Origin of the sequence: Achromobacter sp. DH1f (assembly GCF_000633435.1) — a bacterium.
Lineage (GTDB): Bacteria > Pseudomonadota > Gammaproteobacteria > Burkholderiales > Burkholderiaceae_B > Achromobacter > Achromobacter deleyi.
The window spans coordinates 283437-339699 of the sequence record NZ_AYMF01000010.1 but is presented as its reverse complement, the minus strand read 5'-3'; the positions used below and the strand labels follow the sequence as shown (position 1 = coordinate 339699).

The following is a 56263-nucleotide window of genomic DNA, read 5'->3' as shown; positions in this document are numbered from 1 at the left end:
ATGATGGACCAGCACGCCTTCATGCAGATCGGCGAGGCCGACGACATCCAGGTCGGCGACATGATCGCCTTCGACATTTCCCATCCCTGCCTGACGTTCGACAAGTGGCGCCAGGTGCTGCTGGTGGACGAGCAGTACCGCGTCACCGACGTGGCCGAGACCTTCTTCTGAACGCCCCCAGCCTGACGCCTTAGCGCCAGGCCCCGAGGGGGCACGAGAAGACTTGGGGAACCCGGCGCCTTTTCCGAATTACGCGACAACCTGTTTTTGACCCTCTGGAGAGAGAATCATGAACTTCCGTACCTCCCGGCGAGGCGGTGGGCTGAAGAGCCTGCTCGCGGCCGGCGCAATTGGCTTGACCGCATTGTCGACCCCCGCCCTCTGTGCCACGCCGGTCAAGGGAGGCACGATTTCGGTGGCCACCATCGGTGAGCCGCCGACGCTGGACCCGATGAGCAGCACCGCCGACCTGGTGGGCATCCTGACCCAGCATTTCTTCGAAACGCTGTACACCTTCGACGCCAAGTGGAACCTGACCCCGCTGCTGGCCGACAAGATGCCCGACGTGACGCCGGACGGCCTGGTCTACACGATTGCCCTGCGCCAGGGCATCACGTTCCATGACGGTTCCAAGATGGATTCGTCCGACGTGCTGGCCTCGCTCAAGCGCTGGACCGAGACCGCCACGCGCGGCAAGATGGCCGCCAAGGTCATCGCCAACATCGAAGCGCCCGACGCCAACACGATCCGCATCACGCTCAAGCAGCCCTATGCGCCGCTGACCGCGCTGCTGGCCATGAACAACGCTGCCGCCGTGATCATGCCCAAGGGCAAGATCGCCCCGGTGCTGACCGAGATCGTCGGCACCGGCCCCTACCAGCTCAAGGCGCGCGTGCCGGACCAGTACATCCAGCTGACGCGCTTCGAAGGCTACAAGCAGCGCGAAGGCGAGCCCGACGGCTACGGCGGCGCCCGCAAGCAATACCTCGACGAAATCCGCTTCGTGCCGGTGGGCAACGCCAACACGCGTTCCGAAGCCGCCGCCGCGGGCCAGTTCGACTATGTCGACTCGCTGCCGGTCGAAGCGCTGGACAAGCTCAAGGGCGGCCGTTCCGACCCGGTGATGCTCAAACCGTTCGGCTGGCCCCGCCTGGTGCTCAACACCAAGCAAGGCATCATGTCCAACCTGGCGGTGCGCCAGGCCGTGCAGCTGGCGCTGAACGAAGAAGACATGCTGTACGCCGCCTTCGGCAACAAAGAGTTCTACAAGCTCAACGGCGACCTGTATCCGGAAGGCTACCCCTGGGCCACGTCGCTGGGCGGCAAGGTCTACAACAAGGCCGACACCGCTGCCGCCAAGAAGCTGCTGGACGGCGCCAACCTGCAAGACAAGAAGATCCGCATCCTGACCAGCCAGCAGTACGAGTTCCACTACAAGATGGCGCTGGTGGCCGCGGAATACCTGAAGGCCGCCGGCTTCACGGTGGACATGCAGGTAGTGGACTGGGCCACGCTGACCCAGCGCCGCCAGGACCCCGCCGTGTGGGACATCTTCATTACCCATAGCGTGTTCCTGCCCGAACCGGCGTTGATCGACTTCCCGTCCAAGGACGCGCCGGGCTGGTGGGACACGCCGCGCCGCGCGCAGGTGATGGACGCCTTCAACCAGGCCCGCACCCAGGAAGAACGCGTCAAGCGCTGGGCCGACGTGCAGCAGGCCGTGTACGACGAAATCCCCTTCGTGAAGGTGGGTGATTTCAACGCCCAGGCCGCCCGCTCGCCGTCTCTGCAAGGCGTCAAGCCCGCGCCGTGGCCGTACTTCTGGAACGCCTGGAAGTCGGCGAAGTAACCGCCGCCCCCGCAAGCCAGGCCCCGGGATGGGCCGACACCGGCCCATCCCGCCCGGCGCCTGCCGTCCGCGCACTGATCTTTAGGATTCCACTGTGTTGCGTTATCTCTTGAACCGGCTGATCGGGCTGGTGGCCGTGATGTTCATCGTCGCGACCATCGTGTTCGTGATCATCCGCGTCACGCCCGGCAACCCCGCGGCCGTGATGCTCGGGCCCCAGGCCAGCCAGGCGGACATCGCCGCGCTGGAACATCAACTGGGGCTGGACCGCCCCCTGCCCGTGCAGTACGTCTCGTGGCTGGGCAAGCTGGTGCAGGGCGACCTGGGCCAGTCCATCTTCATGAACAAGCCGGTGCTGTCGGCGCTGGCCGATCGCGCAGAACCGACGCTGCTGCTGACGCTGATGTCGCTGCTGATCGCCACCGCGATCGCATTGCCGGTGGGCATCCTGTCGGCGGTCAAGCGCGGCACCACGCTGGACCAGTCGGTGCTGTCGTTCTCGATGTTCACGTCCAGCGTGCCCAGTTTCTGGCTGGGCCTGCTGCTGATGCAGCTGTTCTCGGTGAAGCTGGGCTGGCTGCCGGTGTCCGGCTATGGCGGCCCCGATGCTTCGCTGGCAACCCGCGTGTCGCACCTGATCCTGCCCGCCGTGGTGCTGGGCCTGGTCAATTCCGCGCTGATCACCCGCTTCATCCGCGCCAGCATGTTGGACGTGCTGCGTGACGACTACGTGCGCACCGCCCGGGCCAAGGGCCTGCCGGAAAGCAAGGTCATCCTGAAGCACGCCGTGCGCAACGCGCTGATCCCGATCCTGACGGTGCTGGGCTTGACGACTGCCCTGCTGATCAGCGGCGCCGTGGTGACCGAAACCGTGTTCGGCCTGCCTGGCGTAGGCAGCCTGGTGGTGTCGGCCGTGCTGCGCCGCGACTACCCCGTCATCCAGGGCGCGCTACTGATCATTGCCGCGATCTACGTCCTGATCAATCTGTTCATCGACCTGCTCTACCTGCTGGTCGACCCCCGGGTGCGTTACTAATATGGCCATCGCAACTTCCCCCACTTCCGGCGTCGACCGCTGGCAGGTCCTGCGCCTGCTGGTGGCGCGCAAGACGGTGCTGATCAGCCTGATCGTCATCGTCGTGCTGGTGGCCGCCGCGCTGCTGGCCCCCTGGGTCAGTCCGTTCGATCCCTACAAACTGTCGATCATGAACCGGCTCAAGGCGCCCAGCGCCACCCACTGGTTCGGCACCGACGACTTCGGTCGCGACGTGTTCAGCCGCGTCATCCACGGCGGCCGGCTGTCGCTGATGGTGGGCTTCTCGGTGGTGATCCTGTCCAGCGTGCTGGGCATTGCCCTGGGCCTGATCGCGGGCTTTTTCCGGTCGGCCGACAAGTTCGTGTCGCGCCTGATCGACGCCATGATGGCCTTCCCGGACATCCTGCTGGCCATCTCGCTGGTGGCCGCGCTGGGGCCGTCGCTGGTGAACGTGGTGATCGCGCTGGGCATCGTCTACACGCCGCGCCTGGCCCGCATCGTGCGCGCCTCGACGCTGGTGATCCGCGAACTGCCGTTCGTGGAAGCCGCCCGCGCGCTGGGCGTCAGCACCTGGCGCATCGTCACCGTGCACGTGCTGCGCAACCTGCTGTCGCCCATTCTGGTGCAGGGCACCTTCATCTTCGCCTACGCGATCCTGGCCGAAGCCGGCCTGTCGTTCCTGGGCGTGGGCGTCTCACCCGACATTCCCACCTGGGGCACCATGATCAACGCCGGCCAGCAGTACATGGGTTCGGCCGACTGGATCATGATCTTCCCCGGCATCGCCATTGTCCTGTCCGTGCTGTCGCTGCAACTGGTTGGCGACGGATTGCGCGACGTCCTCGACCCGCGCCTGCGCAAGGAGCTGTAATCATGACCGCAAGCACCCGAGACGTCGTGCTGTCGGTGGAAGGCCTGAAAACCTGGTTCCACAGCCGCGACGGCATCGCCAAATCGGTGGACGGCGTCACCTTCGACCTGGCCCGCGGCGAAACGCTGGCCATCGTCGGCGAATCCGGTTCCGGCAAGTCCGTGACCAGCCTGTCGATCATGGGCCTGTTGCCCAAGCCGGCCGGCCGCATCGAGGCAGGCAAGATCCGCTTTCGCGACCGCCGTGGCCAGGAACATGACCTGGCCCACGCGTCGGCCTCGACCTTGCGCCGCATCCGCGGCGCCGAGATCGCGATGATCTTCCAGGAACCCATGACCAGCCTGAATCCGCTGTACACGGTGGGCGACCAGATCGCCGAGGCCGTGCTGCAGCACGAAGGCGGTTCGCACGCGGCGGCCATGAAGCGCGCCCGCGAGATGCTGGACCGCGTCGAGATTCCGGCGGCCGACCGGCGCGTGAACGAGTATCCGCACCAGATGTCGGGCGGCATGCGCCAACGCGTCATGATCGCGCTGGCGCTGGCCTGCAACCCGGCCGTGCTGATCGCCGACGAGCCCACCACCGCGCTGGACGTGACGGTGCAGGCGCAGATCCTGGACCTGCTGCGCCGCCTGCAGGCCGAGATGAACATGAGCATCCTGTTCATCACGCACAACCTGGGCGTGGTGGCCGAGATCGCGCATCGCGTGGCCGTGATGTACGCCGGCCGCGTAGTCGAGGACGCCGGGGTCTACGACCTGTTCGAAAAGCCTACCCACCCCTATACCCGCGGCCTCTTGTCCTGCCTGCCGACCGCGGCGCTGCTGGCCTCCGGCGAGCGCCTGCGCGCCATTCCGGGCAACGTGCCCAGCGTGCTGTCGCTGCCAGCCGGCTGTACGTTCGCGCCGCGCTGCGAGCTGGCTGACGACAATTGCCTGCGCGCCGTGCCCGACCTGGTGACGGTGCAAGACCAGCACCGCGCCCGCTGCATCAAGGTGACCCCGCTATGACCGTAAGCCCCCAGCCCATTCGCGCTGCCGATCCGCTGGTGCGCATCGAGGACCTGAAGGTCCATTTCCCCACGTCGCAGGCCCGCAACGCCCCGGTGGTACGGGCCGTGGACGGCGTCAGCTTCGACGTGCCGCGCAACACCATCGTCGGCCTGGTGGGAGAATCCGGCTCCGGCAAGACCACCACCGGCCGCGCCCTGCTGCGCCTGTTCGCGCCCACCGCCGGCCGCCTGCTGTTCGATGGCCAGGACATCACGCACCTGTCCGAAAAGCAGATGCTGCCCTGGCGCCGCCGCATGCAGATCGTGTTCCAGGACCCCTACGCCAGCCTGAACCCGCGCATGACGGTCGCCGAGATTCTGGGCGAAGCGCTGGACACGCACCGCCTGGCCCAGACCCGCCGCGACGCACGCATCGGCGAATTGCTCGAACGCGTCGGCCTGAACGCCGACCACAGCCGCCGCTATCCGCACGAGTTCTCGGGCGGCCAGCGCCAGCGCATCGGCATTGCCCGTGCGCTGGCGGTGGAACCGGACTTCATCGTGGCCGACGAGCCCGTATCGGCCCTGGACGTGTCGGTGCAGGCGCAGGTGCTGAACCTGCTGCAGGACCTGCAGCGCGACCTGGGCCTGACCATGCTGTTCGTGGCGCACGACCTGGCCGTGGTCGACTACCTGTGCGACGAAGTGGTGGTGATGTACCTGGGCCGCGTGATGGAACGCGGCCCGACCAGCGAGGTCTATGCCCGGCCGCGCCATCCCTACACCCGCGCGCTGCTGTCGGCCGCGCCGGTGCCGGATCCGCGTGCACCGCGTTCGCGTATTCTGCTCAAGGGCGACATCCCCAGCCCGGTCAACCCGCCTTCCGGATGCGTATTCCGCACCCGCTGCCCGCACGCCATCGAGGCCTGCGCCACGATCGAGGCACGCGACGTCAGCGTCGGCCCGGGCCATTTCGTGGCCTGCTCGCGCATCGGCGACCCCGAGCTGGCCGCGTAAGGGCGCGAGCCCCCGACTTGATCCAGGAACACCACATGAACATCATCCGCGACATCGTCTTCCAGATCCGCAGCCGCCGGGACGACCTGAGCGTGACCGAACGCAAGGTGGCCGACGCCATCCTGGACAACATCATCTGGAGCGCCAGCGCCACCGTCGACCAGCTTGCGGCCAAGGCCGGCGTCAGCATCGCCACGATCTCGCGTTTTGCCCGCACCGTCGGCTGCGACGACACCCGCGACCTGAAGATGAAGCTGGCCCAGGCCAGCACCGTGGGCAGCCGCTTCCTGGACCAGAACGCCCCGGCCGAGGAAAGCACGTTCTACGCACGCATCTACGCCGACATCGAAAGCACGCTACGCGCGCACCTGCCGACCTTCACCGAGCCGCTGTTCGAAGCCGCCGCATCGATCGTCGACGGCGCCCGCATGATCTATGTATTCGGCATGGGCGGCGCGTCCGCCGTACTGGCGCAGGAAGTGCAGTCGCGCCTGGTGCGCCTGGGCTATCCCATTGCCGTCTACAGCGACGCCGTGCTGCTGCGCATGGTCGCCGCCACGCTGGACGAGCGCGACGCCGTGCTGGTCCTGTCGGCCTCGGGTCTGACCCCGGAAATCGTCGGCGCCGCCCGCATCGTCAAGCAATACCGCGCGCGCCTGGTCGCCATCACCGACGCGACCTCCGAGCTGGCCAAGCTTGCCGACGTGGTGCTGCCGATCCGCACGGACGAAACCGACTTCATCTACAAACCCTCGGCGTCGCGCTACGCGATGATGCTGGCCATCGACCTGTTGTCCACCGAACTGGCCATGCTGAACCAAGAAGAGAACCGCGAACGCCTGCGCCGCATCAAGCTGGCGCTGGACGAGCACCGCGGCGGCCCCAACCGGCTGCCGCTGGGCGATTGAACCTGGAAACCATGATGTACGACACCCTCATAGGCAACGTCCGCGTCCTCGACGGCTCGGGCGGCGCCGACTACGTCGCCAGCGTCGCGCTGGCCGACGGCCGTATCGCCGCCATCGGCGAGCTGCCCGGCGCCACGGCGCGCCAGGTCATCGACGGCAGCGGCCTGGCGCTGGCCCCCGGCTTCATCGACGTCCACACCCACGACGACACCAACGTCATCCGCACCCCGGGCATGCTGCCCAAGCTGTCGCAAGGCGTGACCACGGTGGTGGTGGGCAACTGCGGCATCAGCGCCTCGCCCGTCTCGCTGCGCGGCGACCCGCCCGATCCGATGAACCTGCTGGGGCAGCGCGACGACTTTGCCTATCCCACCTTTGCCGCCTACACCCGCGCCATCGAAGCCGCACAACCGGCGGTGAACGTCGCCGCGCTGGTGGGCCACACCGCCCTGCGCAACAACCACATGGACCGCCTGGACCGCGCCGCCACCCGCGACGAAGTCCTGGCCATGCGCGAACAGTTGCGCGACGCCCTGGCACACGGCGCCATCGGCCTGAGCACCGGCCTGGCCTATGGCTCGGCCATCGAAGCCGACACCGCCGAGGTCAAGCTGCTGGCCGAAGCCCTGGACGAATTCGGCGCGCTCTACACCACCCACCTGCGCTCGGAATTCGCCGCCATCCTGGAAGCCATGCAAGAGGCCTTCGACATCGCCCTGCACGCCCGCGTGCCGGTGGTGGTGTCGCACCTGAAATGCGCCGGCGCCGGCAACTGGGGCCGCACCAAGGAAGTGCTGTTCAAGCTGGAAAACGCCGGCCGCCTGCAACACGTCGGCTGCGACTGCTACCCCTATTCCGCCAGCTCGTCCACGCTGGACCTCAAGCAGGTCACCGACGAATTCGACATCGACATCACCTGGTCCGTGCCGCACCCCGAACAGGCCCGCCGCAAACTCGCCGCCGTCGCCGCCGACTGGGGCGTCAGCCTGCTCGAAGCCGCCCAGCGCCTGCAACCGGCCGGCGCGGTCTATCACAACATGCACGAAGACGACGTGCGCCGCGTACTGTCGCACCGCCTGACCATGGTCGGCTCAGACGGCCTGCCCAACGACCCCATGCCGCACCCACGCCTGTGGGGCGCCTTTCCCCGCGTGCTCGGCCACTACAGCCGCGACGTCGGCCTGTTCCCCCTGGCCGAAGCCGTGCACAAGATGACCGGCCTGTCCGCCGCCCGCTTCGGCCTGGCCGAACGCGGCCTGATCCGCCAAGGCTTTCACGCCGACCTCGTGCTCTTCAACCCCGACACCGTCATCGACCGCGCCACCTTCGCCGCCCCCGTCCAGACCGCCGCCGGCATCGAGGCCGTCTGGGTCAACGGCGCCCTGTCCTATCACCAGGGCCAGCCCACCGGCGACCGCGCCGGCCGCTGGCTGCCTCGCAACGGCGACCTGCGCGCCAGCTTCGCCGCGTCCACCCCTTCTTCCACCCAGGAGCCCACATGAGCAACGCCCCCACCCCCGACAACAACGGCATCACCCGCTACGGCGTCGCCGGCGGCACCGGCCAAGGCGGCTCCCACATGCCCTTCGCCCGCGCCGTCGCCGCCGACGGCTGGCTCTACGTCTCGGGCCAGGTCCCCATGGAAAACGGCGAAGTCATCGAAGGCGGCACCGTCGCCCAATGCCACAAAGCCATCCAGCAAGTCCTGGCCATCCTGAAAGAAGCCGGCTACGGCCCCGAACACGTCATCCGCTGCGGCGTCTGGCTGGACGACGCCCGCGACTTCCCGTCGTTCAACAAGGTGTTCAAGGAATACTTCGGCAACAACCCGCCCGCACGCGCCTGCGTGCAGTCCCCCCTGATGGTGGACGCCAAGGTAGAAATTGATTGTGTAGCGTACAAACGCCCCCACGCCGCGCTCACTGCGTGAGCTTGCTGCCCCCCAAGGGGGCTGCGCGGCCGGGCGACTATCCTAGCGTGGCACCTCGGAAAGACACTGCGCAAGCGCGCAGCGCCAACGCCACGACGCAGCACACTGCCGAAGCCCCAAAAGGCCGCCCGCGCGGCCGGCCTGGGGCAAGCGACGCAAACCCCTCCCCATCCCCCGGCCTGACAACGCCCCAATTCTCCGAAGACGTAGCCCGTCACGGGTTGGGCGCAGGGGTGCGCGCCGTTAGATGCGCCCGAGGGAATTCGAAGGGAGCCGCAGGCGGACGAGAATGACGAAGGGGAAGTCCGGAGCGAAGGCTCCGGACCGCAATCGTAGGCGCGCACCCCTGCGCCCAACCCGTGACGGGCGGCCTACAAAGAAGCCCCGTCACCGACAATCAATCAGGCCGCGCCCAGTCGCGCGCAGCGACAAACCAGATCACATCTTGACGACATCAACGCCCTTAGGCGCCACAAACTGGAACTCTTTATCCGCCAGCTTAGGATTAGGCACAATCCCGGAAAGATCCACCCGCGTCGTCTGCCCAAAAGAATCCAGCAATTCGACTCGAACCGGCAGATTGTCCTTCATCCCGATATCCACCCGCGAAAACCCCGCATCCGCGGTCCGCGGCTTGGCCCGCAGCCAATCGACGCCATCCTTGGAAGGCAACGCAGACACATCGAACGACTGCTCCAGCGACCCCGACCCGAACAGGATCGCGGCCGGCGACGTGCCGATCGCCGCATCCACCTTGCGCTCGGTCACCTGCGCCAGATCCGGATCGAACTGGAACACCTGACGGCCGTCCGAAATCACCAGCTGTTCATACGGCTTTTGCACCGCCCACTTGAACTTCCCCGGCCGCTGGAACGAGAACACCCCCGTCTGCGCCGGCTGCGTACGCCCTTGCGTATTCACCGTGTACTGCGAAAAAGACCCCGTTGCCGCCGTCACCGTGCTGACGAACGAGCGCAACTGCTCTTGCGCGCTGGCCGCCACGGCCGAAACCGGAACCAGCGCGGGAGCCACGCAAAAAGCCAGGGCGGCGGCCAGGCCGCGAAACGTCTTCATCATGCTTCCTCTCGAGCGGCGGCGGCAGGAACCAGGATTTCCCGGTTGCCATTGGACTGCATCGCCGACACCATACCCGATTGTTCCATCTGCTCGAGTAACCGCGCCGCACGGTTGTAACCAATGCGCAAATGGCGCTGCACCAGCGAGATCGAGGCGCGGCGGTGCTTGAGCACCACCTCGCAGGCTTGGTCGTACATCGGGTCGGACTCGGCGTCGCCGCCGATGCCCGTGACGCTGCTGGCGCCTTCGCCGCCGTCGCCATCCAGCCCGCCTTCCAGCAGACCTTCGATGTAGTTCGGTTCGCCCTGCGCCTTCAGGCTTTCGACCACCCGGTGCACTTCATCGTCGCTGACGAAAGCGCCGTGCACACGTACCGGCAGCCCCGTGCCCGGCGGCATGTACAGCATGTCACCCTGGCCCAGCAGCGTTTCAGCGCCCATCTGGTCAAGAATGGTGCGCGAATCGATCTTGGACGACACCTGGAACGCAATGCGGGTCGGGATGTTGGCCTTGATCAGGCCGGTGATCACGTCCACGCTCGGGCGCTGCGTCGCCAGGATCAAATGGATGCCGGCCGCGCGCGCCTTCTGGGCCAGGCGGGCGATCAGTTCTTCGATCTTCTTGCCCACCACCATCATCAGGTCGGCCAGCTCGTCGATGACCACCACGATGGTGGGCAGCGGCGCCAGCGGCTCGGGCTGGTCGGGCGTCAGCGAAAACGGATTGGGAATCGGCTCTTCGCGCTTGATCGCGTCGCGGATCTTGGTGTTGTAGCCGGCCAGGTTGCGCACGCCCATCTTGCTCATCAGGCGGTAGCGTTTTTCCATTTCGCCCACGCACCAGTTCAGCGCGTTGGCGGCCTGGCGCATGTCGGTGACCACCGGGGCCAACAGGTGCGGAATGCCTTCGTAGACGCTCATTTCGAGCATCTTCGGGTCGATCAGGATCACGCGCGTGTGGGAGGCGTCGGCCTTGTAGAGCAGCGACAGGATCATGGCGTTGATCCCGACGGACTTGCCCGAGCCGGTCGTGCCCGCCACCAGCAGGTGGGGCATCTTGGCCAGGTCGGCCACCACCGGGTTGCCGGCAATGTCCTTGCCCAGCGCCATGGTCACGACCGAATGGCTGGCGTGATAGGTCTGCGACCCCAGGATCTCGGACAGCCGGACCATCTGGCGGCGCGGATTGGGCAGTTCCAGGCCCATCAGGTTCTTGCCCGGAATGGTTTCCACCACCCGGATGCTGACCAGGCTGAGCGCCCGGGCCAGGTCCTTGGCCAGGTTGACGATCTGGCTGCCCTTCACGCCGGTGGCCGGTTCGATTTCGTAGCGCGTGATCACCGGGCCGGCCTGCGCCGCCACCACGGTGACGGACACGCCGAAGTCGGCCAGCTTCTTTTCGATCAGGCGCGAGGTGAATTCGATGGTCTCGGCCGACACGGTTTCCTGGTTGGCCAGCGGGGGGTCCAGCAGGCTGATCGCCGGCAGGTCGCCTTCGCCGCCCGAGGGCGCGAAGAACAGCGATTGCTGCTTTTCCTTTTCGACGCGCTCGGACTTGGGCACCACGGTGATAGCCGGTTCGATCCGCACCGGCTGCTCGTGGACCAGCTTTTCCTGCTTGGCCACGACCTGCTCGGTACGCACGGCCTTGGCCACTTCACCGACCTTGCGGTCTTCGCGGGCGGCGTAGGAATTGCGCACGCGGCGCACCATGCCTTCCATCCAGGAGCCCACGCGCTCGGCCACGGTCAGCCACGAGAACGAGAAGAACAGGCTCAGGCCGATCGCCAGCATGACCAGGAAGGCCAGGGTGCTGCCGGTAAAGCCGATGCTGCGGCTGGTCAGTTCGGCCAGGGTATGGCCGATGACGCCGCCAGCGCCGCTGGCGTTTTCCGAGGCGCCCGGCAGGTGGGTACCGCGACTGGCCAGACGCAGGGCTTCCATGCCCAGCGAACCGAACAACAGCAGAAAAAAGCCGATGCCCTCTTCCCAGTGGACGCGCGGCAACACTTCCGGTTGTTTACTATTGGTAACACGAAGATGGCTGGCCAGGCGGCGGTAGCCCGCCCGCACCCGGTGCAGCAGCAGGATGACCCACCACCAGGCGGAAAAACCGAAAAGATAGAGCAGGATGTCCGCCAGGTAGGCACCCAGCGTTCCACCCTTGTTGTGAATGGCGCCGGCGGGGACGGAATGCGACCAGCCAGGATCGGCGGCGCTCCAGGTGGCCAGCACCAGCGTGAGCCAGGCCGCCAGGGCGGCGAAGAGAATCCAGCGGGCCTCGCGCAGCAGCGCGGAGATACGCGTCTGCAGGGGCGATGGCCCGTTACGGGTGTTGCGCGAAGCGCGCGGAGAAGCAGTCGAGATACGCGGCATGCGGCTCATTATAATTGGGCGTTAACCTAAAGATACCCGCCCATGTCCACGCCTACGCACGCTAAAGTTTTGATACTCGGTTCCGGCCCTGCCGGTTACACGGCGGCCGTCTATGCGGCACGCGCCAACCTGAGCCCTGTTCTTGTTACAGGTCTGGCCCAAGGCGGCCAGCTCATGACCACCACGGACGTCGACAACTGGCCGGCCGACGCCGATGGCGTGCAGGGCCCGGACCTGATGCAGCGCTTCCAGAAGCACGCCGAACGCTTCAACACCGAAATGCTGTTCGACCACATCGCCAAGGTCGATCTGTCCAAGCGCCCGTTCACCCTCACGGGCGACACCGGCAAGATCTACACCTGCGACGCCCTCATCATCGCCACCGGCGCCTCGGCCAAGTACCTGGGCCTGCCCTCGGAAGAGGCCTTCATGGGCCGCGGCGTGTCCGGCTGCGCCACCTGCGACGGCTTCTTCTACCGCAACCAGGACGTGGTCGTGGTCGGCGGCGGCAATACCGCCGTCGAAGAAGCCCTGTACCTGTCCAACATCTGCCGCAAGGTCACCCTGATCCACCGCCGCGACAAGTTCCGTGCCGAGCCGATCCTGGTCGACAAGCTGATGAGCAAGGTCGAAAACGGCAACATGGAACTGAAAGTGTTCCACACGCTGGAAGAAGTGCTGGGCGACGACAGCGGCGTGACCGGCGTGCGAGTGCGACACGTCGATACCGGCGCCACCGAAGACCTGAAGGTCACCGGCGCGTTCATCGCCATCGGCCACCAGCCGAACACCGAGATCTTCCAGGGCCAGCTGGAAATGAAAGACGGCTACATCGTCACCAAGAGCGGCCTGTCCGGCATGGCCACCATGACCTCCGTTCCGGGCGTGTTTGCTGCCGGCGACGTGCAGGACCACGTCTACCGCCAGGCCATCACCAGCGCCGGCACGGGCTGCATGGCCGCCCTGGACGCACAACGGTGGTTGGAGAATGCGGGGCAGTAAGGTCGGCCAGGCCGACCTGAAACGCCTGAAGAAAGATCTTCAGGCCGAGCAAGAGCGCACCGCCCTCGCCCAGCGGGTGGCGGCGCTGAAAAAGCCCGCGGCTGCCGCGTCGCCGGATGCCGATCCGGCCGACGGCCTGGCCGCGTTTCGCCGCACCATGCAGTCGGTCAAGCCGATCAAGCATGCGCCTCGCGTCGAGCACAAGCCCGCGCCTGAACCCGCCCCGGCCCTGCGCCGCGCCAACGCCCTGGGCGAGACACCGCACCGCGCGGATGCCGGTGTTTCCGACGGCGGCGAGATCACGCATCTGCTGTCGGAAGGCGGCACGGCATTCGTGCGCAGCGACGCCGCCCCCGACACCGCACGCAACCTGCGCCGCGGCCAGTGGCGTGCCGGCGCCGAACTCGATCTGCATGGCCTGCGGGTCGAACAGGCGCGCCATGCCCTGCTGTCCTTCCTGGACGAATGCCAGGAACACGGCATCCGCTGCGTGCGCGTCGTGCATGGCAAGGGCTATGGCTCGGAAGGGCTGGAACCCGTGCTGAAAGACAAGGCGCGTACCTGGCTGGTGCAAAAGAACGAGGTGCTGGCGTTTTCCGAAGCCCCCGAACGCGAAGGCGGCGCCGGCGCCCTGCTGGTGCTGCTGCGCCAATCCGAAGGACCGCGCAAATGAAGTGGCTCTATCTGGGCATCGCCATCATCGCCGAGATCTTCGCCACCAGCGCGCTGAAAAGCTCCGACGGCTTTTCGCGCCTGGCCCCGTCGATCATCACGGTGTTCGGCTACATGATCTCGTTCTATTTCCTGTCGCTGACGCTGCGCGAAGTGCCCGTGGGCATCGCCTACGCCATCTGGTCGGGCGTGGGCATCGTGCTGATCTCCATCGTCGGCGCGGTGTTCTTCAAGCAGCACCTGGACACCCCCGCGCTGATCGGCATCGGCCTGATCATCGCCGGCGTGGTGGTCATGAACGTCTTTTCCAAATCCGTCTCCCATTGACCGCCGGCGCCTACCGGCAAGCCTGGCGCGGCTGGCTGGCCGCGTGGACCTGGCTGTGCCTGGGTTTGCTGCTGGCGGGCAATGCGCAGGCACAGGGTTTTGACCGCGCCGCCGAATTGCAGCGCTACCGCGCCTGGATGCAGCACTTCACCCAGGATCTGGACACGCTGGCCGCCGCACGCGCCGCACTGACCGAACCCCAGCTCGACGCGCTGTTCGCCCGCAGCGTGGTACCGGGATCGCGCGCCTCCGCCTTCATCCGCCAGGCCTTCACCCGCCCGGCGGGGGATCACGCCTACGTGCCCGTCCACGGCGCACAAAACGTCGTAGTGGCCGTCTTGAACAGCGCGATCCCTGCCGGCGAAGGCGGCCTCTACCCGGAAACAGAACCTGACCTGCAGGGCCAGGACCTGACCGTCTGGTATCTGCACGTGGATGTGGGCGACATGACCAACACCTATCTGGAATCGCCCGGGAACTTCACGCCGTACCGCCTGCCACCCGCCGGCAAGCTCGAGCGCAACGCCTTTCCTTTCGTGCTGATGGACACCCGCGGCGACACCTTGCGCCTGGGCGGCGTCAGCCGCGAACTGGCGGGCCTGATCGCCTATCTGCAACATGCCGCCGCGTACTGAGTCCTGGCCGCTGGCGCTGGCCGCGCTCTTGCTGCTGCCTGCGCTGATTGCCGTGCAAGCTGCCCCCCTGTGCCGCCCATTGGCGCAGGCAGACCGCGAGACCGTCGTCGCCGATATCGCGCTGGACGACACCCATACGCTGCTGGGCCTGGACGGTTCGCGCATCAAGACCTGGCGGCCGATGGTGGAAGTGGCCACGGGCCTGCGCGCCACGGCGTTCCCCTGGGCCGAACGCGTCGATTGGTCCGTCTACCGCGCGCCGGCCGGCGCGCGCATCGGCCGGACCGTGCTGCGCGTTGAGCGCGGCGCCGACGGCGCCCGGCACCTGTGCAGCATCGCCACCTATTCGGCCAATGCCGTCGCGCAAGCACTGGCCGCACCAGACGCCGCATTGCCCGCGCCCGACACCGAAACCCGGTTCCGCTACGACGGCGCGGGCCGGCTGAGCGGCTACGACGTACTGGCACGCCCCTGGAATGGCGCGAAGGTCCCGCCGGCGCGCCATTGCCTGCGCTACGATCCGCAAGGCTGGCTGGCCGAAACCGCCACCGGCGCGTGCGACGACCAGCCGCGGCCGCAAGCCCGTTACGTACATGACGCGGCCGGACGCTTGCTGCGCGTCATTTTCTATCTTGAAAGCAACGCCGCCGGCCAGGACCAGGCCCGCGAAGTCGTGGCCTACGATCAGCAAGGCCAACCCGCGCAGCGTTATCGCCGCCAAGCAATCCCTCTGGCCGACGAATCCACCGTGCTGGGGCCGCCGCATCGCGCCCTCGCCACGTCCAACGCCATCCTGGTGCTGGACGGGCCGGCATGGCGCTCTCCTGCCCTGGAGTCGTATCACTACGACTGGGCGATCGTGCAGTCGCAAGACGGCGAAGACGGCGCGCTGTATCAAGCCAAACGGAATCCGGCCGCCGTGCTGGCCAGCGGCAATAGCGGCGATGGCGGCGTTTTCAATATGACCGCCGCCCAGCGCCAGCGCATCTGGCAGGCCGCACGCCAGCAGCCCGGCAGCGTCCACTGGCTATGGGCGCCCGGCCAGATATCCACGTTGATCACTGCAATGCCCGCGCAAGCGTGGGCCGCCTGCGCCGATCCTTCGGACCGCCGCGCCGACGCCTGCGCGCCCCGCTAGCTGTTTTCGATCTGCGGCTTGGGCGCGCCCGGATTGCGCAGATAGTCCACCAGCGCCAGGGTGGCGCGGTCCGGCGGCGGGGTCAGCAGCGACACCACGATGATGGTCAGGAACGCCACCGGCGCGCCGAACACGCCCGCCGCGATCGGCTGGATGCCCCACCACAGATCCACCGGCTGCGTACGCGAAATGCCCAGCACCCATTCGCGCAGCCACGGGTGGGTGTGCGTCATGTAGGCGAAGGTCACCGCCAGCCCGGCCGCCATGCCCAGCGTGGCGCCCCATTTGTTGGCGCGGCGCCAGAACACGCCCATCACCAGCGCCGGAAAGAACGACGAGGCGGCGAACGAGAACGCCGCCGACACCATGAACAGGATGTCGGCCGGCTTGCGCGCCGCCACCCAGGCGGCGCCAAAGGCCACCACCAGCAAGAGGATCTTGGACACCATCACCCGACGCGCGGCCGACATGCGCGGGGACACCATCCGGTACCACATGTCGTGCGACAGGGAATTGGACAGCGTCAGCAACAGGCCATCGGCGGTGGACAATGCCGCGGCCAGCCCGCCTGCCGCCACCAGCGCGGAAATCACATAGGGCAGACCGCCGATTTCGGGCATGGCCAGCACCACCACGTCGGCGCCGATGCTGATTTCACTCAGTTGCACCACGCCGTCGCGGTTGATGTCGGTCACGTCCAGCAGATTGCTGTCGACCGCGCTCCAGGCATGCACCCAGTTGGGCAGGCTGAGGAAATTGGACCCCACCACCTGGGTATAGACCTCGTACTTGACCAGCAGCGCCAGGGCCGGCGCCATGAAGTACAGCAGCAGGATGAACAGCAGCGACCAGCACACCGACTTGCGCGCCTCGATCACCGAGGACGTGGTGTATGAGCGCATCAGGATGTGCGGCATGCCCGCCGTGCCCAGCATCAGGCACAGCACCAGCGCCAGGAAGTTGATGCGCATGTTGCGCCGCTCTTCTGGGTCCTTGGACGGAAATGGCTCGGCGTGCGGCGTCAACGGCGCGGCGCGCGCCTCGAAGGTCGCCTTGGCCTGGGACCAGGCAATCCGCGCTTCGTCGACATTGGGCGGAAACGCGGCCAGTTCCCGTTCGACCGAGCGGATCTCGACCATGGGCGCATCGCCCGCGTTCAGTTGCGCCAGGCGGCTGCGCAGCTTGTCTTTTTCCAGCGTCCAGGACTCGGGCAGGTCGCGCACCCGCTGCGCCATCTCGTCGGCACGTTCCTGCCACAGCCGGCGCACGTCGATCTCGGCCGGGTCGTTCTGCAGGTAGACCTCTTTTTCCGTCACCTGCTGCAGCACCACGCCGGCCGACAGCTGGGGAATGGGCATGTCGGTGTGCTTGATGGACAGCCACACCACCGGCACCAGGTACGCAATGACCAGGATGATGTACTGCCCCACCTGCGTCCACGTGACGGCGCGCATGCCGCCCAGGAACGAACAGACCAGCATGCCGCCCAGCGCCACGAAGATGCCCAGTTCGAACGAAATGCCCGTCATGCGGGTGGTGATGATGCCCACCCCGTAGATCTGCGCGACCAGGTAGGTGAACGAACAGAGAATGGCGCAGGCCACGCCCGCCAGCCGCGGCAGGTTGCCGCCATAGCGCGCGCCCATGAAATCGGGAATGGTGTATTGGCCGAAGCGCCGCAGGTAAGGCGCCAGCAGCATCGCCACCAGCACATAGCCGCCGGTCCAGCCCATGATGTAGGCAAGGCCGCCGTAGCCTGTCAGGTAGAGCGTACCCGCCACGCCGATGAACGAGGCCACCGACATCCAGTCGGCCGCGGTCGCCATGCCGTTGTAGATGGCCGGCACCCGCCGCCCCGCCACGTAGTATTCAACCTGGTCCGACGTGCGGCAGACGATGCCGATGCCCGCGTACAGGCTGACCGTGACCAAGAGGAACACATAGCCGATCCAGTTGCGCGGCAGGCCCAGGATCTCGGCCAGCGCCATCAGCAGGATCATCAGCGCAAAGCCCGCCGTGTACAGCACATAGATGCGGCGCAGCCGGATATTGAGTTCCTGTGGGGTGTCTCCGCCGAAAGGCATCAGCGGTTCCCCTTGGCCTCTTCGGCGCGGCGATCTTCGCGGTTCATGATCCGCGCGTACACCGCAATGATGACCAGGTAAGCCAGCGGCGCCCCATAGGCCGCCATCCAGAACGAGAACGGCCAGCCGATGAAGTCGAACGACAGGCTACGAGCGAAATAAGACGGAATGAAGGTCAGCGCGGCCCAGACGACCAGCAACAGCACGATCAGCCAGACGTTGCGGCGCCAATAGCGGGAGGGGACGGGCGTAGGGGAGGAAACGCGGGATTCGGGCATAGCTCTAGCGTAAGCAAGACCTGGCGAATATCGCGAAACGCGGCGCTAGAAAAACCCTGGGCGGATGAAATGCGGGATTTTTATGCGACAACGGCCGGCACTGCCTGGTGCCAGCCGTTGTGCGTTTTGCTTTTTTTGAGTACTGCTACTTTTTTATGTACCGGTGCCGCCGGTAATTGCCCATGCAGGGCTTTGTCTCCTCACCTGCATGGGAAGAGATTCTGCACCAGATGCGGGAATGCCACACTAGGGGAATGCCCTAATTCGGCGCATTCATTTACATATTACTTGCACCATATCAGTGCATTTTTGGCGTCACGTTCCAAATGTTGGGATTTTTTGGCCGAAAACTCGGGTTTTCCGATCCCTGGGCGCCTCCCGGAAACGCCCGATCTTGAGCATGCCTCAAAAAAGAGGCTGCCCCGTGCCCACATCCGGGCCTCCCGCGGGGCGTCGTGGCCGTGTTTCCACCCTGCCATTGTGACGCGCCGTCTTTACGTTCCGTTTACACCCCCCCGCCAAAGCTATACCCCGTTTTTACCCCCTGCTCCGTAACCTGCCGGTGTCCTGATTGGTCACACCGGCCGCGCGGTCCGCATCCCCTATGCCGCGCAGGTTCGTCGTTCGAAGGGAGCCTGGCTCCCGGGAGGAAAAACGTGGATGCCATCTATATCGCCGTCTTCGCCGTCATGGCCGGGCTGACCTACGCCCTGGTCGCGTTCTGCGACGTCTTGTCTTCGGGAGAGCAACCATGACCTGGCTCTATTGGCTGAGCGGCGTCACGGCCGCGCTGCTGTTCGTGTACCTGCTGGTTGCCCTGTTCAAACCGGAGAAGTTCTGATGACTGCCGAATTCGTCGGACTGCTGGTCGTGTACCTGGTAGTCCTGCTCGCGATCTCGCCCTTTCTGGGGCGCTATATCCGCATCGCCATGGAAAACGGGCAATCCCGGCTGACCGCCTGGGGGCGCCCGCTGGAACGCGGTATCTACCGGCTCGCGGGCATCGACCCGCAGGCCGAAATGGGCTGGAAGCGCTATGCGCTGGCGGTGCTGGCCTTCAACGTGCTGGGTGTGGTGGTCGTGTATGCCCTGCAACGCGTCCAGGGCATGCTGCCGCTGAATCCGGCCGGCCTGGGCGCCGTGTCGCCCGATTCCTCGCTGAACACCGCCATCAGCTTCGTGGCCAACACCAACTGGCAAGGCTACGGCGGCGAATCGACGATGAGCTACCTGACGCAGATGCTGGCGCTGACGGTGCAGAACTTCGTCTCGGCCGCCACCGGCATCGCCGTGCTGTTCGCGCTGATCCGCGGACTGGCGCGCCACTGCTCGGCCACGCTGGGCAACTTCTGGGCCGATATGGTCCGCTGCACGCTGTATGTGCTGCTGCCTTTGTCGCTGGTGCTGGCGCTGGCGCTGGTCAGCCAGGGCGTGATCCAGAACTTCAGCCCCTACCAGGACGTGCAGACGGTGGAAGCCCTGCATTATGACCAGCCGCGCGTGGACGCCCAGGGCCAACCGGTGCTGGACGCCAAGGGCCAGCCCGTCACCGACCCGGCCGTCACTCAGACGCAGACCCTGGCCATGGGCCCCGTGGCCTCGCAGGAAGCCATCAAGCTGCTGGGTACCAACGGCGGCGGCTTCTTCAACGCCAACTCGGCCCATCCGTTCGAAAACTCGACGGCGCTGTCGAATTTCCTGGAAATGCTGGCGATCCTGGCGATACCCGCGGCCCTGTGCTTCACCTTCGGTGAAATGGTCGGCAACCGGCGCCAGGGCATCGCCATCCTGGCGGCGATGACCGTGCTGTTCGTCGTGTTCGCGCTGACCACGGCCTATTTCGAGCAGCAGGCCAATCCCATGGCCGCGCAGGCCGGGGCCGACAGCGCCATGACCGCGTTTTCGCCCGGCGGCAACATGGAAGGCAAGGAAACCCGCTTCGGCATCGCCGCCACGTCGTTGTTCGCCACCATCACCACGGAGGCCTCCTGCGGCGCGGTCAACGGCATGCATGACTCGTTGACCGCCATGGGCGGCCTGTCGCCGATGCTGCTGATGCAGTTGGGCGAAGTGGTCTTCGGCGGAGTCGGCTCGGGGCTGTATGGCATGTTGGCCTTCGCCATCCTGGGCGTCTTCATCGCCGGGCTGATGATCGGCCGCACGCCGGAATACCTGGGCAAGAAGATCGAGGCCTACGACATGAAGATGGTGTCGATCGTGATCCTGGCCACGCCGCTGCTGGTGCTGGGCGGCACGGCGCTGGCGGTCTCGGTGACCGCAGGCCAGGCAGGGGTGCTCAACCCGGGCATCCACGGCTTCTCGGAAATCCTCTACGCCCTGTCGTCGGCCGCCAACAACAACGGCAGCGCCTTCGCCGGCCTGTCTGCCAACACCCCCTTCTACAACGTGCTGCTCGGCATCGCGATGTGGTTCGGCCGCTTCGCCATCATCGTCGCCATCCTGGCGATTGCCGGCTCGCTGGGGGCCAAGCGCCGCCTGCCCGCCGGACCCGGCAGCATGCCCACCACCGGCCCGCTCTTCGTGGTGCTGCTGATCGGCGCGGTGCTGCTGGTGGGCGCCCTGACATATGTGCCCGCGCTGGCCCTGGGCCCGGTCGCGGAACACCTGCAACCCTGAATGCAACAGGCTAGGAAAGAAAATGGCCAAGATTGAAATGCCAACCCAAGGCGCCGGCGGCGGCGCCGCCCGCGCGCCGTCGGCCGCTGTGCAAGAACGCAAGTTCGGCATGTGGTCGGGCGCGCTGGTCGGCCCCGCCCTGCTGGACAGCCTGCGCAAGCTCTCGCCGGCTGCGCAATTGAAGAACCCCGTCATGTTCGTGGTGTACGTGGGCAGCATCCTGACCACGATCCTGTGGGTCATGGCGCTGCGCGGCCAGGCCGAGGCCCCCGCGGGGTTCATCCTCGCGATCTCGGTGTGGCTGTGGTTCACGGTCCTGTTCGCCAACTTCGCCGAAGCGCTGGCCGAAGGCCGCGGCAAGCAGCAGGCCGCCACGCTGCGCGGCCTGCGCACCACCATCAACGCACGGCTGCTCAAGGGCTTTCGTGACGAAGACGCCAGCCGCGCCCTGCCGGACCTGTGGCGCAACCAGGCGGTCAGCCAGCCATCGGGCCTGCTGCGTCGCAATGACGTGGTGCTGGTCGAGGCCGGCGAAACCATCCCTGGCGACGGCCAGGTGATTGCGGGCGTGGCCTCCGTGGACGAAAGCGCCATCACCGGCGAATCAGCCCCGGTCATCCGCGAATCGGGTGGCGACTTCTCGTCGGTCACGGGTGGCACCCGCGTGCTGTCCGACTGGATCTTCGTGCGCATCGCTGCCGATCCGGGTGAAAGCTTCCTGGACCGCATGATCGCCATGGTCGAAGGCGCCAAGCGCCAGAAGACGCCCAACGAGCTGGCCCTGACCATCCTGCTGGTCGGCTTGACGGTGGTGTTCCTGTTGGTCGTCGCGACCTTGATGCCGTTCTCGATCTACTCGGTATCGGCTGCGGGCGGCGGCAGCGCCGTCACGGTGACGGTGCTGGTGGCCCTGCTCGTGTGCCTGATCCCGACCACCATCGGCGGCCTGCTGTCGGCCATCGGCGTGGCGGGCATGAGCCGCATGATGGGCGCCAACGTCATCGCCACCTCGGGCCGCGCGGTGGAAGCCGCGGGCGACGTCGACGTGCTGCTGCTGGACAAGACCGGCACCATCACCTTCGGCAACCGCCAGGCGTCCACCTTCCTGCCCGCGCCCGGCGTCTCGCCGCGTGAGCTGGCCGACGCCGCCCGACTGGCCTCGCTGGCCGACGAAACGCCCGAAGGCCGCAGCATCGTGTCGTTGGCGGACAAGTCCATCCACGCCCCCGCCACCCGTGCGGCGGACGCCGAGTACGTGCCCTTCACCGCGCAATCGCGCATGAGCGGCGTGAACCTGAAGGACCGCATGATCCGCAAGGGCGCCGTCGACGCCGTGCAGGCCTGGCTGGCCGCGCAGGACGCCGTGGTGCCCGAACAGGTGCTGCGCCTGGCCGAAGACGTGGCGCGCCGCGGCAGCACGCCGCTGATGGTCAGCGACGGCAACCGCGCGCTGGGCGTGGTCGAGCTCAAGGACATCGTCAAGCCGGACATCCAGTCGCGCTTCGCCGAACTGCGCCGCATGGGCATCAAGACCGTGATGATCACCGGCGACAACAAGCTCACCGCCGCGTCCATCGCGGCCGAAGCGGGCGTCGACGACTTCCTGGCCGAAGCCACGCCGGAAGCCAAGCTCAAGCTGATTCGCGCCTACCAGAGCGAAGGCCGCCTGGTGGCGATGACCGGCGACGGCACCAACGACGCGCCGGCGCTGGCCCAGGCCGACGTGGCGGTGGCGATGAACTCTGGCACGCAGGCCGCCAAAGAGGCCGGCAATATGGTGGACCTGGATTCCAATCCCACCAAGCTGATCGAGATCGTTGAAATCGGCAAGCAGATGCTGATGACGCGCGGCGCACTGACCACCTTCAGCGTCGCCAACGACGTGGCGAAGTACTTCGCCATCATTCCGGCCGCCTTCGCCACCGTGTATCCGCAACTGAACGTGCTGAACATCATGGGCCTGTCCACGCCGGCCTCGGCCATCCTGTCGGCCGTGATCTTCAACGCGCTCATCATCATCGTGCTGATCCCGCTGGCGCTGAAAGGCGTGCGCTATCGGCCGCTGGGCGCATCCATCCTGTTGCGCCGCAACCTGCTGATCTACGGGCTGGGCGGTCTGCTGGTGCCCTTTGTCGGCATCAAGCTGGTCGACATGGTGCTGGCCGCCCTGGGCTGGGTCTGACCCCCGCCCGTCACTGGAAAGGAAATCATCATGAAACAAGCACTCTCCCTGCCGCGCCAAGGCGGCATCCTGCGCCCCGCGCTGGTCGTCTTCGCCGCCCTGTCCCTGGTGACGGGCCTGGCCTACCCCTTCCTCACCACCGGCATCGCCGCCGCCGTGTTCCCGCACGAAGCGTCCGGCTCGCTGATCCGCCAGGGCGACAAGGTGGTCGGGTCGGAATGGATCGGCCAGTCGTTCAGCGCGCCCCAGTACTTCTGGGGCCGGCCGTCGGCCACCTCGCCCATGCCGTACAACGGCGCCAATTCGGGCGGCTCGAACCTGGGCCCGCGCAACCCCGCGCTGGCCGAGGCCATCCAGGCCCGCATTGCAGCGCTGAAGGCCGCCGATCCCGACAATCCCACGCCGGTGCCGGTGGACCTGATCACGGCTTCCGGCAGCGGCCTGGACCCGCACATCAGCCCGGCAGCCGCGGCCTATCAGGCCGCCCGCGTGGCCCGCGCCCGCACCCTGCCGCGCGACCAGGTCGATGCCCTGATCCAGGCCAACACCACCAAGCCCTGGCTGGGCGTGCTGGGCGACCCCGTGGTCAACGTGCTCATGCTGAACCTGGCGCTGGACAAGCTGGCGCCGGTCAAATGAAGCGCGGGCGTATAGTATTGCCAGCCGTTCCCACCCTTCACTTGCGCGTCCATGGCTGACAATGCTGGCGAGCGTCCCGATCCGGACGCGCTCCTGAAAACCCTAGACGACGCCGCGCGCCAGGCGGTGCGCGGCAAGTTGCGAGTCTACTTCGGGTCCTCGGCCGGCGTGGGCAAGACCTACGCCATGCTGGTCGCGGCCCGCGCCCACGCCGCGCAAGGCGCCCGGGTGCTGGCCGGCATCGTCGAAACGCACGGCCGGCGCGAAACCGCCGCCCTGCTCGACGGCCTGGCGGTCCTGCCCCTCAAAGACGTTTCATACCGCGGCCACTCGCTCAAGGAATTCGACCTGGACGGTGCGCTGGACGCCCACTCTGACCTGGTGCTGGTCGACGAACTGGCGCACTCGAATGCGCCCGGCTCGCGCCACGCCAAGCGCTGGCAGGACATCCAGGAACTGCTGGCCGCCGGCATCGACGTCTGGACCACGCTGAACGTACAGCACCTGGACAGCCTGAACGAGGCCGTCGGCAGCATCACCGGCGTGCGGGTCTGGGAAACCGTGCCCGACGAAGTCTTCGACGCGGCCGACGAAGTCATCCTGGTGGACCTGTCGGCCGACGAACTGCTGCGCCGCCTGAAAGAAGGCAAGGTCTACCTGCCCGAACAGGCGCGTCACGCCACCCGCAATTTCTTCCGCAAGGGCAACCTGATCGCGCTGCGCGAACTGGCGCTGCGCCGCACCGCCGACCACGTCGACGACGACGTCCAGGCCTACCGCCGCGACCGCGCCATCGAGCCAGTCTGGCGCACGCGCGAAGCCGTGGTTGCCTGCATCGGTGCGGACGGCGATGCCGAATACGTCATCCGCAGCGCCCATCGCCTGAGCCAGCAGCTGGAATGCGACCTGCATGTCGTCACCATCGACGTGCCGCGCGCGGCCCCGCCACCGCAGGCAGAACAAGAGCGGCTGCAACGCAGCCTGGCGCTGGCCGATTCGCTGGGCGCACGTAGCGAAACCCTGGCCGGCGGGGACATGGTCGATGCCGTGGTGCGCTACGTGCGTCGCCACAACATCACCAAGGCCATCGTCGGGCGCACCCGCGCCAGCGGGCTGCAGCGTTTGAAGCTGTCGCTGTCGGCGCTGCTGAACGCGGCCCTCAGCCCCGGTTGGCTCTGGCGCCGCCACAGTTTTGCCGACATGCTGGCCGCCGGTTGCCCCGAAATCGACATCATCCGGCTCGGCGCACCGCCCCTGCCGGCCACCAGCGCGCCCGGACGCGATCCCTTGACGCTTGGCCGCCGCCAACGCCAGGCGGCGGACGAGCGTGGCTCCCAAGCCCTGGCCGGCTATGCCTGGGCACTGTGCTATTGCGCCGCCGCCACCGCGCTGTCGACACTGGCGTTTCCGGCGCTGCACCAGACCAATATCGTGATGCTGTTCCTGCTGGCCGTGGTGGCCGTCGCGCTGCGCCACGGCCGCGGCCCGGCAGCGCTGGCATCCGTCGTCAGCGTGGGCCTGTTCGACTTCTTCTTCGTCCAGCCCCTGGCCTCCTTCGCCGTATCGGACGTGCAGTACCTGCTGACCTTCGGCGTGCTACTGGCCGTGGGCCTCTTGATCGGCCAGCTCACGGCAGGCCTGCGCTTGCAGGCGCAGGCCTCGGTCAAGCGCGAAGCCGACGCCCGCAGCCTGTATGAATTTGCCCGCGAGCTGTCGTCCGCACTGCTGCCCGAGCAGATCGTCGCGTCCGCGGGTGCCTTCGTCCACGCCACCTTCGGCTCGCGCTGCGCGCTGTACATCCTGGGCCTGGACGACCGCCTCAAACTGGCCTCGCCCGCGGCCGACGACATGCCGCCGCTGGAATCGGCACTGGCGCAATGGGTCTACGACCACGGCCAGCCCGCCGGCGCCGGTACGGCCACCCTGTCCAACAGCGACCTGCTCTACCTGCCCCTGAAGGCGCCGATGCGCACGCGCGGCGTGCTGGCCCTGGCTGCGCCGCGTCGCAGCCTGTTCTCGCATCCGGATTCGCGCCGCCAGATCGAGGCCTACACCACCCTGATCGCCATCGCGCTGGAACGCCTGCACTACGTCGAAGTGGCGCAACAGGCCCTGGTCAGCATGGAATCCGAAAAGCTGCGCAACTCGCTGTTGGCCGCGGTGTCGCACGATCTGCGCACGCCCCTGACCAGCCTGGTCGGCATGACCGACACGCTGATGCGCCGCCAGGCCGCGCTGCCCGACGACATCCAGGACACCGTCCGCGCCATGCGCGACCAGGCCCAGCGCATGCATGCCCTGGTGGCCAATCTGCTCGACATGGCCCGCCTGCAAAGCCGCGATACGCCGCTGCGGCCGGAATGGCAGTCGATCGAAGAACTGGTCGGCGCGTCACTGGCGGCCATGCGCGAAGCGCTGGCCGCGCACCGCGTCTCGGTCGACAGCCTGTCCGGCCTGCCGCTCGTCGAATGCGACGGCGTGCTGATCGAGCGAGTGCTGTGCAACCTGCTGGAAAACGCCGCCAAGTACACCCCGGCCGGCAGCACCATCCGCCTGCACGCCACGGCGCAGGACGGCGAGCTGCGCGTCGCCGTCTGCGACAACGGCCCCGGCGTTGCGCCCGGCGCCGAACGCCGCATCTTCGAAAAATTCACTCGCGGCGAACGCGAATCGGCCACCCCAGGCGTCGGCCTGGGCCTGGCCGTGTGCGAAGCCATCGTCACCGCCCACCACGGCCGCATCTGGGTCGAGCACGCCCCCGGCCAGCCGTCCGGCGCGCAGTTCGTCTTTACGCTCCCCTTGGGCACCCCGCCCCCGATCCAACCCGAAATCGCCTGAGCCCGCCGCATGTTCGACTTTCAGCCTACCGTCCTCATCATCGAAGACGATGCCAATATCCGCCGCTTCGTGCGCCAGGCCCTGGAAAGCGAGGGCTGCGCCGTGTATGAGGCCGACACGGTCAAGCGCGGCCTGATCGAGGCCGGCACGCGCCAACCCGACGCCGTGGTGCTGGACCTGGGCCTGCCGGACGAAGACGGCATGACGCTGATCCGTGAGCTGCGCGGCTGGACCGAAGTGCCCGTCCTGGTCCTGTCCGCCCGCACCGCCGAGGCCGACAAGGTTGCGGCGCTGGACGCAGGCGCCGACGACTACCTGACCAAGCCGTTCGGCGTCAGTGAACTGCTGGCGCGGCTGCGCGTGCTGCTGCGGCGCCATGCCCGCGGCGGGGCCGGCAGCGCCGCCGAGATCAGCTTCGGCGACGTACGCGTCGATTTCGCCAAGCGCGTGGTCGAACGCGGCGGCCAACATGTGCACCTGACGGCCATGGAATACCGCCTGCTTGCCGCCCTGCTGGCGCACCGCGGCAAGGTCATGACGCACCGCGAACTGCTGCGCGAGGTCTGGGGCCCGTCGCACGTGGAAAGCAATCACTATCTACGCATCTACATGGGGCACCTGCGCCAGAAGCTGGAAGCTGACCCCGCGCAACCGGTCTACCTGCTGACCGAGATCGGCGTGGGGTATCGCTTCGCGGGTTGAACCCCGCATTGACGCGCCTTTTACGCGGGGCCCATCAGTCTTGTCTCGCCGTTTATGCCGCTTCTCCTATTGTGGCGATCCCGTCCAACAGAGGAGAAGTCCATGTCCCGCAACACCCTGGCCGCGCTCGCGCTGCTGGCCCTTACGGCCCCCGCCTACGCTGCCGATGCTCCCGCCGCCGGCGAGCCCGCTCCGGAATATTCGCTGACCGCCAACGTCACGCTGGCCAGCCAATACCGCTACCGCGGCCTGATGCAGACCAACAACAAGCCCGCCATCCAGGGCGGCTTCGATTTCACCCACGCCAGCGGCCTGTACCTGGGCAACTGGAACTCCAGCATCAGCTGGCTGGGCGACAGCAACCATGACGTGTCCGCCCCCGTGGAAATGGATTTCTACGGCGGCTACAAGGGCAACCTGGCGCAAGACGTCCCGTTCGACCTGGGCGTGCTGCAGTACTACTACCCCGGCGACTACCCATCGGGCTTCACCAGCCCCGACACCACCGAACTCTACGCCGGCCTAGGCTATGGCCCGGTCATGTTCAAGTATTCCGTCGCCGTGACCAACCTGTTCGGGTTTGCGGACAGCAAGTACAGCCAGTACTTCGACCTGACGGGCAACTTCGACACCGGCGTGTGGGGCCTGACCGTCAACGCCCACGTTGGCCGCCAGACGGTGCGCAACGTCAACGACGGCTCGTACACCGACTGGAAGCTGGGTCTGACCAAGGACTTCGGCCAGGGTCTGGCGGTCTCCGTCGCCTATCTGGACACCAATGCCGACCGCGCCGTCTACACCAACAGCCACGGCCGCTACATGGGCCGCGCCACCGGCCTGCTGTCGCTGACCAAGACCTTCTGAACCCGCCCGGGCGTTGACGCGCTTTTTACGCGCCGCGCCCGTATTTATCGGCAGCTTTTATGGCCCGCTTTCTATAGTGGAATCGTCATCAACCAACCGGATACGCGGCACGCCGCCCCAGCGGCCCCGCCCCGCAATGCCATGATCCCCCGACAAGAACGCAGCAGGTCCGCTTCCTTTGACCGTCCGGCCCCGTCCCAGGCGCCGCACGCCCCCGAGATGGTCTCGCTGACCGTCAGGATCGACACGCTGGACGCCTTGAAGGTGCGGCTGGCCCTGCACCGCGAACTGGGCGAACGCATCGGCGTCTATGTGCTGTCGGTGGACCATGCGCATGGCCAGAGCGTGCTGCAGCTGCACTGCGCGCAGGACCAGGTCGACGCGCTGATGCACGCCGTGATGTGCGGCCTGCCCCAGGCGGAGTTCGGCCCGTTGCGCCGCGCCGCTGCCGTCACGGTGCAATAAGCCATGGATACGCCCATGCAAACCGCCTCTTTCGAAGGTCTCTGGCTGCCGATGATCACGCCCATGCGCGGCGGCTACGTGGATTGCGAGGCCGCCCAGGCGCTGGCGCGCTACTACCGCAACGCCGGCGTCGCGGGCCTGGTGCTGTTCGGCTCGACGGGCGAAGGCAATCTGTTGGCCATTCCTGAAAAGATCGACATGATCGAGGCCATCCGCCAGGATCCGCACGCCCTGCCGCTAGTGTTCGGCGCCGGCGGCGTCGACACGCGCGGGGTGGCCGCCGCCATCCGCCGCCTGGACAAATACGCCCCCGCCGGCTACCTGGTACCGCCGCCGTATTATCTCGGCCCCTCGCAGCAAGGCATCCTGTGGCACTACCGGCAGATCGCCTGGGCCACCGAGCGCCCCATCATCCTGTACAACATTCCCAAGCGCGCGGGCGTCACCATGACGGTCGAAACCATGGAAGCGCTGGCCCTGCTGCCCAATTTCAGCGCCGTCAAGGAATGCAACCCGCCAGTGCTGATGGCGCTGAATGCGCGCGGCCACCTCAATGCCCTGTGCGGCGAAGACCAGGCCCTGCTGGATCATTTCCTGGTGGGCGGGCGCGGCGCGATTCCCGCGGCGGCGCACCTGTTCCCCGAGCGCTTCGTCGAAGTCATGCAACTGGCCCGCGACGGCCACGCCGAAGCCGCGCGTGAACTGTTCGAGCCTTTGCGCGGCCTGATCCGACTGCTGTTCGCCGAACCCAATCCGGCACCCATCAAGCGCGCGCTGGCCTTGCAAGGGCTTATTGCCGACGAGCTGCGCCTGCCCATGACCAGCGCCAGCCGCGAACTCACGCCCCGCCTGCAACGCGCCATGAGCGTGGTGCAGGGCTCGCCTAGTAGGCTGCAGACAGCTTGAACACCGCCACCGCACGCGCCAGGTCATCGGCCTGATCGTGCAAGGTGGCGGCCGATGCCGCGAACTCCTCGACCAGGGCCGCGTTCTGCTGCGTCACGCTGTCCAGGTGCGTCACCGCCTGGTTGATCTGCTCGATGCCCACGCTCTGCTCGGCCGACGCGGTGGCGATCTCGCCCATCAGCGGCGCGCTGGTGGCCGCCGATTCCAGCACGCTGCTCATCGTGGCGCTGGCCTGCTCGACCCGCAGGCTGCCACGCGACACCGAGTTGGACGAGGCCTCGATCAGCGTCTTGATTTCCTTGGCCGCGGTCGCCGAACGCTGCGCCAGTGCCCGCACCTCACCCGCCACCACGGCAAAGCCGCGGCCTTGCTCGCCGGCCCGGGCCGCTTCCACGGCCGCGTTCAGCGCCAGGATGTTGGTCTGGAACGCAATCTCGTCGATCAGGCGGATGATTTCGTCGATACGCTGCGAACTCTGCGAAATCTCGCGCATGGCGTCGATGGCGTGCTGGGTTTCTTCGCTGCCCTGGCGCGCCAATTGCGCCGATTCTCCCGCCAATGCGCTGACTTCGCGCACGTGGTCGGCGCTTTGCTTGGAGGTTGCCGTGATCTGCTCGACGCTGGCCGCGGTCTGTTCCAGCGCGGCGGCTTGCTTCTCGGTGCGGTCGTGCAGGTCCATGCTGCCCGCCGCGATCTGCCGCGAGGCGGCCGCGATCGAGCCGGTCGAATGGACGATACTGCGCACGGCCACGTCCAGGCGCTCCTGCATCAGCGCCATGGCGTCGAACAGCCGACCTATTTCGCCACGATGGTGCCGTGAAATGATGCTGGACAGATCGCCGTGCGCCACCCGTTCACAGACCGCCACGGCATCGTCCAGCGGACGAATGATGTGCGACCGGAAGAACCGCAGGGCCGCCGCCAGCAGCAACGCCAGCAGCACCAGCGTCACCGCCCCCTGGCGCCACAAGGTCTTGAAGAAAGCGGCGTCGACGTCATCCACGTACAGGCCGGTGAATATCAGCCAGCCCCATTCCTTGTCATAGGCCGCGTAGCTGACCTTGGGCAGCGCCTCGTCGGCGCCCGGCCGGGGAAAACGGTATTCCACGTAGCCGCCGCCGTCCTTGCCCTGGGCGTAGAGATTTTCGAATATCGGGGCGCCGTCACTGTCCTTGACCGCGCGCACGTTGGTGCCCGTGAGTTTCGCGTCGGGGTGCACCAGAAGCGTATAGCCATCGTCGAACACGCCGACATACCCATCCGCGCCATAACGCAACTGGGCCAGCCGCTGCGCGACGTTGCGCTTGGCCTGCGCTGCGGACAAGCCCTCGTCGACCGCGCGCTGCTTGCCGTTCTGCACGATGCTCGTGGCCAGGTCCAGTACGTGCCGCAGCTCCGTCTTGCGTTCGGCCAGCATTTCGGCGCGCCGCTCCCAGGCGTCCCAGGCGCCCAACGCCAGCACGGCGGCGCCGATGGCAAACACGAACCACAGCAGCTCACGACGCAAGCTTGAATTATTCATAGCCCCTCTTCTCCATGCCCCAACGCGCCTCATAACCAAAGGCAGCGAAATGTGACGGTTTATATGTTGCGTACCGTCAGAATACGAGGGCGCGGCAGGGTTTTCACCTACCGCAGGGGGGCTGCTTGATCTACATCAAGCAAGGCTGGTATTTGGAGACGTTCAGGATTTTGCCGCCGCCAGGCGCTGTTGCGCCAAGCCGGTGCGCGCCGAGGTCAATGCGTACAGCACCACTACGATCAATGCGTAAATCGGCACGCTGCGCATGTTACGGAACATCATCTCCGACAAGCTGAACGTGAAATAGCCCAGGCAGAACAACATGCCGATCTGCGAGCCGATATGAACCGCGGGATCATTGCTGCGCGAACGCCGCCAGAACACAGCAGCCGGAATCAGATACAGCGCCAATATGCTCAGCAACCCCAGGGCACCGTAACCTGCCAACGCCCCAAGCATATCGTTGTGAGGCTCGCCGAAGTCCGTCGAGACCAGCTTGGTGACCACGCCTTGCTCCTCCAGCTTGGCCAACTCAGCACGGAAGCTTGATCCACCAACGCCGACGATCGGGCTTTCCTTGAACATCAACCAGGATGCCTTCCAAAGCTGGATACGAATACCCACCGACGTATCCCGCTCATCCTGCGCATAATTATTGACGTCGGTAACGACCACGCGCCAACGGCTCTCTGTCGAATACCAGGAAACCAAGGCGACGGCGGCAAGGACCGCGATCATCGCCCCGACAAAAATCAGTTTGATGCGCATCGTCCACTGGCGTTTGGTTGCAAGGCAGACAAAGCCCAGCACCACGAGCAGCGCCCAACTGCTTCTCGTTTGTGATGCCCAGACGGCATAGATCGTCAGCGGCACGACAAGCATCTTCAGCCCAGCCTCCACCCTGGGCCAGGGCGAGAGTTTCCAGGGCAACGTCAGACAGGATGCCAATCCAAAGAACATGGTCAGGTCGGCAAAGGCCACTGCGTTGTACAGGCCGCCGAATTCAGAAACCGCAGTGCGACCCAGGCCCGGCGTATACACAATCACCAGCAGCATTATCGACCCGGCGAAGGCGCCGAACAGCAGGCTCCATTGAATCTGCTGCAGCCAGTTTCTAGGCGCGCGCAGCAGCACCCAGCAGACGGGCACTGCCAGCACGAAGCGCAGGAGCTTTTCAATTTCAGAAGAACTCCATATCCCGAGGTACACGCTACTGATCAGCATCGCCAGTGCTGGCGCAGTCAACGCCGCGGCCATGGGAGTCAACTCCCGGAACGCGAACGGCTCGCGCCGCTTGAATGCGTTCACGCCCAGAACAACCAGCGCAATCACGGAGGTCAAATAAATGATAGCCGGGCCGCCAACGGCGCTGGTCAACGCCAATGCCGGCATTAACAGCGCCAGGGCTACCACGGTGCGTAGACAGATTTGAGGCATAGGTAAAGTCGGTTTGGCTGCTCCAGGGAGGGATCAGCCGCATTTTCGAAAGGCGGAGAAGTCAGGCGGTAGCGCCGCGGCATGGCCGACCATCAGGCCTGCAGGCAAGCCTGCGCCGATCCCTGCGGATCAAGATCGGACGCGTTTTAACGTGGACATCGATTTTTTATAGTCCCGCGTCAGGCCTTCAAAGGCCGCCATCACGCTACCCGGCCGTAGCCAGTCGCGCCACAAACGATCGCGCCAACGGCCTCCAGGAATATAGACGGGGTACGCAATGCGCGACATCGTCCATCCGGGACGCCAAGCCTTGGTGCGCGTGGGGCGACCGGTCAAGGTCAGCGTCGGCACGCCGACGCTAGACGCCAGGTGCCCGATGCCCGATTCATTGCCGATGAACCAGCCGCATTCGTGGATGAATGCCGCCACATCCGCCAACGATGGCGATTGCTGGATCGCGAGCCCGGCATCGGTCAGGCAAGTCCATTCCGCGCGCTCATGGGGCGCCAGGATGAAGACGGGATCGTAACCCTGCCGCTTCAGCCTCAAGCCCAGCTCAACGAAGTGCCTCGGCGCCCAACACCGCTGCGCGCCGGTGGAAGACGGATGCACCGCCACGCGCGTTTCGTGGCGACGATGCCGGCCGGTCACCGGTGGCCGCAGGCCGATATCCGTACCAGACAGCGGCAGCCTCAGTACATCACGGCAAAAATCGCTGATCTGGTTGAGTTTCACGAAGCCCTTGCCAGTAATCACGACATGGGCGTCATAGTAGAAATAGGACTTGGCGTAGCCGTGCAGAGCATAGGGCCAACCGACATGCATCTGCGCCGCACAGTCGTAATCCGCCAATACCGTGGCGGCATCTTGCTCGAGCAGTGACGGATGGATGTCCAGCCCAGGAAACCAGCTGCGAAGGCCGTAAGCAAAATCGCCGAAGATCGTGACCTCACGCCCATGTGCGACCAGATTGTGGGCCATGGTCATCATCAACAGCGTGTCACCCAGCCTGGGCGCCATCAATAGCGCAATCCGCTTGGCGTCGCGCAGGCCGCGGACACATGCCGGAGCATCGTAAGGCGGCATATCGGAAGCAGGTTGTGCCATGTTCAGGAAAAATCAGGGGGACGAGAAAATAGCCGCAACGGGGCGACGAATTATACTGCTGTCACAATAACAAAATGATTCAATTAGTCTTATATAAACGCATCAACACATAAGCCCAGCGCTGATGGCCGAAAGAAACCAAGCTTGCCGCGGTTCGAAAAAAACCCGCAGGCCAAGGTTGGCTTGCGGGTTTTCGCATTGTGGCCAAAGGGCCCCGATCACATGTTGTCGATCATGACCTGCCCGAACCCCGAGCAGGACACCTGGGTGGCCCCTTCCAGCAGGCGGGCAAAGTCGTAAGTGACCTTCTTGGACAGGATGGATTTTTCCATGCTGGAGATGATCAGGTCCGCCGCTTCGGTCCAGCCCATGTGGCGCAGCATCATTTCGGCCGACAGAATCTCGGAACCCGGGTTGACGTAGTCTTTGCCGGCGTACTTGGGCGCCGTGCCGTGAGTGGCTTCGAACATGGCCACCGAATCGGACAGGTTGGCGCCCGGCGCGATGCCGATGCCGCCCACCTGCGCAGCCAGCGCGTCGGAGATGTAGTCGCCGTTCAGGTTCAGCGTGGCAATGACGTCATATTCGGCCGGACGCAGCAGGATCTGCTGCAGGAACGCGTCGGCAATGACGTCCTTGACGATGATCTCGCGGCCCGTCTTGGGATTCTTGAACTTGCACCACGGGCCGCCGTCGATCAGTTGCGCGCCGAACTCCTTCTGCAGCAGTTCATAGCCCCAATCGCGGAAGCCCCCTTCGGTGAACTTCATGATGTTGCCCTTGTGCACCAGGGTCAGCGACGTACGATCGTTGTCGATGACGTACTGGGCAGCCTTGCGCACCAGGCGCTCGGTGCCCTCGCGCGACACCGGCTTGATGCCGATGGACGAGGTGTTGGGGAAACGGATTTTCTTGACGCCGAGCTTGGTCTGCAGGAACTGGATCAGTTCCTTGGCCTGCTCGCTTTCGGCCATGTATTCGATGCCCGCGTAGATGTCTTCCGAGTTCTCGCGGAAAATGACCATGTTGGTCTTTTCCGGCTCACGCACCGGCGAGGGCACGCCCTTGAAATACGCCACGGGGCGCAGGCAGACGTACAGGTCCAGCTGTTGGCGCAGCGCCACGTTCAGCGAGCGGATGCCGCCGCCCACCGGCGTGGTCAGCGGTCCTTTGATCGACACCACGTAGTCTTTGACGACTTCCAGGGTTTCATCGGGCAGCCAGACGTCCGGCCCGTAGACCTTGGTGGCCTTTTCGCCAGCATAGACTTCCATCCAGTGGATCTTGCGCTTGCCGGCGTAGGCCTTTTGCACCGCCGCGTCGACAACCTTGATCATCACGGGGGTGATATCCGCACCAGTGCCGTCGCCCTCGATATAGGGGACGATGGGCTGTTCAGGCACATTCAGCGAGAAATCAGCGTTGACCGTGATCTTCTGGCCCCCAGCGGGCACCTTGATATGTTGGTAGGACATGAATGCTCCATTTGCTCCGGGTGGTTTTTCTGCACGCGCGCGCCGCATCGGCTGGCGTGCGGTCCGCGGGCCGCGCGGCCTGGCGAAACGCGCACTGGATGGCGGATAGCAACCAATTCTATATCGCATTGGCGGCTTCGGGCGGCCGCCACGGCGGCGGGCGGTAAAATAAAGCCCTCTCTAGCCCGCATGGCGTCCCACCCGATGTTCAACCCCTCCCGCGACCAAGTCCGCGAATTCTTCATCGAAACCTGGCGCAAGCATCGTGCCAACGAGGTCCTGACCCCGCTGGAAGCGATGGCCCTGGACTGGATCATCGAGCATCCCGAATACCACGGCGACCTCGAAAGCCCCGAAGCCATGACGGCGGAGTACGCCGTCGAAAAGGGGCGTACCAATCCGTTCCTGCACCTGTCGATGCACCTGGCCATCGCCGAGCAGTTGTCGATCGACCATCCACCGGGCATCCGCGCCGCCTACCAGCGCCTGGTGGCCCGCAGCGACGCGCACCAGGCCGCGCACGAAATCATGGAATGCCTGGGCCGGGTGGTCTGGGAAGCCCAGCGCCTGGGCACGCCGCTGGACAGCGATACCTACATTGACCTGATCCGCCAGCGCGCCGAACGCTGAAGCCCCCCCGCGCGCGGGCGGCCGCCCAAGAAAAAACCCTCGGCTGACCGAGGGTTTTTCGTTGGCGCGGCCAAGGCGCACGCTATTTGCGCACACCCAGGTCGCTGGGCAAAGACGCCAGCCACGCTGACACGTTGGTGATGTCCTGGTCGGACAGTTGTCCGGCCAGGGCGCCCATGGTGGGATTCTTGCGCACATTGGCCGTTGCCGCGCTGCCCGAGGCGCCTCGGCGATAGGCCTTGAGCGCATGGACCAGGTAATCGGCGTGCTGTCCGGCCAGGATCGGGTAGGCCGGGTCAGTCACCGTCTTGCCGTCGGCGCCGTGGCAGGAAATGCAGGCGGCCTTCTCGAAAACAGCCTTGCCGGCCGTCAGATCCTGGGCCTGAACGGCAGCGCCCGAAATGGTCAGCGTTGCGCCCGCAAGGGCAAGCATGATGCGGTTCATGTGGTTGCCCCCTTATTTCAGATTCGAGTAGTACGCGGCGAGATCGGCGATGTCCTGGTCGGACAGGCTGCCGGCAATGGCGTCCATCGTGGGATGGCTGCGCGCGCCTTTCTTGTACTCGTTGAGGGCGGCCTCGATGTATTTGGCGTTCTGGCCGGCGATCTTCGGAACGTGGTACAGCTCGGGGAACGTCGCTTTGTAGCCTTCGATGCCGTGGCAACCGATGCACATCGAGACCTTGTCGCGGGCGTTCTGGACATTACCGACCGGCGCTGCGTCTGCAGCAATTGCCTGGCCGGCGATCGCACAGGATGCCACTGCGGCCAACACGGAAACCGTGCACTTCAGAGAGAATCGCAACTTCATTGGGATGGCTCTTCTTGGTATGGCTTATGGACTAGGGCCTGCTCACACGAAAAGGCCCCCGGCAAACACGTTGCGGGTCGAACCCAACTGCAAAACCGCCTGATTGTACGATAATTGCTCAGGATTAATACCTTAAGATGGTCTTGATCCCCGTCAACCCCGAGAAGCCCGCCGATCCATGTCCGCAGCCCAGACCGTCCCTTCCGCATCGCCCGTCCGCTTTGATGGCACCGACAGCTACGTCGCCACCGATGACCTGAAACTGGCCGTCAACGCCGCGCTCACGCTGCAGCGTCCGCTGCTGATCAAGGGCGAACCCGGCACCGGCAAGACCATGCTGGCCGAGGAAGTCGCGCGTGCGCTGGGCCGTCCGCTGCTGCAGTGGCACATCAAGTCCACCACCAAGGCGCATCAGGGCCTGTACGAGTACGACGCGGTCTCGCGCCTGCGCGATTCGCAGCTTGGCGACGAAAAGGTCCGAGATATTCGCAACTACATCGTGCAGGGCACCTTGTGGCAGGCTTTCGATGCCGAGGAACCGGTGGTGCTCTTGATCGACGAAATCGACAAGGCCGACATCGAATTCCCCAACGATCTGCTGCGCGAACTGGACCGCATGGAATTCCATGTGTACGAAACGCGCCAGACCATTTCCGCACGCCACCGGCCGCTGGTCATCATCACGTCCAACAACGAAAAAGACCTGCCGGACGCCTTCCTGCGCCGCTGCTTTTTCCACTACATCCGCTTCCCCGACCGCGAAACCATGCGCAAGATCGTGGGCGTGCACTTCCCCGAGCTCAAGCAGGATGTGCTGCGCGCGGCGCTGGATACCTTCTTCAGCCTGCGCGATGCGCCTGGCCTGAAGAAAAAACCGTCCACGTCCGAGTTGCTCGACTGGCTGCGCCTGCTGCTCGCCGAAGACGTCAGCGCCGCGCAGATCGATGCGCACAGCGCCACCGCGGTACCGCTCATGGCCGGCGCCTTGCTCAAGAACGAACAAGACGTTCATCTGCTGGAACGCCTGGCCGCCATGACGCGCGGCGCACCGCGCCGCTAGCCGCGACGCAATTCTGGCCGCGCCCATGCTGATCGACTTCTTCTACCACCTGCGGGCCCACAAGCTGCCCGTGTCGGTGCAGGAATACCTGACGCTCGTCGATGCATTGCGCCAGGACCTGATGACGCCCACGCTGGACGACTTCTATTTCCTTGCCCGCGCCACGCTAGTCAAGGACGAATCGCTCTACGACCGCTACGACAAGGCCTTCGGCGCCTACTACAAGGGTATCGAGACCGCCCTGCCGGCCGGAAAAGACATTCCGCTGGACTGGCTCATCAAGCAGTTCGAGAAAAGCCTGTCGCCCGAAGAAAAGGCCGCCATCGAAAAGCACGGCTGGGACAAGCTCATGGAGCTCTTCAAAGAGCGCATGGAAGAACAGAAAGAACGCCACGCGGGCGGCAGCAAATGGATCGGCACCGGCGGCACCTCGCCGTTCGGCAACGGCGGCTACCACCCCGAGGGCATCCGCGTGGGCGGCCAATCGGCCGGCAACCGCAGCGCGGTCAAGGTCTGGGACATGCGCCAGTTCAAGGACTACGACGACCAGGTCGAACTGGGCACGCGCAATTTCAAGGTCGCACTACGGCGGCTGCGGCGCTTCGCGCGGCAAGGCGCCGAACTCGAACTTGATCTGGACGACACCATCGCCAGCACGGCCCGCAATGCCGGCCACCTGGACCTGCGCATGGTGCCCGAGCGCCATAACACCGTGAAGGTGCTGATGCTGCTGGACGTCGGCGGCAGCATGGACGACCACATCGGCCGCGTCGAAGAACTGTTCTCAGCGGCGCGCAGCGAGTTCCGCAATCTCGAGGTCTACTACTTCCACAACTGCCCCTACGAAAGCCTGTGGCAGAGCAACCGGCGGCGCCAGAACGAGCGCTTCGACACCTGGGACGTACTGCGCAAGTACAACCCGGACTGGCGTCTGATCATCGTCGGCGACGCCACCATGAGCCCATACGAAATCCTGCAGCCCGGCGGCTCGGTCGAGCACTACAACAAAGAGCCCGGCGCGCAATGGATGCGCCGCCTGCTCGATGCCTGGCCCAAGTCCGTCTGGCTCAACCCCGAGCCCACCGCGTCCTGGCAGTACCGCCAGTCCATCGCGCTGATGCGCGACATCATGCAGGACCGCATGTACCCCGTTACAGTGGCCGGCCTGGAACAGGCGATGCGGGTGCTCTCGAAGTAGCTCAGCCGCCGCCGTTCAGCCGGCCTCGCTCAGCCATCGACCGGCTGTGTCGGCGTGTCCAGCGTCAGTTGGTAGAACGCCAGGTCCAGCCAGCGACCGAACTTGAATCCGGCCTCGCGGATCGTGCCCGAATGCGTGAAACCCAGTTTCTCGTGCAGCCGGATGCTGCCCTGGTTGGCAGCATCGATGCCGCCGATCATCAGGTGCACCTGGTTGGCGCGGGCCCGTTCGATCAGCACGCGCATCATCGCCTCGCCCAGGCCCTGCCCGCGAAAGCGGCCGTCGACGTAGACGGAATGCTCGACCGAATACTTGTAGGCCGGCCAGGCGCGGAAGGTGCCGTAGCTGGCAAAGGCCATCAGCTCACCCGCTGCGTTCTCGAACCCCACCACCGGAAAACCGCCGTTGGCCTTGGCCTGGAACCAGCCCAGCATTGCCTCGCGCGGCCGCGGCTTGTAGTCGTACAGCGCGGTCGACGTGGCGATGGCGTCGTTGAAGATGGCAAGGATCTGGTCCGCGTGCCGCTCGTGCGTGCAATCGACCAGGATGGCGCCTTCCGGGGCGCCGAAGTCTGCGTGCGTAGTCATGGCGCAAATTGTAGCGAGCCGCGCCGGCCATGCCATAAAAAAAACCGGCGATATCGCCGGTTCAGTGAGGGTACTGCCGCTTCTGGCCACTCTCAGGCGGCGCGGCTCTCCACAGATCGGTTGGCGGCATCGGCCATGCCGCGCACGCCCGGGCACTGGCGCCACGACAGTTCATCCGCGTCCATGTCCAGGTCGAACAGGTCGTTGGCGGCGGGCCAGGGATGCTGGCGCGCCGCGGCGCCCTCCATCTCGAGCACATGCCCCGCAAAGCCCCTGGGCGAACCGCCGCACTCGGCGAAATAGCGCTGGGTGCTCAGGTCCACCACGTAAGTGGTCATGTCATGGGTCAGTATGGCCACGAATTGGCCGTCATCACTGGCATAGGCGTACTGAAACTGTCCTTTGATGCGGTCGCCGCTCATGGGGCTGCCGGTCAATTGGGACAAGGCACGCGTGACGATCTCGGTCAGCATGGGTCGTTCCTCCGAAAGATGCGCCGGCAGGATGCCGGCGGCGAAGGCGCGAACGACAAGCACCGTCGTCGCCTGCGGAGCAAGAGGGCCAGGACCGGCGAACAACCGATCCCGCTGCCCGCCGAGGCGGCGGCTGGCGTTGGACGGGAAGCCTGTAGACGGCTGTCGCGCATCCCGTCGGCAACAGCAACTACGTTCTGGAAAGCTTACACCCGCGACCGCTCCAACCTCAAATTTGCCCCGCCACGCCAGGACGTTGCAGCGCAACATTGCACATTGGCGCGGCTTTGCGCCGTTTATGCCGCGGCGACCGGCGCGCCGCCTGCATCCGCGTCACCCTTTTTCTGGGCACGCCAGGCGTCCCGGTCCAACCGGTACAGCACATGGGTCTTCAAGGGATGTCCGTCGGGCACGGCAGGATGCTCGAAGCGTTGCGGCACTTCCCGCATGCCCAAGCGGCGCATCACTGCGCGCGAGCGTTCGTTTTCCAGCGCCGTGAACGAGACGATCTCGGACAGGCCGACCTGCTCGAATCCCACCCGCAGCGCGGCTTGCGCGGCTTCACTGGCGTAGCCCCTGCCCCAACAGGGGCGCGCCAGGCGCCAGCCGATTTCCACGCCGGGCGCGAACGGCAGCGACGGCGGCAATGCCTTGATGCCGACAAACCCGATGAAGGGCGCCACCCCGGGGGCCTCGACCGCCCAGAAGCCCCAACCATATTCATCGATGCCCGCGGCCAGCCGATCGGCCAGGGCATCGCTGTCCTGCGCCGTCATGGGCAGCAGGTAGCGGGTGACCTGCGCATCCGTGTTCATGTCGGCGAACGGCTTGCGGTCGGCGGCCCGCCATTGGCGCAGCACCAGGCGGGGTGTTTCGATTTCCAGTGATAAGGACATGCGCGATTTCCAGGTCAGGGCCGTGGACCAGCCCGATACCACGGCGGGCGGCGCGGCCGGGCGCGCCCTGAACCATTCCCACCGTATACACTCCAACGGATTCTGCCATGCCAAAGGAATAGTCCGCCATGCGCCTGTCCATATCGAAGCTGCCGCGCCCATTGGGTGCGCTGCTGTTCTCATCCTTCCTGGCCTTCCAGGCCGGAGCCGCCAGCCTGCCGGCCGGCGTCACGGAGGCCGCCTCGATTGAAGGCATCACCGAATATCGCCTGAGCAACGGCTTGCGCGTATTGCTGGTTCCCGACGAATCCAAGCCCTCGACCACGGTCAACATGACCTACCTGGTCGGCTCGCGCAACGAAAACTACGGCCAGACGGGCATGGCCCACCTGCTCGAACACATGCTGTTCAAGGGCACGTCCACCACCCGCAACGCCATGGGCGAGTTCTCGCGCCGCGGCCTGCAGGCCAACGGCTCGACCTCCAGCGACCGCACCAATTACTTCGCCAGCTTCGCGTCCAACCCCGACACCCTCAAGTGGTACCTGGGCTGGCAGGCGGACGCCATGGTCAATTCCCTGATCGCCAAGGAAGACCTGGATTCCGAAATGACGGTCGTGCGCAACGAGATGGAAAGCGGCGAAAACAGTCCGTTCCGCATTCTCATGCAAAAGATGCAGTCCGCCGCCTACCAGTGGCACAGCTACGGCAAGAACACCATCGGCGCGCGTTCCGACGTCGAGAACGTCGACATCGGCCAATTGCGCGCTTTCTACCACGAGTACTACCAGCCCGATAACGCGGTGCTGATCGTGGCCGGCAAGTTCGATCCGCAGGCCACGCTGGCCGACATCGAGGAAACGCTGGGCAAACTGCCCAAGCCCGACCGCAAGCTGCCGCCCGAATACACCGTCGAGCCCACCCAGGACGGCGAGCGCGCCGTGACCCTGCGCCGCACGGGCGGCACGCCGCTGGTCGCCGCGATGTACCACATCCCCGCCGCCGGCAGCGCCGACTTCGTGCCGCTGGACCTGGCCGCTACCATCCTGGCCGACACGCCGTCGGGCCGTCTGTACCACGCGCTGGTGCCCACCAAGCTGGCCTCTGGCGTGTTCGGCTTCACCATGGAAAACCTGGACCCCGGCCTGGCCATGTTCGCGGCGCAATTGACGCCGGGCAAGAGCCTGGACGCCGCCATGAAGGCCCTGACGGGCACGCTGGAAACGCTGGGCAAGAAGCCCTTCACCCAGCAGGAACTGGACCGCGCGCGCAGCAAGTGGCTGACCTCGTGGGAACAGACCTACAGCGACCCTGAACAGGTCGGCGTCGCGTTGTCCGAAGCCATCGCCGCCGGCGACTGGCGCCTGTTCTTCCTGCAGCGCGACCGCGCCCGCAAGGCCACGCTGGCCGAGGTGCAGCAGGCCGCCACGACCTACCTGGTACAGAGCAACCGCGTCGAAGGCCGCTACATCCCGACCGAAAAGCCTGAACGTGCGCCGCAGACGCAACGCGTCGACCTGACCGCGGTATTCAAGGACTACAAGGGCGACCCGGACTTCAAGGCCGCTTCCGCCTTTGATCCCACGCCGCAGAACATCGATCGCCTGACCCAGCGCAAGAAGCTGGACCTGCCCAACGGCCCCGTCCAACTGGCGCTCCTGCCCAAGGCCACCCGCGGCAACCGCGTGCAGGCCCAGATGCTGATCCAGTTCGGCAACGAGAAAGACCTGCTCGGCCAGCGCGTCAATTCCGGCGCCGTCGCCGATCTGCTGACTCGCGGCACCGCCAAGCTGTCGCGCCAGGACATCCAGGACCGCCTGGACAAGCTGCAGGCTGAACTGGGCTTCAGCGGCGCGGGCACCACGCTCAAGATCGCCATGTCGACCAAGCGCGAAAACCTGCCCGAGCTGACCCGCCTGGCGCTGGACATCGTGCGCAACGCCAACTTCCCGAAGGATCAGCTCGAGGAATACCAGCGCCAGCTCGAAACGTCGATCCAGAACGCCATGACCGAGCCCCAGGCCCTGGCCGGACGCGCCCTGGCCCGCCAGGACAATCCGTGGCCCGCTGACGACCTGCGCTATGTCCCGACGTTTGAAGAATCGCTGGCCGGCGTGCGTGCGCTGAACCGCGACGCGCTCGTCAAGTTCCACGCCAAGTTCTATGGCGCGGGCAAGATCGAATATTCGGCCGTGGGCGATTTCGAGCCCGAAGCCGTCGAAAAAGCCATCAAGGATGGCCTGGCCGGCTGGAAGCGCGCCCCCGCCTACACCCGCGTCGGCAACCCGTACCGCGACATCCCGGCAAAGCAGTTCGACATCGACACGCCCGACAAGGCCAACGCGTTCTACGTGTCGCGCATGCCCCTGAAGCTGCAGGATACCGATGCCGACTACCCGGCGCTGTATCTGGCCAACTACCTGTTTGGCGCCTCTGAAACCTCGCGCCTGTGGAATCGCGTGCGCGAAACCGAAGGCCTGTCCTACAACGTGCGCAGCTCGCTGTCGGTCTCGTCCTTCGAACCCAGCGCCAGCTGGACCATGTACGCCATCTACGCGCCGCAGAACCGCGAACGCCTGGAAAAGGCCATCGGCGAAGAACTCGCCCGTGTCCTGAAAGACGGCTTCACGGACAAGGAAATCTCGGACGGCATCACTGCATTGCTGAACTACCGCAACCTGGCCCGCGCCCAGGACGACGTCCTGGCCGGCACCTGGCTGGACTACCTGCAACGCGGCCGCACGTTCGAATGGTCCGCCGAGATGGACAAGAAGATCACCGCGCTCACGCCCGACGCGGTCAACGCCGCCCTGCGCAAGTACCTGCGTCCGGACGGCTTCAGCACCGCAGTGGCTGGCGACTTCAAGAAAAAGGCGCCCTGACGCCCTTCTGCCGTCCCCGGTAGCCTCCAAGCCCCTGCCTCGGCAGGGGCTTTTTCATGGGCCAATGGGTCGTCGCCTACCCCTTCTTAACGGATTCCATGGCAGAGACCATGCCATTTACGGGGAGATATTTTCATAATCCGGTGATTACACGGTTATTTGGAAAGATGTTTTCAAGATATACGGGTTTATCCCAGGTGGGATGACGCGCACAATTCAGTCATCGGGAACAAACAACGAACCACGACGGAGGGCCGCCGGATTCGGCCCCGTTTACAACGAATTGGAGGTCATTATGAAAACCCTGACAACTACCCTGCTGATTTCCCTAGCCCTGGTCGGCGCTGGCGCCCAAGCGGCCGGCGTCGAGCAAGCCAAGTCGAGCGCCCAGGTCGCCACCGAACTGCAACAAGCCAAGGTCAGCGGCCAGTACACCTTCGGTGAACTTGACTACCCGCCCGCCCTGCCCCAGGCCACCAGCCTGAGCTCGCAGGAAGTGCAAGCCCAGCTGCAACAAGCCAAGACCAGCGGCGAATACACCTTCGGTGAACTGCAATACCCGCCCGTCAAGGCAACCCCGGCCGCCGCCAAGTCGCGCGCCGAAGTCCAGCAGGAACTCGCCCAGGCCAAGGCCAGCGGCCAATACACGTTCGGCGAACTCGAATACCCGCCGATCACCCGGTGAGCTGCTTGCTGTAGCCCGGCCGGCCTCAGGCGGCATCATGGCCTGGGGTCGGTTTTTTCCGGCCACAGCGGCGGATCTTCAGCAGTAGAAGTAGCAGTACCTGTAGTAGCAGTACCTGTAGTCGCAGTATGAAGTCGTAGTTGCGGTACGTAGTCGCTGTAGCAGTAATTGATAGCCGTACGAAGTAGCAGTAGCAGTACGAAGTAGCAGTTGATGGAAGCAGTAGCGGTACCAGCAGTACGAACCGCGGCGCAAGCCGCGGTTTTTTTATGGCCGGAAACAAAACAGCCCAAGCCCGGAATCATCCGGTCCTGGGCTGTGGCGCACCGACGGGCGGCGCGATCCGGTCAAGCCACTCAGCTGAAGAATTCCTTCACACGGTCGGTCCAGGACTTGCTTTGCGGCGAGTGGCGGTCGCCCCCGTCGTTCAGCGAGGCCTCGAACTGGCGCAGGATGTTCTTCTGGTCGTCGCTCAGGCGCACCGGCGTCTCGACCACCACGTGGCAGTACAGGTCGCCCGGATAGCTGCCGCGTACGCCGCGGATGCCCTTGCCGCGCAGGCGGAAGGTCTTGCCCGACTGCGTGCCTTCGGGAATCGAGATCTCGGCCTTGCCGCCCAGCGTCGGCACCTGCAGCTCGCCGCCCAGGGCCGCCGTGGTGAACGGAATGGTCAGCTCGCAATGCAGATCGTCGCCATCGCGCTGGAAGATCTTGTGCTGCTTGATGTGGATTTCCACATACAGGTCGCCCGGCGGCCCGCCGTTGATGCCCGGTTCGCCATTGCCGCTGGAGCGGATGCGCATGCCGTCATCGATGCCGGCAGGAATCTTGACCTGCAGCGTCTTGTTGCGGCGGATGCGGCCCACGCCATCGCAGGCGGGACACGGGTCGGTGATTTCCTTGCCGTTGCCGTGGCAGGTCGGGCAGGTCTGCTGCACGCTGAAAAAACCCTGCTGCATGCGCACCGCGCCCGAACCGCCGCAGGTGCGGCAGGTCTTGGGCGACGTGCCCGCCTTGGCGCCAGAGCCGTGGCAGGTATCGCAGTTTTCCCAGCTGGGCACGCGGATCTCGGTGTCGAAACCGGCCGCGGCCTGTTCCAGCGTGATTTCCAGCGCGTACTTCAGGTCGGCGCCGCGGTACACCTGCGGGCCGCCGCCACGACGGCCACCGCCGCCGCCACCGAAGATCTCGCCGAAGATGTCGCCGAAGGCATCGGCGAAACCGCCGCCCATGCCCCCGCCCATGCCGGCGGCATTGGGGTCCACGCCGGCATGGCCGTAGCGGTCGTACGCGGCGCGCTTCTGTTCATCACCCAGGACCTCGTAGGCTTCCTTGGCTTCCTTGAACTTCTCTTCGGCTTCTTTGCTGTCCGGATTGCGGTCCGGATGGTATTTCATGGCCAGCTTTCGATAGGCCTTCTTGAGTTCGTCGTCCGAGGCGTTTTTCGCCACGCCCAGGACTTCGTAATAGTCGCGTTTTGCCATGATCCGTGGGCTCAAAAAAGAGCCTTCTTTTCAGTGCTACAGAATGAGTACGCCCGGTAGGCGGATTTCTCCGGCTACCGGGCGGCAGAGGCTGGTCAGCGCCCGGCCATTATTGGTCGCGCTTGACTTCCTTGAAGTCGGCGTCGACGACGTTGTCGTCCACCGGCTTCGCGTTGTCGGCCGCTTGCTGCTGGCCGGCGGCTTGCTGCGCCTGCATGTCGGCGTACATCTTTTCACCCAGCTTCTGCGAGGCGGTCGACAGGGCTTCCACCTTGGCGTCGATCGCGGCCTTGTCGCCGTCCTTCAGCGTGTCTTCCAGGGCCTTGATGGCAGCTTCGATGCTTTCCTTTTCGGACGCCTCGAGCTTGTCGCCGTATTCGGTCAGCGACTTGCGGGTGGCGTGCACCAGCGCATCGGCCTGGTTGCGCGACTGGGCCAGCTCGGCCACGCGGTGATCTTCCTCGGCGTTGGCCTCGGCATCCTTGACCATGCGCTGGATCTCGTCTTCCGACAGACCCGAGTTGGCCTTGATGGTGATCTTGTTTTCCTTGCCCGTGCCCTTGTCCTTGGCGGACACGTGCAGGATGCCGTTGGCGTCGATGTCGAACGTGACTTCGATCTGCGGCATGCCACGCGGCGACGGCGGGATCCCTTCGAGGTTGAACTCGCCCAGGGCCTTGTTGCCCGCGGCGATTTCGCGCTCGCCCTGGAACACCTTGATCGTCACGGCCGGCTGATTGTCGTCAGCGGTCGAGAAGGTCTGCGAGAACCGGGTCGGGATGGTCGTGTTCTTCTGGATCATCTTGGTCATCACGCCGCCCAGGGTTTCGATACCCAGGGACAGGGGGGTGACGTCCAGCAGCAGCACGTCCTTGCGGTCGCCCGACAGCACGGAACCTTGAATGGCGGCGCCAGCGGCGACGGCTTCATCGGGGTTCACGTCCTTGCGCGGATCCTGGCCGAAGAATTCCTTCACCTTTTCCTGGACCTTGGGCATGCGGGTCATGCCGCCGACCAGGATCACGTCGTCGATGTCGGAAACCTTCACGCCGGCGTCCTTGATGGCCACGCGGCAGGGTTCGATCGTGCGTTCGATCAGTTCTTCGACCAGCGCTTCCAGCTTGGCGCGCGTGATCTTCAGGTTCAGGTGCTTCGGACCCGAGGCATCCGCCGTGATGTACGGCAGGTTGATCTCGGTCTGTTGGGCCGAGGACAGCTCGATCTTGGCCTTTTCGGCAGCTTCCTTCAGGCGCTGCAGGGCCAGCACGTCCTTGGACAGATCAACGCCTTGTTCCTTCTTGAACTCGGCAATGATGTAGTCGATGATGCGCTGGTCGAAGTCTTCGCCGCCCAGGAAGGTGTCGCCGTTGGTCGACAGCACTTCAAACTGCTTTTCGCCATCCACGTCGGCGATTTCGATGATGGACACGTCGAACGTGCCGCCACCCAGGTCATAGACGGCGATCTTGCGGTCGCCCTTTTCGGTCTTGTCCAGGCCGAACGCCAACGCGGCCGCGGTGGGCTCGTTGATGATGCGCTTGACTTCCAGGCCGGCGATGCGGCCGGCGTCCTTGGTGGCCTGGCGCTGGCTGTCGTTGAAGTAGGCCGGCACCGTGATGACGGCTTCGGTCACTTCTTCGCCCAGGTAGTCCTCGGCGGTCTTTTTCATCTTGCGCAGCACGTCGGCCGACACTTGGGGAGGCGCCATCTTCTTGCCGCGCACTTCCACCCAGGCGTCGCCGTTGTCGGCGCGGGCGATGGTGTAGGGCATCAGGTTGATGTCCTTCTGCACCGCTTTTTCTTCGAACTTGCGGCCGATCAGGCGCTTCACCGCGTACAGGGTGTTGCGCGGGTTGGTGACTGCCTGGCGCTTGGCGGGCGCGCCGACCAGCGTTTCGCCGTCGTCCATGTAGGCGACGATCGAGGGGGTGGTACGGGCGCCTTCGGCGTTTTCGATGATCTTGACCTGACCGCCGTCCATGACAGCCACGCAGCTGTTGGTCGTGCCCAGGTCGATGCCAATAATTTTGCTCATGGTCGGGTTACCTTGAATAAATCTATGAAAATAGAGAGAAAATTCCTGTCCCCACATAACTGGGGCTACCTGCAGGGTTTTTCAAGACGCCTGGCCCGATTTTTCAGCCGGCGCTTCCTGCAGGCGGTGGATCGCCGCCGTGAACTGGGGCAATCCGGGCCAGCCGGTAATGCGTCCTAGCCGTTTTCCGGCCCGATACAGCACAAAAGTGGGGACGCCATGCAGCGAAAAGCGGCGGCCCAGGGGTTCGTCGGCGTAGACGTCGGCCTCGAACCAGCTCAAACCCAGGCCCAGCAGGGTGTCCTGGTGCAGCAGGGCGGCCTGCTTGAAGAGATTGCAGTTATAGCAATCCTGGCCCCACAGGAATACGCAGCGCAGGTCCGATCCCGGCGCCTGGACCACGGCCGCGTCGAACCCCGCGGTGTCGACATGACGCATGCCGAATACCGCGAAGACCTGGGCCGGATCGAAACGGGGATCGTTCATGGCGCGCTTGCCGCTCAGCCTTGGCCGGCGGACACCACCACCAGGGCCGGACGCAGCGTGCGGTCGGCGATGGCATAGCCCTTTTGCAGCACTTGCACCACCGTATTGGCGGGCTGCGGGGCGGGAATCGACGAAATGGCCTGATGCAGGTGCGGATCGAACTTGTCGCCCTGGACCGGCGCGATTTCCTTGAGCAGGTTGCGCTCGAAGGCCGCGGCCAGTTGCTTGAGGGTGACTTCGACGCCTTCGCGCAGGGTTTCCACGGTCTGGTCGGCCTGGGCCAGGGCGGCCTCGAGGCTGTCCTTGACCGGCACCAGGCTCTCGGCGAACGATTCGATGCCGAACTTGCGGGCCTTGGACACTTCTTCCTGGGCGCGGCGGCGGACGTTCTCGGCCTCGGCGTGCACGCGCAGCAGTTGGTCGTGCTGCTCATTGACGGTAGCCTGGGCCGCGTCCAGCTGGGCGCGCAACTCGTTCAGCTCGGCCTGCGCGGCGTCCTGGGCGGCGGGGGCCGCATCGGCGTTTTCGCCGAATCCGGGCGTCTGGTCTACAGGCTCGTTGGGTGCCGACATGGGGAATCCTCCAAAAAGAATGGCTTTCGCAGACATGAATGGGGGCCAATACCCCTATTTCAAGCCCGGGAAAGCAAATATTCCCCTGCCGCGCGCCGATCAGGTCATTTCTTGTGCGGCTGCGCCGGGGCGGCCGCATCGCTCGCGGGAAAGCTTTCCTTCAGGGCGCGGTCGACCCGGGGGTCGTCATCGGGTTCGGGATTGATGGCAATCGGGTCGCTGGCGGGAAAGGTCTCGGCCAGCGCTTCGTCCAGCTCGTGTTCGACCTGATCTTCGTCGACCGGGGTGCTGACGCGCCCCTTTTTCACAATCTTGCCCGTCTTGGGATCCTGGTGCATGCGCCCTCTCCTTCAAGTCCGTGGATGCGTGGGCCACCCCTGCAAGTGCCGTTCCACCAGGCTGGCCAACCCTGCGATCCAGGCCGGATCGTCGTTGATCGCCGGAATGTAACGGAACTGCTTGCCGCCGGCCCCGATAAAGGCGTCGCGGCATTCCAGGCTGATCTCTTCCAGGGTTTCCAGACAGTCTGCCACAAATCCCGGACACACCACATCCACCTCGGTCACGCCCGAGGCGGCCAGCGCCTTGAGCGTGGGTTCGGTATAGGGTTCGAGCCAGCGGGCGGTGCCGAAACGGCTCTGGAAGGTCACTTCGATCTGCTCGCGCGGCAGCGACAGGCGCTGCGACAGCAGCCGGGCGGTTTCCATGCAGTCGCGGTAATACGGGTCGCCCAGTTCGATGGAATAGCGCGGCAGGCCATGAAAGCTCATGACCAGCTTCTGCGGCCGGCCGTGCTCGGCCCAATAGGCCTCGATGCGGGCCGCCAGGGAATCCAGGTAGGCCGGTTCTTCGTGAAAGCGCTTGATGAAGCGCAGTTCCGGCTGGTCGCGCAGGCGCCCGGCATGGCGCGTGACGGCATCGACCACGGTGGCCGTGGTGCTGGCGGCGTATTGCGGATACAGCGGCACGGTCAGGATGCGTTCGCAGCCCTTTGCCCGCAGGCGGGTTATCGCGTCGGGAATCGACGGATTGCCGTAGCGCATGCCCAGTTCCACCACCGCGTCGATGCCGGCCGCCGTCAACGCCGCTTGCACGCCTTCGGCCTGGCGGCGGCTGTAGACCATCAGGGGCGAACCTTCCTTGAGCCAGACGCCGGCATAGCGCGGCTCGAGCTTCTTGGGACGCATGGTCAGCACCAGCCCGTGCAGGATCGGCTTCCAGAGATAGCGCGGGATCTCGATCACGCGCGGGTCCGACAGGAATTCGCCCAGGTACTTGCGGATGTCTTTCTTGCTGGGGGTGTCCGGCGTGCCCAGGTTCACCAGCAGCACGCCGACCTTGCCCGGGCCCCGCGGCGGCGGGTCCTCGTTGAAGGGATCGTCCTGCTCGGTTTCGGGCAGGTAGCGTTCAGGCCAGAGATACTTGAACAGGCGAAGAAACACAAAAACTCCCCTTCCTCCGCAAGGAGGATGTCGGTTCGAATGGAACTACTGGTTGTGGCTGAGGGCGTTGGACAAGAGACGCGCCGTGATGTCCACGATGGGAATGACGCGTTCGTAGGCCATGCGGGTGGGGCCGATCACGCCGAGCGTGCCGACCACCTTGCCATCCACGCCGTAGGGCGCGGTGATGACCGAGACTTCTTCCATCGGCACCAGCTGGGAATCGCCGCCGATGTAGATCTGCACGCCCTGCGCCCGACTGGATACGTCCAGCAGTTGCAGCAGGTCGGTTTTCTTTTCGAACAGCGAGAACATCTTGCGCAGGCGGTCCATGTCGGACGCGATGTCGGTCACGTCCAGCAGCTTGCGTTCGCCGGAAATGACCATGGCGTCGCCGTCTTCGGCGGCTTCGGCGCTGGCCTCGACCGCGGCCTGCATCAGGCGCGAGATGTCTTCGCGCAGTTGTGCCAGTTCGGTGGACAGGGTGCGGCGCACCGCGTCGAACGACTTGCCGGCGAAATGGATGTTGAAGAAATTGCCGGCTTCCAGCAATTCGGCTTCGACGTAGTCGCGCTGCACGAACAGGATACGGTTCTGCACGTCGCCATCGGGGGTGACGATGATGAGCAGGACGCGCTTGTCGGACAGGCGGATGAATTCGATCTGGCGAAACACCTGGGCCCGTTTGGGCGTGAGCACCACACCGGCGAACTGGGTCAGGTTCGAGAGCAGCGCCGCCGCGGCATTGACTGCGCGGGTGGGCTCGGCGGCCGACAGCATCTCGCCCATGTTGTGCGGCTGGATCTGGTAGGACTGCACCGCCAGCAGGGAATCGACGAACATGCGGTATCCGCGCGGCGTGGGGACGCGCCCCGCCGACGTGTGCGGACTGTGGATCAGTCCCAGCTCTTCCAGATCCGCCATGACATTGCGGATGGTGGCGGGCGACAGATCGAACACTTTCGAAAGCGTCCGCGAACCGACTGGTTGCCCATCGGCGATGTAGCGTTCGATCAACGCCTTCAGTAATGCGCGTGCGCGGTCATCCATAGCGTGTATTTTAGGGAATCTTTTCCAATTAAGGCGATTTTTGTCCCGCCAACCGATATGCGGCCCCATATAATCGGCTAAGCGGCCGCTTGTCGGGCCGATTTCGCCTTCGCTGTTTGGCTTTTCAGATTCGCCTTGCCACCATGCACTTTCCTACCGTCGCGCTGATCGGCAGATACCAGGACACCGGCCTGGACGCCCCGCTAAGAGCGCTTGCGCACGCGCTGACGCAAGCGGGCAGGCAGGTGCTGGTCGATGCCGACACCGCCCGCAACACTGGCCTGACCGAATACCCCGTCGCCACGCTTGAACAGATCGGCCAGAGTGCATCGCTCGCGGTCGTGATGGGCGGCGACGGCACCGTGCTGGGCGCCGCGCGCCACCTGGCGCCCTACGGCGTGCCGCTGGTCGGCATCAACCATGGCCGCCTGGGCTTCATCACCGACATCCCGCTGCAGGACGCACACGGCGCGCTGGCGCGCGTGCTGGAAGGCAGCTACCAGATCGAAGCGCGCATGCTGCTCGAAGGCAGCGTCTGGCGGGGCAACCAGAAAATGTATTCCGCCACGGCCCTGAACGACGTGGTCCTGAACCGCGCGGGGCGCGGCGGCATGATCGAAGTCCGCGTCGAACTCGACGGCGCCTTCATGTACACGCAGCGCGCCGACGGCCTGATCATCGCCACGCCCACCGGCTCGACCGCCTACGCGCTGTCGGCCAACGGCCCCATCCTGCACCCCGGCATGAACGCCATGGTGCTGGTGCCGGTGGCGCCCCAGACCTTGTCCAACCGCCCTATCGTCATTCCCGACAGCGGCGTGCTGAACATGACGCTGACGGCCATGGGCCGCGTCGAAGTCGGCGCCAGCGTGCATTTCGACATGCAGACCTGGTCCGACCTGCAACCCGGCGACCGCATCGTCGTGCAACGCGCACCCTATACCATCCGCTTCGTGCACCCGGAAGGCTACAGCTTCTTTTCCACGCTGCGCCGCAAGCTGCACTGGAACCTGATGCCGCAAGCCACCGACAACGTAGAGTAATTAGCGCCCAGACATGCTGCGCACCCTGCACATCCGCGACTTTGTCATCGTCGAACAGACCGAGATCCATTTCGGTCCTGGCTTTACCGTCTTCTCCGGCGAAACCGGGGCAGGCAAATCCATTCTCATCGATGCCCTGGCGCTGGCGCTGGGCGAGCGTGGCGACGTCAGCGTGCTGCGTGAAGGCGCCACGCGCGCCGACATCACCGCCGTGTTCGACACCCCGCGCGCGCTGCACGCGTGGCTGGCCGAACGCGAAATCGACGCCGACGAAGAACTGGCGCTGCGCCGCGTGATCGACGCGCAGGGCCGCAGCCGCGCCTACATCAACGGCACCCCGGCCACCGTGGCACAGTTGCGCGAACTGGGCGACAGCCTGGTCGACATCCATGGCCAGCACGCGCATCAAAGCCTGATGCGCCCCGACGCCCAACGCGACCTGCTCGATGCGCACGGCGGCCATGGCGACCTGCGCCAGGCCGTGGGCCAGGCCTGGAAGCAATGGCGCGCCCTGGCGCGCCAACTTGAAGGCGCCGAAAAAGACGCGGCCAGCCTCGCCACCGAACGCGAACGGCTGCAATGGCAGGTCGACGAGCTCGACCGCCTGGGCCTGGCGCCCGACGAATGGGATGCGCTGCAATCCGAACACACCCGGCTGGCGCATTCGCAATCGCTGCTCGATGGCGCCACCCAGATCCTGGAAGCCCTGGACGGCGAAGGCGATTCCGCGCATCACCGCCTGACCTCGGCCAACCACCGCATCCAGCAGATGCTGCGCCACGACACCGGCCTGCAAGGCATCTACGACGAACTGGAATCGGCCCGCATCGCCATCAGCGAAGCCGTGTCCGATCTGAACAACTACGTCAGCCGCGTCGACCTGGATCCCCAGCGCCTGGCCGACGTCGAAGCGCGCCTGGGCACGGTGTTCGAGACCGCCCGCAAATTCCGCGTCGAACCCGACGCCCTGTGCGAACTGCGCGACAGCCTGCACGCCGAACTGGCCGCGCTGCAAGCCGCCACCGATATCGACGCGCTGCGCGCGCAGGCCCAGGCAGCCCAGGCGCAATACGATGCCGCCGCCGCCAAGCTGTCCACGGCGCGCCGCAAAGTCGCCAAGGACCTGGGCAAGCAAGTCACCCAGGCCATGCAGACGCTGGCCATGCAGGGCGGCAAGTTCGAGCCGTCCCTGTCGGCCGCCACCCCTTCGGCCCACGGCAACGAACAGGTCGAATTCCTGGTGGCCGGCCATGCCGGCACCACGCCGCGCCCCTTGGCCAAGGTGGCTTCGGGCGGCGAACTGTCGCGCATCTCGCTGGCGCTGTCCGTCATTGCCAGCCGCGCGGCCCGCGTACCCACCCTGATCTTCGACGAAGTCGACAGCGGCGTGGGCGGCGCGGTGGCCGAGGCCGTCGGCAAGCTGCTGCGCGAGCTGGGCGAACGCCATCAAGTGCTGTGCGTGACCCACCTGCCCCAGGTAGCCGCCTGCGGCAACAGCCAGTTCCTGGTCAGCAAGACGGAATCGCGCGGCACCACCCGGTCGCGCATCGAAGAACTGGACGACGGCGCCCGGGTCGAGGAAATCGCCCGCATGCTGGGCGGCATCAAGCTCACCGCCACCACCCGCGAACACGCCCGCGAGATGCTGGCCGGTTTCGGGCATACGCCGGCCTGACCCTCGCGCCCGGCTCGTTGGCCGGGCAGACATCCGCTTTTCATCCCGCTCACAGGAATAAAAAAAGCCCCTTCTTGGAGAAGGGGCTTTTGCCTTCACTGGACCACGGCGAGCGCGGCCGTGGCCAGTGGGTCCCGCGAAGAAAAGCTCAGCGGCCTTTCAGGCAGCTGCCGCAGATGCCGTACAGCACCATTGCGTGGCTTTCCAGCGCGAAGCCGTTGTCCTTGGCGATCTTTTGCTGGCGCTTTTCGATGTCCGGGTCCGAGAACTCGACCACCTTGCCGCAGTTCGTGCAGATGAGGTGATCGTGGTGATCGCCATCATTGAGCTCGAACACGGCCTTGCCGCTGTCGAACTGGCTGCGGGCAAGGATGCCGGCCTGTTCGAACTGGGTCAGCACGCGGTAGACGGTGGCCAGGCCGATTTCGACGTTTTCGCCGATGAGGGCCCGGTAGACGTCTTCAGCGCTGAGGTGGCGCTGGTCGGACTTACGGAAGATATCAAGAATTTTCAGGCGGGGAAACGTCGCCTTCAAACCCATGTTTTTCAGTTCGCTTTGGTCGCTCATGGTGTAATCGCTCTCCGTCCGCGTTGGCATGGGCAAGGATACCGGGTAACCGCGAGCCGGCCCCACCAGAATTCCTGCCGCCCCGCAGAACTATCCTTATGAAACCTTTATGATAACGGTTTTGTCTGCTTCCAAATAATAGGGGCGCGTAGTGTCCATGATTGCACGAATTCCTTCCCGCTCGCTCAAGACCGGATTGGCCATCGCCGCCCTGGCCGTCGCCCTCGCGGGTTGCTCGGGAAACAAATGGGGCTTCCCCTATAAGGCGGGCGTCCAGCAAGGCAACTGGATCACCCAGGAGCAGGTCGCCCTGCTGCAGCCCGGCATGACGCGCGAACAGGTGCGCTTCGCCCTGGGCAGCCCCACGCTGACCAGCGTGCTGCACGCCAACCGCTGGGACTACCCGTACTACTTCAAGCCCGGCTACGGCGAGGCCCAAGAGCGCAAGTTCACGGTCTGGTTCGAAAACGACCGCCTGACGCGCTGGGAAGGCGACAAGCAGCCTGACCTGCAACCGTACCAGCTGAACACGCCCAATGCCGTCGCCGACGAAAAGGCCGACAAGCGCCTGAGCGAAGACGAAGCCCGGATCAAGCAGGAAGAAGAACAGAAAAAGCGTGACGCCGCCGCCCCCGTCAGCCCCATGAACCAATACCCCGGCCAGCCCGGCAACTCGCCCGAGCCGCTGCGCTAACCCCCAAGGATTCACCACATGCGTATTGCAATCGCCGGCGCCAGCGGCCGTATGGGCCAGATGCTGATCGACGCCGTCCTGAAGGCCGACGGCCTGCAACTGGCCGTCGCGCTGGACCGCAAGGGCTCGAACGCCCTTGGCCAGGACGCAGGCGCCCCGCTGGGCCAAACCACCGGCGTCGCCATCACCGACGACCTGAACGCCCTGGCCAACGCCGACTGCCTGATCGACTTCACGCGCCCCGAAGGCACGCTGGAACACCTGCAAGCCTGCGCCAGGCTGGGCGTGAAGGCCGTCATCGGCACCACCGGCTTTGACGACAACGGCCGCGCCGCCATCGAAGTGGCCGCGCAGAAAACCGCCATCGTGTTCGCCCCCAACATGAGCGTCGGCGTCAACGCCACGCTCAAGCTGCTGGACATGGCCGCGCGCATCCTGAATTCCGGCTACGACGTCGAAGTCTTCGAAGCGCACCACCGCAACAAGGTCGACGCGCCGTCCGGCACCGCACTCAAGATGGGCGAAACCATCGCGTCCGCCTGGGACGTCGCCCTGCCCGACGTCGCCACCTGGAGCCGCCACGGCGACACCGGCGTGCGCAAGCCCGGCACCATCGGCTTCTCGGTACTGCGCGGCGGCGACATCGTCGGCGACCACACCGTGTCGTTCTGCGGCATCGGCGAACGCATCGAAATCACCCACAAGTCGGCCAGCCGCGCCACCTACGCCGAAGGCGCGCTGCGCGCCGCGCGCTTCCTGGAAGGCAAGCACAACGGCCTGTACGACATGCAGGCCGTGCTGGGGCTTTGAACCTGGCAACGCCTGAATGGGGCCAGCCATGACGGCCCCAATGAAAAAAGGACCCGAGGGTCCTTCTTTTCGTCTGTAGGAATGGTTGTCGCTGCAGCGCCAGATCGGGTTGCCGCGCAGCATGCCGCCCCGCTTACACCACCACGGGCTCAGGTTCCAGCATCACGCCAAAGCGCGCAACGACGTCTGCCTGGATGGCCTGCGCCAACGCCATGATG

At 65.5% G+C, this 56263-nt stretch carries 54 protein-coding genes (2 of these 54 only partly in view); 32 read left to right on the top strand and 22 right to left on the bottom strand.

From position 1 onward, the window contains the following. The 9 genes from U858_RS0109400 to U858_RS0109360 all read left to right on the top strand — a co-directional run. Positions 1–171 carry the final stretch of an amino acid deaminase gene (locus U858_RS0109400; protein WP_025136908.1) on the top strand. 1098 nt of this gene lie to the left of the window's left edge, so only the last 171 of its 1269 coding nucleotides appear in the window; its start codon lies beyond the left edge, outside the window; it ends in the stop codon at positions 169–171. 118 nt (positions 172–289) lie between these two features. Continuing rightward, the gene (locus U858_RS0109395) at positions 290–1849 is read left to right on the top strand and encodes an ABC transporter substrate-binding protein (RefSeq protein ID WP_029953681.1); all 1560 of its coding nucleotides are present in this window, start codon (positions 290–292) and stop codon (positions 1847–1849) included. Positions 1850–1943: 94 nt separating this feature from the next. Beyond that, positions 1944–2885, top strand: coding sequence for an ABC transporter permease (locus U858_RS0109390; RefSeq protein WP_025136906.1), 942 nt, complete (start codon positions 1944–1946; stop codon positions 2883–2885). 1 nt (position 2886) lies between these two features. Further along, positions 2887–3756 carry an ABC transporter permease gene (locus U858_RS0109385; RefSeq protein WP_025136905.1) on the top strand — a complete coding sequence of 290 codons (870 nt, stop codon included), beginning with the start codon at positions 2887–2889 and terminating at the stop codon, positions 3754–3756. Between the two features lie 2 nt (positions 3757–3758). Continuing rightward, entirely contained in the window at positions 3759–4766 is a 1008-nt protein-coding gene (locus U858_RS0109380; RefSeq protein ID WP_025136904.1) for an ABC transporter ATP-binding protein, read from the top strand. Then, positions 4763–5764 (top strand): ABC transporter ATP-binding protein, encoded by a 1002-nt coding sequence (locus U858_RS0109375; RefSeq protein WP_025136903.1) that lies wholly within the window; start codon positions 4763–4765, stop codon positions 5762–5764. Before U858_RS0109380 ends, U858_RS0109375 begins: the two co-directional genes overlap by 4 nt. 35 nt (positions 5765–5799) lie before the next feature. After that, positions 5800–6672, top strand: a complete 873-nt coding sequence (locus U858_RS0109370; protein ID WP_025136902.1) for a MurR/RpiR family transcriptional regulator — start codon at positions 5800–5802, stop codon at positions 6670–6672. A 14-nt stretch (positions 6673–6686) separates the two neighbouring features. Further along, positions 6687–8174, top strand: a complete 1488-nt coding sequence (locus U858_RS0109365; RefSeq protein ID WP_025136901.1) for an amidohydrolase family protein — start codon at positions 6687–6689, stop codon at positions 8172–8174. Continuing rightward, positions 8171–8602 (top strand): RidA family protein, encoded by a 432-nt coding sequence (locus tag U858_RS0109360; protein WP_025136900.1) that lies wholly within the window; start codon positions 8171–8173, stop codon positions 8600–8602. The genes U858_RS0109365 and U858_RS0109360 overlap by 4 nt, the downstream gene beginning before the upstream one ends. A gap of 438 nt (positions 8603–9040) precedes the next feature. On the opposite strand, the gene lolA is transcribed toward U858_RS0109360, so the two are convergent. Both lolA and U858_RS0109350 read right to left on the bottom strand, forming a co-directional pair. Next, positions 9041–9676, bottom strand: coding sequence for an outer membrane lipoprotein chaperone LolA (gene lolA / locus U858_RS0109355; protein ID WP_025136899.1), 636 nt, complete (start codon positions 9674–9676; stop codon positions 9041–9043). Then, a complete protein-coding gene (locus U858_RS0109350; protein WP_025136898.1) occupies positions 9676–12054 on the bottom strand; it encodes a DNA translocase FtsK in 2379 nt (792 codons plus the stop codon). The genes lolA and U858_RS0109350 overlap by 1 nt, the downstream gene beginning before the upstream one ends. Before the next feature lie 42 nt (positions 12055–12096). On the opposite strand from U858_RS0109350, the gene trxB reads away from it, so the two are divergent. Genes trxB through U858_RS0109325 form a run of 5 tightly spaced genes read left to right on the top strand, consistent with a single transcriptional unit; the run spans position 12097 to position 15828 of the window. Next, positions 12097–13056 carry a thioredoxin-disulfide reductase gene (gene trxB, locus U858_RS0109345; RefSeq protein WP_025136897.1) on the top strand — a complete coding sequence of 320 codons (960 nt, stop codon included), beginning with the start codon at positions 12097–12099 and terminating at the stop codon, positions 13054–13056. Further along, on the top strand, positions 13043–13729 hold the full coding sequence (locus U858_RS0109340; RefSeq protein ID WP_025136896.1) for a Smr/MutS family protein: 687 nt from the start codon (positions 13043–13045) through the stop codon (positions 13727–13729). The genes trxB and U858_RS0109340 overlap by 14 nt, the downstream gene beginning before the upstream one ends. Further along, positions 13726–14055, top strand: a complete 330-nt coding sequence (locus U858_RS0109335) for a multidrug efflux SMR transporter (protein ID WP_025136895.1) — start codon at positions 13726–13728, stop codon at positions 14053–14055. The genes U858_RS0109340 and U858_RS0109335 overlap by 4 nt, the downstream gene beginning before the upstream one ends. Beyond that, positions 14052–14690: a hypothetical protein gene (locus U858_RS0109330; protein ID WP_025136894.1), complete on the top strand. Its 639-nt coding sequence runs from the start codon at positions 14052–14054 to the stop codon at positions 14688–14690. Before U858_RS0109335 ends, U858_RS0109330 begins: the two co-directional genes overlap by 4 nt. Continuing rightward, a complete protein-coding gene (locus U858_RS0109325; RefSeq protein WP_025136893.1) occupies positions 14674–15828 on the top strand; it encodes a hypothetical protein in 1155 nt (384 codons plus the stop codon). Before U858_RS0109330 ends, U858_RS0109325 begins: the two co-directional genes overlap by 17 nt. Here the strand turns inward: U858_RS0109325 and U858_RS0109320 are convergent. Next, the gene (locus U858_RS0109320; protein WP_025136892.1) at positions 15825–17912 is read right to left on the bottom strand and encodes a sodium:solute symporter family protein; all 2088 of its coding nucleotides are present in this window, start codon (positions 17910–17912) and stop codon (positions 15825–15827) included. The two genes, U858_RS0109325 and U858_RS0109320, sit on opposite strands and share 4 nt — an antisense overlap. Then, a complete protein-coding gene (locus U858_RS0109315) occupies positions 17912–18190 on the bottom strand; it encodes a DUF4212 domain-containing protein (RefSeq protein WP_025136891.1) in 279 nt (92 codons plus the stop codon). Before U858_RS0109315 ends, U858_RS0109320 begins: the two co-directional genes overlap by 1 nt. 751 nt (positions 18191–18941) lie before the next feature. Here U858_RS0109315 and kdpF point away from each other — a divergent pair. The 9 genes from kdpF to dapA all read left to right on the top strand — a co-directional run bounded on the left by kdpF (position 18942) and on the right by dapA (position 29423). Beyond that, a complete protein-coding gene (gene kdpF / locus U858_RS33630; protein ID WP_042884659.1) occupies positions 18942–19031 on the top strand; it encodes a K(+)-transporting ATPase subunit F in 90 nt (29 codons plus the stop codon). Next, positions 19031–20827 (top strand): potassium-transporting ATPase subunit KdpA, encoded by a 1797-nt coding sequence (gene kdpA, locus U858_RS0109300; RefSeq protein ID WP_025136890.1) that lies wholly within the window; start codon positions 19031–19033, stop codon positions 20825–20827. The genes kdpF and kdpA overlap by 1 nt, the downstream gene beginning before the upstream one ends. A 22-nt stretch (positions 20828–20849) precedes the next feature. After that, positions 20850–23009 (top strand): potassium-transporting ATPase subunit KdpB, encoded by a 2160-nt coding sequence (kdpB, locus tag U858_RS0109295; RefSeq protein WP_025136889.1) that lies wholly within the window; start codon positions 20850–20852, stop codon positions 23007–23009. A gap of 30 nt (positions 23010–23039) precedes the next feature. Further along, a complete protein-coding gene (kdpC, locus tag U858_RS0109290) occupies positions 23040–23648 on the top strand; it encodes a potassium-transporting ATPase subunit KdpC (RefSeq protein ID WP_025136888.1) in 609 nt (202 codons plus the stop codon). A gap of 51 nt (positions 23649–23699) precedes the next feature. Next, positions 23700–26486 (top strand): sensor histidine kinase KdpD, encoded by a 2787-nt coding sequence (locus U858_RS0109285; RefSeq protein ID WP_025136887.1) that lies wholly within the window; start codon positions 23700–23702, stop codon positions 26484–26486. A gap of 9 nt (positions 26487–26495) precedes the next feature. Then, positions 26496–27188 carry a two-component system response regulator KdpE gene (gene kdpE, locus U858_RS0109280; RefSeq protein WP_025136886.1) on the top strand — a complete coding sequence of 231 codons (693 nt, stop codon included), beginning with the start codon at positions 26496–26498 and terminating at the stop codon, positions 27186–27188. A gap of 102 nt (positions 27189–27290) precedes the next feature. Then, positions 27291–28052, top strand: a complete 762-nt coding sequence (locus U858_RS0109275) for a TorF family putative porin (RefSeq protein ID WP_025136885.1) — start codon at positions 27291–27293, stop codon at positions 28050–28052. 141 nt (positions 28053–28193) lie between these two features. Next, positions 28194–28517 carry a hypothetical protein gene (locus U858_RS0109270; RefSeq protein ID WP_232786520.1) on the top strand — a complete coding sequence of 108 codons (324 nt, stop codon included), beginning with the start codon at positions 28194–28196 and terminating at the stop codon, positions 28515–28517. A 3-nt stretch (positions 28518–28520) separates the two neighbouring features. Next, positions 28521–29423 (top strand): 4-hydroxy-tetrahydrodipicolinate synthase, encoded by a 903-nt coding sequence (gene dapA / locus U858_RS0109265; RefSeq protein ID WP_025136883.1) that lies wholly within the window; start codon positions 28521–28523, stop codon positions 29421–29423. Here the strand turns inward: dapA and U858_RS0109260 are convergent. The 4 genes from U858_RS0109260 to icd all read right to left on the bottom strand — a co-directional run bounded on the left by U858_RS0109260 (position 29401) and on the right by icd (position 34964). Next, a complete protein-coding gene (locus U858_RS0109260) occupies positions 29401–30945 on the bottom strand; it encodes a methyl-accepting chemotaxis protein (RefSeq protein WP_025136882.1) in 1545 nt (514 codons plus the stop codon). The genes dapA and U858_RS0109260 overlap by 23 nt on opposite strands. A gap of 162 nt (positions 30946–31107) precedes the next feature. Further along, positions 31108–32382 carry an O-antigen ligase gene (locus U858_RS0109255; RefSeq protein WP_025136881.1) on the bottom strand — a complete coding sequence of 425 codons (1275 nt, stop codon included), beginning with the start codon at positions 32380–32382 and terminating at the stop codon, positions 31108–31110. Positions 32383–32511: 129 nt separating this feature from the next. Next, positions 32512–33489, bottom strand: a complete 978-nt coding sequence (locus U858_RS0109250) for a glycosyltransferase family 9 protein (RefSeq protein WP_025136880.1) — start codon at positions 33487–33489, stop codon at positions 32512–32514. Between the two features lie 218 nt (positions 33490–33707). Further along, on the bottom strand, positions 33708–34964 hold the full coding sequence (gene icd / locus U858_RS0109245) for an NADP-dependent isocitrate dehydrogenase (protein ID WP_025136879.1): 1257 nt from the start codon (positions 34962–34964) through the stop codon (positions 33708–33710). A 204-nt stretch (positions 34965–35168) separates the two neighbouring features. Between icd and U858_RS0109235 the strand changes: the two genes are divergently transcribed. After that, entirely contained in the window at positions 35169–35594 is a 426-nt protein-coding gene (locus tag U858_RS0109235; protein ID WP_025136878.1) for a DUF1841 family protein, read from the top strand. Between the two features lie 82 nt (positions 35595–35676). On the opposite strand, the gene U858_RS0109230 is transcribed toward U858_RS0109235, so the two are convergent. Together U858_RS0109230 and U858_RS0109225 are read right to left on the bottom strand one after the other, a co-directional pair. Next, positions 35677–36039 (bottom strand): cytochrome c, encoded by a 363-nt coding sequence (locus U858_RS0109230; protein WP_025136877.1) that lies wholly within the window; start codon positions 36037–36039, stop codon positions 35677–35679. 12 nt (positions 36040–36051) lie between these two features. Beyond that, positions 36052–36405, bottom strand: a complete 354-nt coding sequence (locus tag U858_RS0109225; protein WP_025136876.1) for a cytochrome c — start codon at positions 36403–36405, stop codon at positions 36052–36054. A 178-nt stretch (positions 36406–36583) separates the two neighbouring features. Here U858_RS0109225 and U858_RS0109220 point away from each other — a divergent pair, with 178 nt between their 5' ends. Next, the gene (locus tag U858_RS0109220) at positions 36584–37465 is read left to right on the top strand and encodes a MoxR family ATPase (RefSeq protein WP_025136875.1); all 882 of its coding nucleotides are present in this window, start codon (positions 36584–36586) and stop codon (positions 37463–37465) included. Positions 37466–37490: 25 nt separating this feature from the next. Next, positions 37491–38663, top strand: coding sequence for a VWA domain-containing protein (locus tag U858_RS0109215; RefSeq protein ID WP_025136874.1), 1173 nt, complete (start codon positions 37491–37493; stop codon positions 38661–38663). Between the two features lie 29 nt (positions 38664–38692). Here U858_RS0109215 and U858_RS0109210 read toward each other — a convergent pair whose 3' ends face one another. The 3 genes from U858_RS0109210 to U858_RS0109200 all read right to left on the bottom strand — a co-directional run bounded on the left by U858_RS0109210 (position 38693) and on the right by U858_RS0109200 (position 40619). Then, on the bottom strand, positions 38693–39250 hold the full coding sequence (locus U858_RS0109210; protein ID WP_025136873.1) for a GNAT family N-acetyltransferase: 558 nt from the start codon (positions 39248–39250) through the stop codon (positions 38693–38695). Between the two features lie 92 nt (positions 39251–39342). Further along, positions 39343–39723 carry a hypothetical protein gene (locus U858_RS0109205; RefSeq protein WP_025136872.1) on the bottom strand — a complete coding sequence of 127 codons (381 nt, stop codon included), beginning with the start codon at positions 39721–39723 and terminating at the stop codon, positions 39343–39345. Between the two features lie 296 nt (positions 39724–40019). Continuing rightward, positions 40020–40619 carry a GNAT family N-acetyltransferase gene (locus tag U858_RS0109200; protein WP_025136871.1) on the bottom strand — a complete coding sequence of 200 codons (600 nt, stop codon included), beginning with the start codon at positions 40617–40619 and terminating at the stop codon, positions 40020–40022. Between the two features lie 128 nt (positions 40620–40747). Between U858_RS0109200 and U858_RS0109195 the strand changes: the two genes are divergently transcribed. Together U858_RS0109195 and U858_RS0109190 are read left to right on the top strand one after the other, a co-directional pair. Then, entirely contained in the window at positions 40748–43501 is a 2754-nt protein-coding gene (locus U858_RS0109195; protein WP_025136870.1) for a pitrilysin family protein, read from the top strand. A gap of 295 nt (positions 43502–43796) precedes the next feature. After that, positions 43797–44186: a DUF4148 domain-containing protein gene (locus U858_RS0109190; RefSeq protein ID WP_025136869.1), complete on the top strand. Its 390-nt coding sequence runs from the start codon at positions 43797–43799 to the stop codon at positions 44184–44186. 356 nt (positions 44187–44542) lie between these two features. Here the strand turns inward: U858_RS0109190 and dnaJ are convergent, their stop codons facing one another. The 7 genes from dnaJ to hrcA form a co-directional block, all read right to left on the bottom strand. Then, positions 44543–45670, bottom strand: a complete 1128-nt coding sequence (gene dnaJ / locus U858_RS0109185) for a molecular chaperone DnaJ (RefSeq protein WP_025136868.1) — start codon at positions 45668–45670, stop codon at positions 44543–44545. 109 nt (positions 45671–45779) lie between these two features. Further along, positions 45780–47705, bottom strand: a complete 1926-nt coding sequence (dnaK, locus tag U858_RS0109180; RefSeq protein WP_025136867.1) for a molecular chaperone DnaK — start codon at positions 47703–47705, stop codon at positions 45780–45782. Between the two features lie 81 nt (positions 47706–47786). After that, positions 47787–48191: a thioredoxin family protein gene (locus U858_RS0109175; protein ID WP_025136866.1), complete on the bottom strand. Its 405-nt coding sequence runs from the start codon at positions 48189–48191 to the stop codon at positions 47787–47789. Between the two features lie 14 nt (positions 48192–48205). After that, positions 48206–48763 carry a nucleotide exchange factor GrpE gene (gene grpE / locus U858_RS0109170; protein WP_025136865.1) on the bottom strand — a complete coding sequence of 186 codons (558 nt, stop codon included), beginning with the start codon at positions 48761–48763 and terminating at the stop codon, positions 48206–48208. Positions 48764–48867: 104 nt separating this feature from the next. After that, on the bottom strand, positions 48868–49101 hold the full coding sequence (locus U858_RS0109165) for a hypothetical protein (protein WP_025136864.1): 234 nt from the start codon (positions 49099–49101) through the stop codon (positions 48868–48870). 12 nt (positions 49102–49113) lie between these two features. Further along, a complete protein-coding gene (gene hemH, locus U858_RS0109160) occupies positions 49114–50205 on the bottom strand; it encodes a ferrochelatase (protein WP_025136863.1) in 1092 nt (363 codons plus the stop codon). A 45-nt stretch (positions 50206–50250) separates the two neighbouring features. Continuing rightward, the gene (gene hrcA / locus U858_RS0109155) at positions 50251–51255 is read right to left on the bottom strand and encodes a heat-inducible transcriptional repressor HrcA (protein WP_025136862.1); all 1005 of its coding nucleotides are present in this window, start codon (positions 51253–51255) and stop codon (positions 50251–50253) included. A gap of 143 nt (positions 51256–51398) precedes the next feature. On the opposite strand from hrcA, the gene U858_RS0109150 reads away from it, so the two are divergent. After that, positions 51399–52298: an NAD kinase gene (locus U858_RS0109150; RefSeq protein ID WP_025136861.1), complete on the top strand. Its 900-nt coding sequence runs from the start codon at positions 51399–51401 to the stop codon at positions 52296–52298. A 13-nt stretch (positions 52299–52311) separates the two neighbouring features. Continuing rightward, on the top strand, positions 52312–53973 hold the full coding sequence (gene recN, locus U858_RS0109145) for a DNA repair protein RecN (RefSeq protein WP_025136860.1): 1662 nt from the start codon (positions 52312–52314) through the stop codon (positions 53971–53973). 148 nt (positions 53974–54121) lie between these two features. On the opposite strand, the gene fur is transcribed toward recN, so the two are convergent. Then, entirely contained in the window at positions 54122–54541 is a 420-nt protein-coding gene (gene fur, locus U858_RS0109140; RefSeq protein WP_006223539.1) for a ferric iron uptake transcriptional regulator, read from the bottom strand. Between the two features lie 157 nt (positions 54542–54698). Here fur and U858_RS0109135 point away from each other — a divergent pair, with 157 nt between their 5' ends. Then, positions 54699–55235 carry an outer membrane protein assembly factor BamE gene (locus tag U858_RS0109135; protein WP_025136859.1) on the top strand — a complete coding sequence of 179 codons (537 nt, stop codon included), beginning with the start codon at positions 54699–54701 and terminating at the stop codon, positions 55233–55235. Between the two features lie 18 nt (positions 55236–55253). Continuing rightward, the gene (gene dapB, locus U858_RS0109130) at positions 55254–56045 is read left to right on the top strand and encodes a 4-hydroxy-tetrahydrodipicolinate reductase (protein WP_025136858.1); all 792 of its coding nucleotides are present in this window, start codon (positions 55254–55256) and stop codon (positions 56043–56045) included. A 133-nt stretch (positions 56046–56178) separates the two neighbouring features. Here dapB and murB read toward each other — a convergent pair whose 3' ends face one another. Continuing rightward, positions 56179–56263, bottom strand: partial view of a UDP-N-acetylmuramate dehydrogenase gene (murB, locus tag U858_RS0109125; RefSeq protein ID WP_025136857.1) — the 3' end only. The gene runs 953 nt beyond the window's last position; the window shows 85 of its 1038 coding nt (coding positions 954–1038); its start codon lies beyond the right edge, outside the window; it ends in the stop codon at positions 56179–56181.

Excerpts from the sequence above, each read along its gene's own strand:
- U858_RS0109190 (WP_025136869.1), top strand. The coding sequence starts at position 43,797 with ATGAAAACCCTGACAACTACCCTGCTGATTTCCCTAGCCCTGGTCGGC.
- U858_RS0109230 (WP_025136877.1), bottom strand. The coding sequence starts at position 36,039 with ATGAACCGCATCATGCTTGCCCTTGCGGGCGCAACGCTGACCATTTCG.
- kdpC (WP_025136888.1), top strand. The coding sequence starts at position 23,040 with ATGAAACAAGCACTCTCCCTGCCGCGCCAAGGCGGCATCCTGCGCCCC.
- U858_RS0109165 (WP_025136864.1), bottom strand. The coding sequence starts at position 49,101 with ATGCACCAGGATCCCAAGACGGGCAAGATTGTGAAAAAGGGGCGCGTC.
- kdpF (WP_042884659.1), top strand. The coding sequence starts at position 18,942 with ATGACCTGGCTCTATTGGCTGAGCGGCGTCACGGCCGCGCTGCTGTTC.
- U858_RS0109225 (WP_025136876.1), bottom strand. The coding sequence starts at position 36,405 with ATGAAGTTGCGATTCTCTCTGAAGTGCACGGTTTCCGTGTTGGCCGCA.
- U858_RS0109215 (WP_025136874.1), top strand. The coding sequence starts at position 37,491 with ATGCTGATCGACTTCTTCTACCACCTGCGGGCCCACAAGCTGCCCGTG.
- U858_RS0109275 (WP_025136885.1), top strand. The coding sequence starts at position 27,291 with ATGTCCCGCAACACCCTGGCCGCGCTCGCGCTGCTGGCCCTTACGGCC.
- U858_RS0109375 (WP_025136903.1), top strand. The coding sequence starts at position 4,763 with ATGACCGTAAGCCCCCAGCCCATTCGCGCTGCCGATCCGCTGGTGCGC.
- U858_RS0109370 (WP_025136902.1), top strand. The coding sequence starts at position 5,800 with ATGAACATCATCCGCGACATCGTCTTCCAGATCCGCAGCCGCCGGGAC.
- U858_RS0109250 (WP_025136880.1), bottom strand. The coding sequence starts at position 33,489 with ATGGCACAACCTGCTTCCGATATGCCGCCTTACGATGCTCCGGCATGT.
- dnaJ (WP_025136868.1), bottom strand. The coding sequence starts at position 45,670 with ATGGCAAAACGCGACTATTACGAAGTCCTGGGCGTGGCGAAAAACGCC.
- recN (WP_025136860.1), top strand. The coding sequence starts at position 52,312 with ATGCTGCGCACCCTGCACATCCGCGACTTTGTCATCGTCGAACAGACC.
- U858_RS0109340 (WP_025136896.1), top strand. The coding sequence starts at position 13,043 with ATGCGGGGCAGTAAGGTCGGCCAGGCCGACCTGAAACGCCTGAAGAAA.
- U858_RS0109320 (WP_025136892.1), bottom strand. The coding sequence starts at position 17,912 with ATGCCTTTCGGCGGAGACACCCCACAGGAACTCAATATCCGGCTGCGC.
- U858_RS0109205 (WP_025136872.1), bottom strand. The coding sequence starts at position 39,723 with ATGCTGACCGAGATCGTCACGCGTGCCTTGTCCCAATTGACCGGCAGC.
- U858_RS0109260 (WP_025136882.1), bottom strand. The coding sequence starts at position 30,945 with ATGAATAATTCAAGCTTGCGTCGTGAGCTGCTGTGGTTCGTGTTTGCC.
- U858_RS0109365 (WP_025136901.1), top strand. The coding sequence starts at position 6,687 with ATGTACGACACCCTCATAGGCAACGTCCGCGTCCTCGACGGCTCGGGC.
- hrcA (WP_025136862.1), bottom strand. The coding sequence starts at position 51,255 with ATGGATGACCGCGCACGCGCATTACTGAAGGCGTTGATCGAACGCTAC.
- U858_RS0109360 (WP_025136900.1), top strand. The coding sequence starts at position 8,171 with ATGAGCAACGCCCCCACCCCCGACAACAACGGCATCACCCGCTACGGC.
- dapA (WP_025136883.1), top strand. The coding sequence starts at position 28,521 with ATGGATACGCCCATGCAAACCGCCTCTTTCGAAGGTCTCTGGCTGCCG.
- U858_RS0109395 (WP_029953681.1), top strand. The coding sequence starts at position 290 with ATGAACTTCCGTACCTCCCGGCGAGGCGGTGGGCTGAAGAGCCTGCTC.
- U858_RS0109220 (WP_025136875.1), top strand. The coding sequence starts at position 36,584 with ATGTCCGCAGCCCAGACCGTCCCTTCCGCATCGCCCGTCCGCTTTGAT.
- U858_RS0109200 (WP_025136871.1), bottom strand. The coding sequence starts at position 40,619 with ATGTCCTTATCACTGGAAATCGAAACACCCCGCCTGGTGCTGCGCCAA.
- U858_RS0109195 (WP_025136870.1), top strand. The coding sequence starts at position 40,748 with ATGCGCCTGTCCATATCGAAGCTGCCGCGCCCATTGGGTGCGCTGCTG.
- U858_RS0109380 (WP_025136904.1), top strand. The coding sequence starts at position 3,759 with ATGACCGCAAGCACCCGAGACGTCGTGCTGTCGGTGGAAGGCCTGAAA.
- dnaK (WP_025136867.1), bottom strand. The coding sequence starts at position 47,705 with ATGAGCAAAATTATTGGCATCGACCTGGGCACGACCAACAGCTGCGTG.
- U858_RS0109285 (WP_025136887.1), top strand. The coding sequence starts at position 23,700 with ATGGCTGACAATGCTGGCGAGCGTCCCGATCCGGACGCGCTCCTGAAA.
- U858_RS0109385 (WP_025136905.1), top strand. The coding sequence starts at position 2,887 with ATGGCCATCGCAACTTCCCCCACTTCCGGCGTCGACCGCTGGCAGGTC.
- U858_RS0109150 (WP_025136861.1), top strand. The coding sequence starts at position 51,399 with ATGCACTTTCCTACCGTCGCGCTGATCGGCAGATACCAGGACACCGGC.
- lolA (WP_025136899.1), bottom strand. The coding sequence starts at position 9,676 with ATGAAGACGTTTCGCGGCCTGGCCGCCGCCCTGGCTTTTTGCGTGGCT.
- fur (WP_006223539.1), bottom strand. The coding sequence starts at position 54,541 with ATGAGCGACCAAAGCGAACTGAAAAACATGGGTTTGAAGGCGACGTTT.
- U858_RS0109315 (WP_025136891.1), bottom strand. The coding sequence starts at position 18,190 with ATGCCCGAATCCCGCGTTTCCTCCCCTACGCCCGTCCCCTCCCGCTAT.
- dapB (WP_025136858.1), top strand. The coding sequence starts at position 55,254 with ATGCGTATTGCAATCGCCGGCGCCAGCGGCCGTATGGGCCAGATGCTG.
- kdpB (WP_025136889.1), top strand. The coding sequence starts at position 20,850 with ATGGCCAAGATTGAAATGCCAACCCAAGGCGCCGGCGGCGGCGCCGCC.
- icd (WP_025136879.1), bottom strand. The coding sequence starts at position 34,964 with ATGTCCTACCAACATATCAAGGTGCCCGCTGGGGGCCAGAAGATCACG.
- U858_RS0109255 (WP_025136881.1), bottom strand. The coding sequence starts at position 32,382 with ATGCCTCAAATCTGTCTACGCACCGTGGTAGCCCTGGCGCTGTTAATG.
- U858_RS0109175 (WP_025136866.1), bottom strand. The coding sequence starts at position 48,191 with ATGAACGATCCCCGTTTCGATCCGGCCCAGGTCTTCGCGGTATTCGGC.
- U858_RS0109325 (WP_025136893.1), top strand. The coding sequence starts at position 14,674 with ATGCCGCCGCGTACTGAGTCCTGGCCGCTGGCGCTGGCCGCGCTCTTG.
- U858_RS0109135 (WP_025136859.1), top strand. The coding sequence starts at position 54,699 with ATGATTGCACGAATTCCTTCCCGCTCGCTCAAGACCGGATTGGCCATC.
- grpE (WP_025136865.1), bottom strand. The coding sequence starts at position 48,763 with ATGTCGGCACCCAACGAGCCTGTAGACCAGACGCCCGGATTCGGCGAA.
- kdpA (WP_025136890.1), top strand. The coding sequence starts at position 19,031 with ATGACTGCCGAATTCGTCGGACTGCTGGTCGTGTACCTGGTAGTCCTG.
- kdpE (WP_025136886.1), top strand. The coding sequence starts at position 26,496 with ATGTTCGACTTTCAGCCTACCGTCCTCATCATCGAAGACGATGCCAAT.
- U858_RS0109270 (WP_232786520.1), top strand. The coding sequence starts at position 28,194 with ATGATCCCCCGACAAGAACGCAGCAGGTCCGCTTCCTTTGACCGTCCG.
- U858_RS0109335 (WP_025136895.1), top strand. The coding sequence starts at position 13,726 with ATGAAGTGGCTCTATCTGGGCATCGCCATCATCGCCGAGATCTTCGCC.
- U858_RS0109350 (WP_025136898.1), bottom strand. The coding sequence starts at position 12,054 with ATGCCGCGTATCTCGACTGCTTCTCCGCGCGCTTCGCGCAACACCCGT.
- trxB (WP_025136897.1), top strand. The coding sequence starts at position 12,097 with ATGTCCACGCCTACGCACGCTAAAGTTTTGATACTCGGTTCCGGCCCT.
- U858_RS0109235 (WP_025136878.1), top strand. The coding sequence starts at position 35,169 with ATGTTCAACCCCTCCCGCGACCAAGTCCGCGAATTCTTCATCGAAACC.
- U858_RS0109210 (WP_025136873.1), bottom strand. The coding sequence starts at position 39,250 with ATGACTACGCACGCAGACTTCGGCGCCCCGGAAGGCGCCATCCTGGTC.